48 protein-coding genes and 1 riboswitch (2 of these 49 cut by a window edge) are annotated in these 56,815 nt (G+C 72.9%); of the genes, 21 read left to right on the top strand and 27 right to left on the bottom strand.

Features of this window, described 5'->3' with window-relative positions; all coding sequences use genetic code 11:
• The 8 genes from ABZ497_RS03710 to sodN all read right to left on the bottom strand — a co-directional run.
• Positions 1–92, bottom strand: the 5' end (the start) of a protein-coding gene (locus ABZ497_RS03710) for an RNA polymerase sigma factor SigF (protein WP_329489556.1). It extends 916 nt beyond the left edge of the window; the window shows 92 of its 1,008 coding nt (coding positions 1–92); the start codon lies at positions 90–92; its stop codon lies off the left edge, out of view.
• 155 nt (positions 93–247) lie between these two features.
• Positions 248–658, bottom strand: coding sequence for an anti-sigma regulatory factor (locus ABZ497_RS03705; RefSeq protein WP_359803209.1), 411 nt, complete (start codon positions 656–658; stop codon positions 248–250).
• A 301-nt stretch (positions 659–959) separates the two neighbouring features.
• A complete protein-coding gene (locus ABZ497_RS03700) occupies positions 960–1,436 on the bottom strand; it encodes a GNAT family N-acetyltransferase (RefSeq protein WP_359803208.1) in 477 nt (158 codons plus the stop codon).
• 9 nt (positions 1,437–1,445) lie between these two features.
• On the bottom strand, positions 1,446–1,829 hold the full coding sequence (locus ABZ497_RS03695; protein WP_359803206.1) for a nuclear transport factor 2 family protein: 384 nt from the start codon (positions 1,827–1,829) through the stop codon (positions 1,446–1,448).
• A 65-nt stretch (positions 1,830–1,894) separates the two neighbouring features.
• Positions 1,895–2,890, bottom strand: coding sequence for an ABC transporter substrate-binding protein (locus tag ABZ497_RS03690; RefSeq protein WP_359803204.1), 996 nt, complete (start codon positions 2,888–2,890; stop codon positions 1,895–1,897).
• 9 nt (positions 2,891–2,899) lie between these two features.
• Entirely contained in the window at positions 2,900–3,709 is an 810-nt protein-coding gene (locus ABZ497_RS03685; protein ID WP_359803202.1) for an ABC transporter ATP-binding protein, read from the bottom strand.
• A complete protein-coding gene (locus ABZ497_RS03680) occupies positions 3,709–4,785 on the bottom strand; it encodes an iron ABC transporter permease (protein ID WP_359803200.1) in 1,077 nt (358 codons plus the stop codon). The genes ABZ497_RS03685 and ABZ497_RS03680 overlap by 1 nt, the downstream gene beginning before the upstream one ends.
• 102 nt (positions 4,786–4,887) lie before the next feature.
• Positions 4,888–5,006, bottom strand: a riboswitch (cobalamin riboswitch).
• Positions 5,007–5,106: 100 nt separating this feature from the next.
• The gene (sodN, locus tag ABZ497_RS03675; protein WP_063347853.1) at positions 5,107–5,502 is read right to left on the bottom strand and encodes a superoxide dismutase, Ni; all 396 of its coding nucleotides are present in this window, start codon (positions 5,500–5,502) and stop codon (positions 5,107–5,109) included.
• Between the two features lie 184 nt (positions 5,503–5,686).
• Here sodN and sodX point away from each other — a divergent pair, with 184 nt between their 5' ends.
• On the top strand, positions 5,687–6,127 hold the full coding sequence (gene sodX / locus ABZ497_RS03670) for a nickel-type superoxide dismutase maturation protease (protein ID WP_359803320.1): 441 nt from the start codon (positions 5,687–5,689) through the stop codon (positions 6,125–6,127).
• Between the two features lie 11 nt (positions 6,128–6,138).
• On the opposite strand, the gene ABZ497_RS03665 is transcribed toward sodX, so the two are convergent.
• The 5 genes from ABZ497_RS03665 to ABZ497_RS03645 form a co-directional block, all read right to left on the bottom strand.
• Positions 6,139–6,729: a CGNR zinc finger domain-containing protein gene (locus tag ABZ497_RS03665; RefSeq protein WP_329489562.1), complete on the bottom strand. Its 591-nt coding sequence runs from the start codon at positions 6,727–6,729 to the stop codon at positions 6,139–6,141.
• Between the two features lie 110 nt (positions 6,730–6,839).
• Complete coding sequence (locus tag ABZ497_RS03660) at positions 6,840–7,640, bottom strand: amino acid ABC transporter ATP-binding protein (RefSeq protein ID WP_329489563.1); 801 nt, start codon at positions 7,638–7,640, stop codon at positions 6,840–6,842.
• Positions 7,637–8,611 carry an amino acid ABC transporter permease gene (locus tag ABZ497_RS03655; RefSeq protein WP_329489564.1) on the bottom strand — a complete coding sequence of 325 codons (975 nt, stop codon included), beginning with the start codon at positions 8,609–8,611 and terminating at the stop codon, positions 7,637–7,639. Before ABZ497_RS03655 ends, ABZ497_RS03660 begins: the two co-directional genes overlap by 4 nt.
• 36 nt (positions 8,612–8,647) lie before the next feature.
• A complete protein-coding gene (locus ABZ497_RS03650) occupies positions 8,648–9,574 on the bottom strand; it encodes an ABC transporter substrate-binding protein (RefSeq protein ID WP_359803199.1) in 927 nt (308 codons plus the stop codon).
• Positions 9,575–10,075: 501 nt separating this feature from the next.
• Entirely contained in the window at positions 10,076–11,002 is a 927-nt protein-coding gene (locus ABZ497_RS03645) for an ABC transporter substrate-binding protein (protein ID WP_359803198.1), read from the bottom strand.
• A gap of 603 nt (positions 11,003–11,605) precedes the next feature.
• Between ABZ497_RS03645 and ABZ497_RS03640 the strand changes: the two genes are divergently transcribed.
• Positions 11,606–12,802, top strand: coding sequence for an NADP-dependent malic enzyme (locus ABZ497_RS03640; RefSeq protein WP_329489567.1), 1,197 nt, complete (start codon positions 11,606–11,608; stop codon positions 12,800–12,802).
• A gap of 130 nt (positions 12,803–12,932) precedes the next feature.
• The gene (locus ABZ497_RS03635) at positions 12,933–13,895 is read left to right on the top strand and encodes a zinc-binding dehydrogenase (protein ID WP_352293130.1); all 963 of its coding nucleotides are present in this window, start codon (positions 12,933–12,935) and stop codon (positions 13,893–13,895) included.
• A 58-nt stretch (positions 13,896–13,953) separates the two neighbouring features.
• Here the strand turns inward: ABZ497_RS03635 and ABZ497_RS03630 are convergent, their stop codons facing one another.
• The 7 genes from ABZ497_RS03630 to ABZ497_RS03600 all read right to left on the bottom strand — a co-directional run bounded on the left by ABZ497_RS03630 (position 13,954) and on the right by ABZ497_RS03600 (position 24,635).
• The gene (locus ABZ497_RS03630; protein ID WP_359803195.1) at positions 13,954–14,991 is read right to left on the bottom strand and encodes a PadR family transcriptional regulator; all 1,038 of its coding nucleotides are present in this window, start codon (positions 14,989–14,991) and stop codon (positions 13,954–13,956) included.
• 1 nt (position 14,992) lies between these two features.
• Entirely contained in the window at positions 14,993–15,907 is a 915-nt protein-coding gene (locus tag ABZ497_RS03625; protein ID WP_329489570.1) for a DUF4097 family beta strand repeat-containing protein, read from the bottom strand.
• Positions 15,908–16,114: 207 nt separating this feature from the next.
• The gene (locus tag ABZ497_RS03620) at positions 16,115–16,294 is read right to left on the bottom strand and encodes a DUF6104 family protein (RefSeq protein WP_063347844.1); all 180 of its coding nucleotides are present in this window, start codon (positions 16,292–16,294) and stop codon (positions 16,115–16,117) included.
• A 60-nt stretch (positions 16,295–16,354) separates the two neighbouring features.
• Entirely contained in the window at positions 16,355–18,346 is a 1,992-nt protein-coding gene (locus ABZ497_RS03615; protein WP_359803193.1) for a protein kinase, read from the bottom strand.
• 256 nt (positions 18,347–18,602) lie between these two features.
• Positions 18,603–22,355: a multifunctional oxoglutarate decarboxylase/oxoglutarate dehydrogenase thiamine pyrophosphate-binding subunit/dihydrolipoyllysine-residue succinyltransferase subunit gene (locus ABZ497_RS03610; protein WP_329489572.1), complete on the bottom strand. Its 3,753-nt coding sequence runs from the start codon at positions 22,353–22,355 to the stop codon at positions 18,603–18,605.
• Positions 22,356–22,691: 336 nt separating this feature from the next.
• Entirely contained in the window at positions 22,692–23,819 is a 1,128-nt protein-coding gene (locus ABZ497_RS03605) for an ATP-binding protein (RefSeq protein WP_359803191.1), read from the bottom strand.
• 78 nt (positions 23,820–23,897) lie between these two features.
• On the bottom strand, positions 23,898–24,635 hold the full coding sequence (locus ABZ497_RS03600) for a response regulator transcription factor (RefSeq protein WP_209411241.1): 738 nt from the start codon (positions 24,633–24,635) through the stop codon (positions 23,898–23,900).
• A 575-nt stretch (positions 24,636–25,210) separates the two neighbouring features.
• Between ABZ497_RS03600 and ABZ497_RS03595 the strand changes: the two genes are divergently transcribed.
• The 4 genes from ABZ497_RS03595 to ABZ497_RS03580 all read left to right on the top strand — a co-directional run bounded on the left by ABZ497_RS03595 (position 25,211) and on the right by ABZ497_RS03580 (position 30,585).
• Entirely contained in the window at positions 25,211–25,969 is a 759-nt protein-coding gene (locus ABZ497_RS03595) for a rhomboid-like protein (RefSeq protein ID WP_329489574.1), read from the top strand.
• Between the two features lie 162 nt (positions 25,970–26,131).
• Entirely contained in the window at positions 26,132–28,525 is a 2,394-nt protein-coding gene (lon, locus tag ABZ497_RS03590) for an endopeptidase La (protein WP_359803189.1), read from the top strand.
• A gap of 172 nt (positions 28,526–28,697) precedes the next feature.
• Positions 28,698–29,219, top strand: a complete 522-nt coding sequence (locus ABZ497_RS03585; RefSeq protein WP_329489576.1) for a GtrA family protein — start codon at positions 28,698–28,700, stop codon at positions 29,217–29,219.
• Between the two features lie 151 nt (positions 29,220–29,370).
• A complete protein-coding gene (locus ABZ497_RS03580; protein ID WP_359803318.1) occupies positions 29,371–30,585 on the top strand; it encodes an ROK family transcriptional regulator in 1,215 nt (404 codons plus the stop codon).
• Positions 30,586–30,625: 40 nt separating this feature from the next.
• On the opposite strand, the gene ABZ497_RS03575 is transcribed toward ABZ497_RS03580, so the two are convergent.
• Entirely contained in the window at positions 30,626–31,669 is a 1,044-nt protein-coding gene (locus ABZ497_RS03575; RefSeq protein WP_329489577.1) for an ABC transporter permease, read from the bottom strand.
• Positions 31,670–31,779: 110 nt separating this feature from the next.
• Here ABZ497_RS03575 and ABZ497_RS03570 point away from each other — a divergent pair, with 110 nt between their 5' ends.
• Both ABZ497_RS03570 and ABZ497_RS03565 read left to right on the top strand, forming a co-directional pair.
• The gene (locus ABZ497_RS03570; RefSeq protein WP_359803187.1) at positions 31,780–32,238 is read left to right on the top strand and encodes a MarR family transcriptional regulator; all 459 of its coding nucleotides are present in this window, start codon (positions 31,780–31,782) and stop codon (positions 32,236–32,238) included.
• A gap of 157 nt (positions 32,239–32,395) precedes the next feature.
• Positions 32,396–33,949, top strand: coding sequence for an MDR family MFS transporter (locus tag ABZ497_RS03565; protein WP_329489579.1), 1,554 nt, complete (start codon positions 32,396–32,398; stop codon positions 33,947–33,949).
• An 85-nt stretch (positions 33,950–34,034) separates the two neighbouring features.
• On the opposite strand, the gene ABZ497_RS03560 is transcribed toward ABZ497_RS03565, so the two are convergent.
• Together ABZ497_RS03560 and ABZ497_RS03555 are read right to left on the bottom strand one after the other, a co-directional pair.
• Entirely contained in the window at positions 34,035–34,289 is a 255-nt protein-coding gene (locus tag ABZ497_RS03560) for a hypothetical protein (RefSeq protein WP_359803186.1), read from the bottom strand.
• Positions 34,290–34,315: 26 nt separating this feature from the next.
• Complete coding sequence (locus tag ABZ497_RS03555; RefSeq protein WP_352289302.1) at positions 34,316–35,500, bottom strand: inorganic phosphate transporter; 1,185 nt, start codon at positions 35,498–35,500, stop codon at positions 34,316–34,318.
• Positions 35,501–35,836: 336 nt separating this feature from the next.
• On the opposite strand from ABZ497_RS03555, the gene ABZ497_RS03550 reads away from it, so the two are divergent.
• Positions 35,837–37,474 carry an NlpC/P60 family protein gene (locus ABZ497_RS03550; RefSeq protein ID WP_359803184.1) on the top strand — a complete coding sequence of 546 codons (1,638 nt, stop codon included), beginning with the start codon at positions 35,837–35,839 and terminating at the stop codon, positions 37,472–37,474.
• Between the two features lie 41 nt (positions 37,475–37,515).
• Here ABZ497_RS03550 and ABZ497_RS03545 read toward each other — a convergent pair whose 3' ends face one another.
• From ABZ497_RS03545 to ABZ497_RS03535, 3 genes are all read right to left on the bottom strand, one after another.
• On the bottom strand, positions 37,516–39,801 hold the full coding sequence (locus ABZ497_RS03545) for an FdhF/YdeP family oxidoreductase (RefSeq protein ID WP_359803182.1): 2,286 nt from the start codon (positions 39,799–39,801) through the stop codon (positions 37,516–37,518).
• A gap of 437 nt (positions 39,802–40,238) precedes the next feature.
• A complete protein-coding gene (locus ABZ497_RS03540; protein ID WP_359803180.1) occupies positions 40,239–42,269 on the bottom strand; it encodes an FAD/NAD(P)-binding protein in 2,031 nt (676 codons plus the stop codon).
• Complete coding sequence (locus ABZ497_RS03535) at positions 42,266–43,306, bottom strand: amino acid ABC transporter permease (protein WP_359803179.1); 1,041 nt, start codon at positions 43,304–43,306, stop codon at positions 42,266–42,268. The genes ABZ497_RS03540 and ABZ497_RS03535 overlap by 4 nt, the downstream gene beginning before the upstream one ends.
• Positions 43,307–44,060: 754 nt before the next feature.
• Here ABZ497_RS03535 and ABZ497_RS03530 point away from each other — a divergent pair.
• The 8 genes from ABZ497_RS03530 to ABZ497_RS03495 all read left to right on the top strand — a co-directional run bounded on the left by ABZ497_RS03530 (position 44,061) and on the right by ABZ497_RS03495 (position 52,159).
• Positions 44,061–45,227, top strand: a complete 1,167-nt coding sequence (locus ABZ497_RS03530; RefSeq protein ID WP_359803177.1) for an LLM class flavin-dependent oxidoreductase — start codon at positions 44,061–44,063, stop codon at positions 45,225–45,227.
• A complete protein-coding gene (locus tag ABZ497_RS03525) occupies positions 45,224–45,784 on the top strand; it encodes a GNAT family N-acetyltransferase (protein WP_359803175.1) in 561 nt (186 codons plus the stop codon). Before ABZ497_RS03530 ends, ABZ497_RS03525 begins: the two co-directional genes overlap by 4 nt.
• A complete protein-coding gene (locus ABZ497_RS03520; protein ID WP_329489588.1) occupies positions 45,781–46,731 on the top strand; it encodes an ABC transporter substrate-binding protein in 951 nt (316 codons plus the stop codon). The genes ABZ497_RS03525 and ABZ497_RS03520 overlap by 4 nt, the downstream gene beginning before the upstream one ends.
• A gap of 40 nt (positions 46,732–46,771) precedes the next feature.
• On the top strand, positions 46,772–47,788 hold the full coding sequence (locus ABZ497_RS03515) for an amino acid ABC transporter permease (protein ID WP_352289325.1): 1,017 nt from the start codon (positions 46,772–46,774) through the stop codon (positions 47,786–47,788).
• 20 nt (positions 47,789–47,808) lie between these two features.
• Positions 47,809–48,561: an amino acid ABC transporter ATP-binding protein gene (locus tag ABZ497_RS03510; RefSeq protein ID WP_359803317.1), complete on the top strand. Its 753-nt coding sequence runs from the start codon at positions 47,809–47,811 to the stop codon at positions 48,559–48,561.
• 86 nt (positions 48,562–48,647) lie between these two features.
• The gene (locus ABZ497_RS03505) at positions 48,648–49,637 is read left to right on the top strand and encodes an ABC transporter substrate-binding protein (RefSeq protein WP_359803172.1); all 990 of its coding nucleotides are present in this window, start codon (positions 48,648–48,650) and stop codon (positions 49,635–49,637) included.
• A gap of 93 nt (positions 49,638–49,730) precedes the next feature.
• On the top strand, positions 49,731–50,975 hold the full coding sequence (locus tag ABZ497_RS03500; protein WP_359803170.1) for a serine/threonine-protein kinase: 1,245 nt from the start codon (positions 49,731–49,733) through the stop codon (positions 50,973–50,975).
• A gap of 332 nt (positions 50,976–51,307) precedes the next feature.
• On the top strand, positions 51,308–52,159 hold the full coding sequence (locus ABZ497_RS03495; protein WP_359803168.1) for a fumarylacetoacetate hydrolase family protein: 852 nt from the start codon (positions 51,308–51,310) through the stop codon (positions 52,157–52,159).
• 99 nt (positions 52,160–52,258) lie between these two features.
• Here the strand turns inward: ABZ497_RS03495 and ABZ497_RS03490 are convergent, their stop codons facing one another.
• A complete protein-coding gene (locus tag ABZ497_RS03490) occupies positions 52,259–52,993 on the bottom strand; it encodes a TetR/AcrR family transcriptional regulator (protein WP_329489594.1) in 735 nt (244 codons plus the stop codon).
• 259 nt (positions 52,994–53,252) lie between these two features.
• Between ABZ497_RS03490 and ABZ497_RS03485 the strand changes: the two genes are divergently transcribed.
• The 3 genes from ABZ497_RS03485 to ABZ497_RS03475 form a co-directional block, all read left to right on the top strand.
• Positions 53,253–53,942, top strand: a complete 690-nt coding sequence (locus tag ABZ497_RS03485) for a rhomboid-like protein (RefSeq protein WP_359803166.1) — start codon at positions 53,253–53,255, stop codon at positions 53,940–53,942.
• A 64-nt stretch (positions 53,943–54,006) separates the two neighbouring features.
• The gene (locus ABZ497_RS03480; RefSeq protein ID WP_329489596.1) at positions 54,007–55,710 is read left to right on the top strand and encodes a DUF885 domain-containing protein; all 1,704 of its coding nucleotides are present in this window, start codon (positions 54,007–54,009) and stop codon (positions 55,708–55,710) included.
• A gap of 246 nt (positions 55,711–55,956) precedes the next feature.
• Positions 55,957–56,815, top strand: partial view of an MFS transporter gene (locus tag ABZ497_RS03475; RefSeq protein WP_359803163.1) — the 5' portion only. The gene runs 689 nt beyond the window's last position; 859 of the gene's 1,548 nt are visible here — the first part of the coding sequence; the start codon lies at positions 55,957–55,959; its stop codon lies beyond the right edge, outside the window.

Raw genomic sequence — 56,815 nt, 5'->3', positions numbered from 1 at the left:
GCTTCGTCGTTGGCGGCGAGGCCGGGAACGCTCGCCTGGGTCGGTACGGCAGGGCCCGCCGTCGCGAGGCCGGTACGGTCCAGATCACTCACGGCCATTCCCCCGTTCCGTTCCGGGAGCACCGGGACCTGGGGCGGTCCCGGATTCGTCTCGTTGGTCGTACCGCGTGGTGGGCGGTACCGGGAGCCGTCCGCCGGCCCGGGTGGCGCCGGACGGACGGCTCTTGTTCGGTGCTGCTGTGGCGGCCCTAATGGGCGGTGGACCCGCCGCGCTTCTTGTGCAGGCTGATCGAGACGGTGTTGTCCTCGGCGACCGAGGACTCCACCTCGCCGGCCAGCGCGGAGAGCACCGTCCAGGCGAAGGTGTCCCGTTCCGGGGCACGGCCGTCCGTGGTCGGGGCGGAGACGATGACCTTCAGCGAGTCGCCCACCAGCCGGAACTCGCAGGAGAGGACGGAGCCGGGCACCGCCTGCTGGAGCAGGATGGCGCAGGCCTCGTCCACCGCGATCCGGAGGTCCTCGATCTCGTCCAGCGTGAAGTCCAGCCGGGCCGCCAGCCCCGCCGTCGCTGTTCGCAGCACTGAGAGGTAGGCCCCCGCCGCGGGCAGCCGGACCTCCACGAAGTCCTGTACTCCGGGCTCGCCGTCGATCTGGGACACCCTCACCTCCTGGGTGACGCGCTGTGCTTCCGGGCCGGTGGCCGCGGCACTGTCTGTTGCTTGGCTCAACTGCTTCGCCCCAACTGTCCAGAGGGGTGGTGCGGTACGTACCGGTCATACCCCGGGAGGGGTGGTCGGACGCCGCGCATCCGCCCGAGACGTTACCGCTATCGGTGGGCGGATGTCGCGATCCGGTCCCGCCTTCACGGGAACGAGCGACACCGGGTGCGAGGGTCACTCATGGTAGGCCCTCGCGACGCAGGGTGGCAGCCCCCGGGAGGGACTCGTGGCACCCGGTCGGTCAGCGGGTGCCGGCCGCGGTGAGCGCCGGGCCGGTGAGCCGGTGCACGGTCCACTCGTCCATCTGCACCGCGCCCAGCGATTTGTAGAAGTTGATCGAGGGCTCGTTCCAGTCCAGCACCGACCACTCCACCCGCGAGTAGCCGCGCTCGACGGCGATCCGGGCCAGCTCCAGCAGCAGCGCCTTGCCGTGGCCGCCGCCGCGGGCCTGCGGGCGGACGTAGAGGTCCTCCAGGTAGATCCCGTGCGTCCCGCGCCAGGTCGAGAAGTTGAGGAACCAGACCGCGAACCCGACCGGCTCGCCGGTGGTGTCGTCCTCGGCGACCAGCCCGAACACCGCCGGGGCGGCGCCGAACAGCGCCTCGCGCAGCTGTTCCTCGGTGGCGACCGCCTCGTGCGGTGCCTTCTCGTACTCCGCGAGTTCGCGGATCATGGTGTGAATGACCGGGACATCGGTGACTACGGCGGTGCGGATCATGCCACGAGCCTACTTGGCCCGCCCGTCCTCGTCCCAGGCCTGGATCGAGGTCTGGTCGACGATCCGGCCCTCCCGCAGGTCGGCGACCGAGGTGACCAGCACCCGGACCCCGTCGGGATAGCGGCAGGACTCCATGAAGGCGAGGCGGTCGCCGTCCAGGACCACCCGCTCCAGCGTGTGGCTCGTCTCCCGGCCGTAGACGTCGTTCAGCAGGGCGCCGATCTCGTCCCGGCCGTGCACCACCAGCGGGTGGCTGGGCTGGGTCTCGCGGTCGACCACGCGCAGTTCGGCGTCGTCCGCGTACAGCGCCAGCAGCGCGTCGGCGTCGCCGCGCTCGATGCCCTCGCGCAGCACGCCGGTGTCGAAGGCGGACGGCGCGGCCATGGTGCTCATGTTCTCGCTCCTCCGGTCGGTTCCGTCGGCTCGTACCTCCGAGCGTACGCCCGCCCCGCCGCGGCTCAGCCGGCCGTCACACCGCGCAGGTGGGCCGCGAGCGCGGTGATCGCGGCCGGGTTGCGCGGGCTCTCCACCAGGTCGACGTAGTCCAGGACGAAGATCCGCCCGTTGCGGACGGCGGAGACGCCGGCCAGCGGCGGGAAGGACGTGAGGAACTTCCGCTTGGCCTCGGCGTCCGGGGAGCCGTAGTTGTTGATCACGATCACCTCGGGGTCGCGCTGGACCACGCTCTCCCAGCCCACGGTGGTCCAGGAGTCGGCGAGGTCGCCCATCACGTTCTCCCCGCCGGCCCTGGCGATGATCTCCTGGGGCGCGGCGAACTTCCCCGAGGTGTACGGCTTGTCCTCGCCGCTGTCGTACAGGAAGACGCGCGGCCGGCGCTCGGGCTGCGGGACGGCGGCGACCTGCGCCCGGAAGTCGGCGATCAGCGCGTCGGCCCGGTCCCGGACGTCGAAGATCTCGCCCAGGTTGGCCAGGTCGGTGTAGAGCGCGTCCAGCGGGGACATCACCCCGCGCTCGGGGCCCTTGCCGCTGCGGCAGGACTCGCTGAGCACGTACGAGCCGATGCCGAGACCGGCCAGCGCCTGCGGGGTGAAGCCGCCGGCCTCGTCGAAGCCGTAGTGCCACCCGGCGAAGACCAGGTCGGCCTTCGCCTCCAGCGCGATCTCCTTGGTGATCTGCTGCTTGGAGAGCCACCTGGCCTGCTGGTAGCCGTCCTTCCAGGCCACCTTGTCGACCTGGCCCTTGTCGTCGGGCATCACGTAGCCGGCCATCCGGTCGGCCAGGCCGAGCGCGAACATCAGCTCGGTGATGCCCACGTCGTTGGTCACCGTCCGGGCCGGCTTCCGCTCGAAGGTGACCTTCGTACCGCAGTTGTCGACGGTCACCGGGTAGTGGGCGGAGCCGGCGGCGGCGTCCCCGGCGGGGGCGATCTCGGCGCCGCAGGCGGTCAGCGCGAGGGTGAGCAGGGCGGCGGTGGCAACGGCCTTAATACGCATGGGGTTTCCTCAGCAGGGGGGGTCGGCGGAGTCGGCGGGGCCGGGGGAGGTCCGGCCGAGCCGGTCGAAGAGCAACTGGACGGCGCCGGTCCCCGGGTGCTTCACGGGCGTCGCGCGGACGCCGAACACCTCGGCCAGCAGGGCCGGCTCCAGGACCTCGGCCGGCGGTCCGGAGGCGACGATCCGGCCGGCCGCGATGACGTACAGCAGGTCGCAGTGGCCGGCCGCCAGATTGAGGTCGTGCAGGGCCGTGAGCACGGTCGTACCGGCCTCCCGGACCAGCGCCAGCACCTCCAACTGGTGGGCGATGTCCAGGTGGTTGGTGGGCTCGTCGAGCACCAGCACCCGGGGCTCCTGGACCAGCGCGCGGGCGATCAGCACCCGCTGCTTCTCGCCCCCGGACAGGCTCAGGAAGCCGCGCCCGGCCAGGTGGTCCGCGCCCACCCGCCGCAGGGCGCGGGCGCACCGCCCGGTGTCCTCGGCGGTCGGCCGGGCGAAGCCGCCGCGGTGCGGCAGCCGGCCCATGCCGACCACCTCGGCCACCGTGAAGTCGAACTCGGCGGAGTGCTCCTGCGGCAGCGCGGCCACCCGCCGGGCGGCCTCGCGGGCGGCGAGGGCGTGCAGGTCCTCGCCGTCCAGCCGGACGGCGCCGGCGGCCGGGCGCAGCGCCCGGTAGACGCAGCGCAGCAGGGTCGACTTGCCGCTGCCGTTGGGCCCGACCAGGCCGACCACCTGCCCGGCGGCGGCGCCGAGGGTGACGTCGTGGACCAGCCGGGTGCCGGCCAGGTCCACCGAGACGCCGTCGAGGGCGAGATCCATCAGCGGCCTCCGAAGGTGTAGCCGCGACGGCGCATCAGCAGCAGGAAGCAGGGCACCCCGAGGACGGCGGTGACCACCCCGACCGGCAGTTCGGCCGGCGCCAGCAGGGTGCGCGAGACGATGTCCACCCAGACCAGCAGCAGCGCCCCGGCGAGCGGCGCGACCAGCAGCACCCGGCGGTGTCCGGCGCCGACCAGCATCCGGGTCAGGTGCGGCACCATCAGGCCGACGAAGCCGATCGCGCCGCTGACCGCGACCACGGTGCCGGTGACGGCGGCCGTCACCACGAACAGCTCGCGGCGCAGCCGGTCGCCGTCCACCCCGAGCGAGGCCGCCGTCTCGTCGCCCATGGCGAGGGCGTCCAGCCGCCCGGCCGCGCCGGCCAGGTAGGCGAGACCGGCCAGCACGGTGGCGGCGGCGATCGGGACGGACCCCCAGGTCGCCCCGCCGAGGCTGCCGAGCAGCCACATCATGGCGCTGCGGGCGGCCTCACCGCGCGCGGCGCCGAACACCATCAGCGCCGTCACCGCCGAGAACCCGTAGGACATCGCGGTACCGGTCAGCACCAGCCGCAGCGGGGTGAGTCCGTACGCCGTCCGGGCGGCGGCGTACACCAGGACCATCGCCAGCAGGGCGGCGGCGAACGCGGAGACCGAGATCGCCCAGACCCCGAGCGAGGCGAACGCGCCCAGCAGCAGCACGGCGTTGGCGCCGACCGAGGCGCCGGAGGAGATGCCCAGCACGAACGGGTCGGCCAGCGCGTTGCGGACCATCGCCTGCACCGCGACCCCGGTGGCCGCGAGCCCGGCGCCGACCACGGCGGCCAGCACCGTGCGCGGCAGCCGGATCTCCCAGACGATCGCGTACGCGGCGGCCTCCCCGGCGTCGAGCCGACCGCCCGTCAGTCCGGCGCCCAGCAGCCGCAGGACGCGGGCCCAGCCGAGTCCGGAGGCGCCGAGAGCCACCCCGCAGACCAGCGAGAGCAGCAGCGCCGCGAGCAGGCCGGCGGCGAGCGCCGCGACGGGTATTCGACGGGCCGCCGGTACGGGGGCCGGTGCGGTCACTGCGGTGCTCACGGGCGGCGCGCCTTCGCCTCGGGCCGCGGACGGCAGCGAGGCGGCGCGCCCGGGCACGGAGCTGCCGGGGCGCCATCCCCTCGCAGTCCACGGCGAGTTGTCGGGAGATCGGCGTCCCAGGGCGATCGGGCTCGCGGGCACAGGGCTCCGCCCACCGTTGCGGGTCAGCGCCGGATTCACACCGGACTTCTCCCTCGGACGCCCTGGCAGCATAACAAGCGCCGGGCCAGAGCGACCCTTACCGGGTTCGCGCGCGCGAAAACGCGCGACCGCCCCCGTCCGGCGCTGCGGACGGGGGCGGTCGGCGTGCCTGATCGGTGATCAGGCCTGCTTGGTCTCCCAGAAGATCTTGTCGACCTCGGCGATCAGGTCGAGCAGGGCCTGGCCGGTGGCCGGGTCCGTCGACGCCTTGGCGGCCGAGGCGGCCTTCAGGGTGTCGTTGATCAGCTGGTGCAGCTGCGGGTACTTCTCGAAGTGCGGGGCCTTGAAGTAGTCGCTCCACAGCACCGAGATGTGGTGCTTGACGGCCTCGGCGCGCTGCTCCTTGATGATCAGGGCGCGGGTGCGGAACGCCGGGTCCTCGTTGGCCTGGTACTTCTCCTGGGTGCCCTTGACCGACTCGGCCTCGATCCGGGCCTGCGCGGGGTCGTACACGCCGCAGGGGAGGTCGCAGTGGGCGTGGGCGGTGGCGCGCGGTGCAAACAGACGAGAGAACATGGGAGTCCTTCCTTAGATCGTCTTCCCGCGAGCGAGATTACCCTTCCGGGCACCGGGTTTCGCGGCCGGGCGGCGGGCCTAGGGCAAAAGACGGAGCCGGAACCGGGCCAATTCGGGCATCGGCCGCGGACGGCCCGTACGGCAGACTGGACGCGGCGAGCCGGGAGGAGCAGGCGTGGCGCGGATGACGGAACCGGAGGGCGGCACCCCGGGGGGTGGCGCGCCGTTCGGGCTGATCGACGTGGCGGGGCCCTCGATGGTGCCGACCCTGCGCGAGGGCGACCGGCTCCTGGTCAGGTACGGCGCGCGGATCAGACCGGGGGCGGTGGTGGTGTTCCGTCACCCCTTCCAGCAGGACCTGCTGGTGGTGAAGCGGGCCGTCGAGCGGCGGGCCAAGGGCTGGTGGCTGCTCTCCGACAACCGGCCGGTCGACAGTGACAGCCGCAGTTACGGCGCCGTCCCGGACGAGCTGGTGCTCGGCCGGGTGCTGCTGCGGCTGCGCCCGCGCCCGGCCTGGCTGGCCCCGGGGCACCGGCTGGAGCGGCTGCTGCTGGCCGGCCCGCCGGCCCGGATCCCGGGCCTCGCCCGCCGACTGGGCGTCTGGGTCGACCCCGGCGCCTGGTAGCCGGGTACCGGTCAGCCCCCGGCCAGGGCCGAGGCGTCCTGGGCCTCCTGCCGCTTGCGGGCCCGGTACGCGGCGACGTTGGCGCGCGTGGCGCACCGGTCGGAGCAGTACCGCCGGGAGCGGTTGGTGGAGGTGTCCAGGTAGGCGTTGCGGCAGGGCGAGGCCTGGCAGATGCCGAGCCGGTCGGCGCCCAGCTCGGTCAGGTGGACGGCCAGTCCCATGCAGGCGACGGCGCTGAAGTGCGCGGTGGCGGTGGGCGAGTTGTCGGCGAGGTGCAGGTGCCAGCGCGGCCGCCCGGCGTCGTCCAGGTAGTCGTGCCCGGAGACCAGCGGGCTGACGGGGTACTCCATCAGCAGGCTGTTCAGCAGGTCGACGCCGCGGATCTCGTCCCCCTCGGCGGCGGCCTCGAACACTCCGCGCAGCCTGGTCCGGACGGCGCGCAGCCGCGGCAGGTCCGACTCGTCGGCGAGCGCGGCGGCCCGGGAGGATTCGGAGAACAGCGACCGCACGGCGTCCACGGAGGTCAGGGTGTCGGTGCCGCGCTCGGGCTCCTCGGTGTTCACCAGCCGAACGGCCCGTTCGGCGTACGAGGCGAGCTCCACGGTGGTCCTTCCAGAGTCGGTAACGGGCTGACTAGCTCCAGCCTATTACCCGGGCGGGGAAAACGTCGGCGCCCGGCAGGACCGGCCTGCCGGGCGCCGTGCCGGTGCGCTCAGAGCACCTTGGAGAGGAACGCGCGGGTGCGCTCGTGCTGGGGGTCGGTGAGGACGTCGCGGGGGTTGCCGGACTCGACCACCACCCCGCCGTCCATGAAGACCAGGGCGTCGCCGACCTCGCGGGCGAAGCCCATCTCGTGGGTCACCACGACCATGGTCATGCCCTCCTCGGCGAGGCCGCGCATGACGTCCAGGACGTCGCCGACCAGCTCCGGGTCGAGCGCCGAGGTGGGCTCGTCGAAGAGCATCAGCTTGGGCTTCATGGCCAGCGCCCGGGCGATCGCGACCCGCTGCTGCTGGCCGCCGGAGAGCTGCGAGGGGTAGTTCTTCGCCTTGTCGGCCAGGCCGACCCGCTCCAGCAGGGCCATCCCGCGGGTCCGGGCGTCCGCCTTGGACTCGCCCTTGACCTGCACCGGCGCCTCGATGACGTTCTCCAGGGCGGTCATGTGCGGGAACAGGTTGAAGCGCTGGAACACCATGCCGATGTCGCGCCGCTTGAGCGCGACCTCGTTCTCCCGGAGCTCGTAGAGCCGGTCGCCCTTCTGCCGGTAGCCGACCAGCTCGCCGTCGACCCAGAGCCGGCCGGCGTTGATCTTCTCCAGGTGGTTGATGCACCGCAGGAAGGTCGACTTGCCGGAGCCGGAGGGGCCGATCAGGCAGAACACCTCGCCCTGCTTGACCTCCAGGTCGATGCCCTTGAGCACCTGGACCGTGCCGTAGGACTTGTGGACGTCCTCGGCGCGGACCATCGGGCCGCCGTTGCCGGCGTCGGCGGGGGTCTTGGTCAGATCGGTCATACGTGACCACCTCCCTCAAGCCCCGGGACCACGTCGGCGGTGGTCTTCGGGGTGGGCTTCCCGGCGAACAGCCTCCGCAGCCGCTGGATCGGCGTGGGCGGGAGCGTCCGGTTGGAGCCGCGGGCGTAGTGCCGCTCGATGTAGTACTGGCCGATGGTCAGCAGCGACGTGAAGAACAGGTACCAGAGGCTGACCACGATCAGCAGCGGGATGTTCTGGTAGTTGCGCGAGTAGATCACCTGGCCGGCCCGGAAGATCTCCTCCAGGGAGATCACGCTGACCAGCGAGGTGGTCTTCAGCATCGAGATGGTCTCGTTGCCGGTGGGCGGGATGATCACCCGCATGGCCTGCGGGAGCACGATCCGCCGCATGGTCTGGAAGCGGCTCATGCCGAGCGCGTGCGAGGCCTCGCTCTGGCCCTCGTCGACCGACTGGATGCCGCCGCGGACGATCTCCGCCATGTAGGCGGCCTCGTTGAGGCCCAGGCCCAGCAGGGCGGCGACGAAGGTCGGGATCAGCACGTTGGTGGACTCGGACCAGAACTCCGGTCCCCACGGTACGCCGATCGAGAGCTTGGCCCAGATCAGGCCGAGGAAGTTCCAGAAGACCAGCTGCACCAGGACGGGCGTGCCGCGGAAGATCCAGATGTACATCCACGCGGTGCCGGAGAGCAGCGGGTTGGGGGAGAGCCGCATCACCGCGAGGATGATGCCGCCGACCACACCCATGATCATGGCGAGCGCGGTCAGCTCCAGCGTGACGAGCATGCCGTGCACGATGCTGTCGTGGAAGAGGTACTTCCCGACGATGTCCCACTTGAAGGCGGGATTGGTGAAGAGGGCGCTCAGCAGCATCGCCGCGAGCAGGGCGATGACGACGGCGCCCGCCCAGCGTCCGGGGTGGCGCACGGGGACGGCCTTGATGGTCTCAGGCCGTCCCTTCGTCGCCTTCCCCTTGTCCAGAGAGTTCACGGTGTGGCCTCGGGGGAGAGAGAGTCAGGCGGAGGGTCAGCTGACGGCGCCGTTGACGGTCGACTTGTCGATCGCACCGGCCTCGACGCCCCACTTGGAGAGGATCTGCTTGTAGGTGCCGTCGTCGATCAGCGACTGCACGGCGCTCTGGACGGCGGGGGTGAGGGCCGAGCCCTTGGCCAGCGCGATGCCGTAGGGGGCGGCGTCGTAGGTGGCGCCGACCTTCTCCAGCTGCCCGCCGGACTGCTTGACCGCGTAGTCGACGACCGGGGAGTCGGCCATCATGAGCTGGTCGCGGCCGGAGACCACGGCGTTGGTGACGTCGGTCTGGAGGTCGAACTTGTCACCGTCGTTGACGATGCCCGGCTTGCCGGCCTGGGCGCAGGCGGGGTTGCGGGTGTCGGTGATCTCCTGCGCCTGCGTGGTGCCGGTCTGGACGGCGACCTTCTTGCCGCACAGGTCGGCGGGGTCGATCTTGTCCGGGTTGCCCTTCTTCACCGCGACGGCGCTGCCCGCGTTGAAGTAGGTGACCATGTCGACGGTCTGCTCGCGCTCCTTGTTGTCCGTCAGGGACGACATGCCGATCTGGAACTTGTTCGACTGGATACCGGGGATGATCGCGGTGAAACCGGAGTCCTGGACGTCGACCTTGAGACCGAGCCTGGCGGCGACCGCGGTGATCAGGTCGACGTCCATGCCCTCGATCTTGCCGTTGTCGGCCTTGAACTCGTTGGGCGCGTACGAGGCGTCCGAGCCGACCGTGAGCTTCCCGGCGGACTTGATGTCGGCGGGGACGAGGGCGACCAGCTTGTCGTCGGCCTTCACCTCGTTGACGGTCGCGCCGGCGTTGGGGGCGCCGGTGCTCTCGTCCTTGCTGCTGCTACAGGCGGTGAGGGCCAGGGAGACGGACGCGAGTACCGCGCCGGCGGCGAGGAGACGGGTGCGCGGGGTACGGGCGGTCATGGGGGATCTCCTCCTGAGGGAGAGGTCGGGCGGAGCGCGCCGCGGGGAGCGGCACACCGGGGCAGCAGGCCGTACGGCGCTGTACGGGGTGTATGTCGCTGTACGTCGTCGAACGGGCAGAGCCGGTCGTGCTGGGCCTGAGCAGGCTTCGCGCAGGGTGGTGCGTGGTACTGCTTCCGCCACCCTCCGCCGAGGTGGACGTTGATCGAACCGCCTCGACCAGTGGCCGGCTCGATCGGAGATGGGGGGAATCCTGCCATCTGATGACGGTCGGATGGCCCTCATTCAGATCAAAATCGGATAACGGGGGGTCACACTGTCCGCTATTCGGACCAATACCGTGTCCCTGTCACCCTGCGTATAAGTATGCAGATCTCCCCGCGCTCTGCCCGGAGGCCCGCCCGTGTGCCCGCCGGACGGGTCCCCCGGCCGCCACGCCCGGTGATGACGCCCGGTGACGGCGCCCGAGACGGCGCCCGGTGCCTGCCCCCGCGCGGCCGCTCAGATGCCGCCGTTGACCACCGCGTTCTGGGCCGCCCCCGCGGCGACGTTCCACTTGGCGAGGATCTTGTCGTACTCGCCGCTGCGGATCAGCTGGTCCACCGCCTTGGTCAGCACGTCGCGCAGGTCGGTGTCCCCCTTGCGCACCGCGATCCCGTACGGGTTCGACCGGGACTGCGCGCCGGTCACCTCGAAGCGGTTGCCGCCGTCGGTGGTCTTCGCCGCGTACGCGGCCACCGGGAAGTCGTCCAGGCCGGCGGCCGCCGTGCCCGCGGCGACCTCGGCCAGCGCCTTGGCGTCGCTGTCGAACTTGTGGACGGTCAGCGGCTTGCCGCTCCGGCCGCAGGCCAGCACCTGGCGGGCGACGATCTCGTCCTGGGTGGTGTTCTGCTGCACCGCGACGACCCGGCCGCACAGGTCGTCCAGGGTGCGGACGCCCTTGGGGTTGCCCTTCTGGACGATGATCGAGGTACCGGCGATGAAGTAGTCCACGAAGTCCACGCCCGGGTCGACCTGCTTGCCCGCCTCGTCGACGCCGTCACGGCGCTGGCGGATGTCGCTCAGACCGGACATCGCCACGTCGACCTGCTTGGCGTGCAGGTTCGGTATCAGCTTCTCGAACGGGGTGTCGACGACCTCGATCCGCAGGCCGAGGATCTTGCCGACGGCGTTGGCGATGTCGGGGTCGATGCCGTCCGGCTTGCCGTCCGCACCCCGGAAGTCCACCGGCGCGTAGTTGAGGTCCGAGGCGATCCGGAGCACGCCCGCGGTGCGCTGCGCCTGGGGGATGCGGCCCCGGAGCTCCTGGACCGGGTCCTTCGCGGCGGCCTGCTCGTCGCCGCCGCAACCGGTCAGCAGCAGGGCGCCGGCGGTGGCCAGGCAGAGGGCCGCGGCGGCCGGTCGGCGGGGGTGGGCGCGGTGGTGCATGAGGGTGCTCCTGTGGGAGGGAGGTGGTGTCGCCACGCCGTCGCGGAGATGTACGCGAGACGGCGGAAGAAGGGATCCTCCCATCCCGACCTGCCGGTCCCGGCGGCGGGTGTGTCAGAATCCAGTACCGGGTGACCCCCGATGCTCGAACCGGACCACCGAGTCGCGACAGGCTCGGGGTGCGCAGGAACGGAAGTCCACGACGACGCCGACTCCGTATCCGAGGCACCGCCTCCCCGTCGTGTCCTGGTTCACTCCTGCGAGTGCGCGTGCTCGTCCGCTGTTGCCGCCACCGGTGCCCGGTGTTCCAGACACCAGGCACCCCGTCTTTTGGCCGCGATGCGGAGGAAGCACGCGCGACGAGGACGAAAAGGCATAGGTGCGATGCCGTCGTCCGACCTACGCTCGGCCCGGGAAGAAGAAGCAGCAGCACAGCGCAGGCTCAACAGTTACACAACCCTCATTCCGAGGGCGCGGCCCCGACGGCGGCGCCCCGATCCAGCCCTCCCCGGGTCCGCCTCGGCGTACCCGGTTTCAAGTTTCCGGCCGGGTCGTCCGCCCGTCGGCCACGCGTCCTCGCTGATCAATGACGAAGAGGTCATCGTGGCAGCGGAGATCATCCACAGCAGCACCCAGGACACCGTCGATCCGGTCGATGCCGTTTTCGCGCTCCACCGCGGCGGCAAGATGGAGGTCCGGGCGACCGTTCCGGTGCGCGACGCGGACGACCTGTCCCTCGCCTACACCCCCGGTGTCGCACGGGTCTGCACGGCCATCGCCGAGCAGCCGGAGCTGGTGAACGACTACACCTGGAAGGCCAACACGGTCGCCGTCGTCACCGACGGCACCGCGGTGCTGGGCCTCGGCGACATCGGCCCGGAGGCCTCGCTGCCCGTCATGGAGGGCAAGGCCATCCTGTTCAAGCAGTTCGGCGGTGTGGACGCGGTGCCGATCGCGCTCGCCTGCACCGGGGTGGACGAGATCGTCGAGACCGTCGTCCGGCTGGCGCCCTCCTTCGGCGGCGTCAACCTGGAGGACATCTCCGCGCCCCGTTGCTTCGAGATCGAGCGCCGCCTCCAGGAGGCGCTGGACATCCCGATCTTCCACGACGACCAGCACGGCACCGCGATCGTCACCACCGCGGCGCTCTGGAACGCGGCCCGGGTGACCGGCCGGGAGATCGGCACCCTGCGGGCCGTCATCTCCGGCGCCGGCGCGGCCGGGATCGCGATCGCCAAGATGCTGGTCGCCGCCGGCATCGGCGACGTGGCGGTCTGCGACCGCCGGGGCGTCGTGTACGAGGGCCGCGGCGACCTGACCGACGTCAAGGCCGAGATCGCCGCGCAGACCAACCGGACCGGCGTCAAGGGCTCGCTGGCCGACGCGCTGGCCGGCGCCGACGTCTTCATCGGCGTCTCCGGCGGGACCGTGCCGGAGGAGGTCGTGGCCACCATGGCCGAGGGCGCCTTCATCTTCGCGATGGCCAACCCGAACCCGGAGATCCACCCGGAGGTCGCGCACAAGTACGCGGCGGTCGTCGCCACCGGTCGCAGCGACTTCCCGAACCAGATCAACAACGTGCTGGCCTTCCCCGGCATCTTCGCCGGCGCCCTCCAGGTCCGGGCGACCCGGATCACCGAGGGCATGAAGCTGGCCGCCGCCAAGGCGCTGGCCGGTGTGGTCGCCGACGAGCTGACGCCGCAGAAGGTGATCCCCTCGCCGTTCGACGAGCGGGTCGCCCCGGCCGTCACCAAGGCCGTCGCCGAGGCCGCCCGGGCCGAGGGCGTCGCCCGGCGCTGACGCCCGGGCCGGGAGCGCCCCCTGCGGCGGGGGCGCTCCCGGCCGGCTCCGCGCTCCCGGCCGAACCCGGGACGCGCGTCACAGCCACAGCCTGTTCCGGGCCCCGGCCGACGCCGCTATCGTCCGGACCATGTTTGCTGCCTATGCCGCACGAATCGACGCCGACGACCCGCTGAGCGGGCTGGAGCTGGGCGAACTCCCCGAACCGCAGGCGCGTCCCGGGTGGAGCGTGGTCACGGTCAGGGCCGCCAGCCTCAACCACCACGACCTCTGGTCGCTGCGCGGGGTCGGCCTGCCCGCCGGGAAGCTGCCGATGATCCTCGGCTGCGACGCCGCCGGTGTCGACGAGCACGGCAACGAAGTGGTCGTCCACTCGGTGATCGGCCAGAGCGGCCACGGCGTGGGCCCGGACGAGCGGCGCTCCATCCTCACCGAGCACTACCAGGGCACCTTCGCCCAGCGGGTGGCGGTGCCGACCTGGAACCTGCTGCCCAAGCCGGCCGGGCTCAGCTTCGAGCAGGCCGCCTGCCTGCCCACCGCCTGGCTGACGGCCTACCGGATGCTGTTCACCAACGCCGGGGTGAAGCCCGGCGACACCGTGCTGGTGCAGGGCGCCGGCGGCGGTGTGGCGACCGCCCTGATCGTCCTCGGCAAGGCCGCCGGACTGCGGGTCTGGGTCACCGGCCGGGACGAGGCCAAGCGGGCCCGGGCCGTGGAGCTCGGCGCCGACGCCGCCTTCGAGAGCGGCGCCCGGCTGCCCGAGCGGGTGGACGCGGTGATGGAGACGGTCGGCGCCGCGACCTGGGCGCACTCGGTGAAGTCGCTGCGCCCGGGCGGCACCGTGGTCATCTCCGGGGCCACCTCCGGCCCCAACCCGAAGACCGCCGAGCTGAACCGGATCTTCTTCCTGGAGCTCAGGGTGGTCGGCTCGACCATGGGCACCAAGGAGGAGCTGGCCGGGCTGCTCTCGCTCTGCGCCACCACCGGCGTCCGGCCGCAGATCGACTCGGTGCTGCCGCTCGCCGAGGCCCGGGAGGGCTTCGCCCGGCTCGCCGGGGGCGACGTCTTCGGGAAGATCGTGCTCACCCCCTGAACGCCGGCGGGCCGGCGCTCCCGGGGGAGCGCCGGCCCGCACGGACCCGTCGGCCCGGTCAGCCCAGCAGGCGGCGCAGCCGCTCGCCGGCCGTGCCCAGCACCGAGCGGGCCTCGGCCAGCCGCTCGGGCGTCACCCCGCCGTCCCGGGCCGCGTCGCGGACCTGGTCCCGGAAGCGGTCGAGCAGCCGCTCCAGCTCGCGGGCCGGATCACCGGCCGGGTCGGTCGCGGTCCAGGCCGGAAGGTCGGCCGGGGCGGTGCCGGCCGGCTCGTCCTTGTCGAGGTCGATCCGGGTGACCCTGACCTTCTCGGCGGATGCGTCGGCGTCCTGCGCCGGGTGGCCCCAGCGGGCGGCGTCGGCCAGCCCGGCCAGACCCTTGGTGAGTTCGGAGAGCCCCTCGGCCAGTCCGGTCGGCCAGTCGCCGCGGGCCGCGTGGTCGCGGACCTGCTGCTCGACCCGGCGCTTGATCCGCAGCGCCTCCTGCTGGGCGGCCGTCCGCGCCGCCCGGGACTGCTCGCGGAGCCTGCGGGCCTCCTCCTCGGCGGCCTTCGCCTTGGCCTTGGCCGCCTTCTCCTGCTCCTTGGCGCGCTTGGCCTGCTCCTTGGCCTGCTTCTTGAACTGGGCGAACTCGTCCTTGGCGCGCTGCCAGGCGTCCTTGTCCCCCCAGGGGCCGGCCCACGGGTCCCCGCTCTCGGCGCCCTCCGGGCGGGGCGCCTGCTTCGCCGCCCCCCACAGCTCCTCGCGCAGGCTCCGGGCGCCGTCCCGGACGTCCTCGCGGATCGCCCCGGCGAGCTGGGCCACCGAGTCGCGGATCTCCAGCTCCAGCTCGTCCAGCTCGCCCTGGCGGGCCGCCAGCTCGCTCCGGCCGGCCTCGGTGAGCCGGTAGACCTTGCGGCCGCCCTCGGTGCTCTGCGTCACCAGGCCCTCCTGCTCCAGCTTGGCGAGCCGGGGGTAGACGGTGCCGGCCGAGGGCGCGTACAGGCCCTGGAAGCGCTCCTCCAGGAGGCGGATGACCTCGTAGCCGTGCCGCGGTGCCTCGTCGAGCAGCTTCAGCAGGTAGAGGCGAAGGCGGCCGTGGCCGAAGACGGGGGTCATCTCAGACCTCCTTGGTGAGGTCGGGGCCGGTGCCGAGGTCGGGGCCGGCCGGGAGTTCCTTGACGATCACGGGGCCGTCGTCCTCGGCCTCCGGCCGGCGGAGCACGGTGACGGCGCCGGAGACGGTGGTCACCACCAGGTTGCCCCGGCCGTCGCCGAGCTTGCCGGAGAGCCGCTTGGCGCCCCAGGAGCCGCCGACCTTGAGCTGCTCGAAGGTGCTGGTGACGTCCCCGCTGTTGGTACCCGCCTCGACCTTGGTGTCGACCAGCGAGGGCAGCCGGACGCCGACCGAGCCGCTCACCGTGGTGACCCGGATCTCCGACGGGGTGGCCACGTCGAGGTCGAGGGTGACGTCCCCGTTGACCGAGTGGACCTGCACGTTGTCCGAGGTGCCGGCGACCAGGGTGACCTGCCCGGAGGCGGTGTTGACCTTGAGGTCGCCGGAGAGCGACTGGGCGTCGACGTCCCCGGAGACGGTGTGGGCCTCCGTCCGGCCGGTCAGGCCCACCAGGGTGGCGTCGCCGCTGGCGCTGTGCACCGAGACCGGCGCGGTGATGCCGGAGACGGTGGCGCCGGCCGAGACGGTGCCGGCCTTGACCTTGGCGCCGGCCGGTACGGCCAGCGAGACCACGGCCCGGCGGGTGCGCCGCAGCCCGCCGAAGAACGACTTGATGGACTGCACCGACTTGACCGACTCGCCGAACTCGCTCCAGCTGAGGTCCTTGTAGGTGACCGTCAGCACCCCCTCGGCGAGGGTGACCTGAAGGGGCTCGCCCTCCAGCTCGGTGACCTCCAGCCGGGCCGGGCCCTCGGTGGCCACCACGTTCACGGCGCCTCCGACGATCCGTACGTGGAGGGCGTCGACCTCCCCGTCGATGGTGATCCTGTCGGGGCCCTCGACCGTCCACTGGCTCATGTCTGCCGCCTCCCGTTACGACTCGCGATGTATCGCGTCCTCTTCCAAAGACGATATATCGCGTGACGGCGAAGTCAAGGGATCCGGCCCCGAGGGCGCCCCGGAGAGCGACCCGGAACGAACCCCGAGACGCCCCCTACGGGGCGCGGCACGCGAAGGGCCCGGGAGGCGGGTGCCTCCCGGGCCCTTCGGTCACGGTCTACCGCGTCACTCGTCGTCCTCGTCGTCGAGCCGGGCCAGCCAGGTGGCCAGCCGCTCGACCGGGATCTCGAAGTCCGGGTTGAGGTCGACGAACTCGCGCAGGCGCTCGGCCAGCCACTCGAAGGTGACCTCCTCGTCGCCGCGCCGGTTCTGCAGCTCCTCGATGCCGCGGTCGGTGAAGTACACGGGTTCGCTCCGGTCCGGTGGGGATTCGACCTGGTCAGGATAGTCCGGGCGGGCGCCCGGTCAGCTGGCCCGCCAGGTGCTCACGGTGAGCTTGACGGCGCCGGTGGTGCCGTCGGCGATCTCGACCACCGCGATGGCGATGTTGCGGGTGAGCCGGTCGCGGACGCAGAGCAGGCGTCCGGGCGAGACCCGGTTGAAGGACAGGTCGGTGTCGGGCCGCGAGTCGATCGCGATCGCGCACTGCTCCGGGGTCACGCTGGCCTCGGTGATCACCGCGAAGTCGGACTTGTCGTCCCCCGCCGTGGTGAAGGAGTTGGCCTTGCTGCTGCTGCCGGTGGCGTTCAGCCCCAGGCCCCACTTGAGGTCGTTGCCGCGCGGCACGACCGTCCCGCCGTCCAGGTCGATCCGGTAGGAGTCGTAGTACGCCTCGGTGCCGGGGATGGCCAGCGGCTTCTTGTCGAGCAGCGGCGTGTAGCCGACCGGCCGGGCGGGCGCGGTCACGCCGTTGCTGGTCGTGGCCGACGGCGCGGCCGTCACCTTCCCGGCGGACGACGGGGTCGGCGAGGGGCTGTGCGAGCCGGCCGCCCCGGCGTCCGCGGTCTGCGACGGCAGCGGCTGGGGCTGGTTGCCGGGGCTCTGCTGGGCGGTGCTCGCGCTGTCGTTCTTCTTGTCGTCGTCGCCGAGCTTCTTCACCAGCACCACGCCGCCCGCGGTGCCGCCGAGGGCCATCACCAGGGCGACCACCAGCAGGACCTTCCAGGAGACGCCCTTGCGCCGGGGCTCGGGCGCCGGGGTGTCCGTCACCACCGGGCCGGGCGGCGGGGTGTCGTAGGACGGCGGCTCCTGGCGCAGCTGAACGGTCGGCGGCGAGGGCAGCACCGGCGCGGTGGGGGCCTCGTAGCCGGGCTGCGGAGGGCCGTACGCGCCGAGCGGCGGCGGGGTGAAGCCCGGCGGCGGGGTGACCGGCTGCGGCCGGGGGGTGCCGAAGTCCGGCACGCCGAAGGAGGCCGCGGTGGCCGGGTGGGTCGGCGGCGCGAAGGGCTGCGGCGGGGTGGTCGGCGGGCCGCTCGGAGGCGCGGTGGGCGCGGCCGGCAGCGGGGTCGGTGGGGTCTTCGGCAGGTCCGAGCGGCGGGTGATCTCGGTGTTGACCTGCCGGGGCAGCCAGTCGTCGGCGAACCGCAGCTGCCCGCCGACCGACGGGTGGTTGCGGGCGATCTCGATGATCTCGGCGGGCTTCGGGCGGTCCTCGGGGGACTTCGCCAGGCAGCGCATGATCAGCTCGCGCAGGTCGGCCGGCACGGCGTCCAGGTCGGCCTGCTCGTGCACCACCCGGTAGAGCACGGCGGTGTCCGGGCCGTCGCCGAACGGCGCGGTGCCGCCGGCCACGTACGCGGCCAGCGCGCCGAGCGCGAAGACGTCGGTGGCCGGGGTGACCGGGCGGCCCTGGGCCTGCTCCGGCGACATGAAGGCGGGCGAACCGATCCGGTAGCCGGTGCCGGTCAGCGCGGTGGCGTCGGCGGCCCGGGCGATACCGAAGTCGATCACGCGCGGACCGTCGCCGGCCACCAGCACGTTGGCCGGCTTGAGGTCGCGGTGCACCACCTCGACGCTGTGGATGGCCTGCAGCGCCTCGGCGATGCCGCCCATCAGCAGCAGCACGGTGCGCACCGGCAGGGCGCCGTTCTCACGGACCACCTGCTGCAGCGACGGGCCCGGCACGTACGCGGTGACCAGCCAGGGGGCGTCCGAGTCCAGGCCGCCGGAGTCGATCACCTGGGCCGTGTAGAGGCCGTGGATCCGCTGGGCGTTGCTGACCTCCTGCGCGAAGCGGCGGCGGAACTCGCCGTCCTCGGCGAACTCCGGGCGGACCACCTTGAGCGCCACCGGACGGCCGCCCGGGGTGTACGACAGGTAGACCCGGCCCATGCCGCCGGCGCCGAGGCGGGCGAAGAGCCGGTAGCCGCCGACCTCGCGCGGGTCGTCCGGGTGCAGCGGCTGGAAGACCGGCGGGAGCGGCGAGGCCGTGGCGTCCCGTGGTGTGTCGGCGGTCATGTGGTGATCCCCCTGGGAGAGCGGTGAGGTCATCCGGTCGGTCACGGGCGCGGTGAGGGCGCCCGGGCATCGGTCCGGCGAGGCATAACCTACCGACCCGTCAGCTGTGCTCGCAGGTCGGTGGCCGTTTGGTTGCAGAGCTGGAACCTTGGCACGGCGCCGTCACACGGGCCGCGGGACACCGGAACGGCCCCGGCCCCCGCGCGGTGTGCGCGGGGGCCGGGGCCGTTCGAGCCCGACCGGAGCCGGGGCGGGCTCAGATGGTGAAGATCTCCTCCAGCAGCGCCTGCTGCTCGGCGGCGTGACGCTTGGCCGAGCCGACCGCGGGGGCCGAGGAGGCCGTGCGGGCGACGCGGCGCAGCCGCGGCGAACCGTTGGCACTGCGGCCGATGACGACCTGCAGGTGGTCGACCAGGTTCATCGCGATGAACGGCCAGGCACCCTGGTTGGCCGGCTCCTCCTGCGCCCAGACGAACTGGACGTCGTCGCCGTAGCGGGCCAGCTCCTCCTGGAGCTCGGCCACCGGCAGCGGGTAGAGCCGCTCGACCCGGACGATCGCGGTGTCGGTGACCCCGCGCTCGGTACGGGCCGCCTCGACGTCGTAGTAGAACTTGCCTGCCGTGATGACGACCTTGCGGACGTTCGCCGGGTCGACGGTGGTGTCACCGATGACCGGGCGGAACGAGCCGGACAGGAACTCCTCGGTGGCACTCGCCGCGGCCTTCAGACGCAGCATCGACTTCGGGGTGAAGACGACCAGCGGCTTGTGGTGCGGGTTGTGCGCCTGCCAGCGCAGCAGGTGGAAGTAGTTCGACGGCAGGGTCGGCATGGCGACCGTCATGTTGTTCTGCGCGCACAGCTGCAGGAAGCGCTCCGGGCGGGCGGACGAGTGGTCCGGGCCCTGGCCCTCGTAGCCGTGCGGCAGCAGCAGGGTGACGCCGGAGTGCTGGCCCCACTTCTGCTCGGCGGAGGCGATGTACTCGTCCACCACGGTCTGCGCGCCGTTGACGAAGTCGCCGAACTGCGCCTCCCACATGACCAGCGAGTTCGGCCGCGTCAGCGAGTAGCCGTACTCGAAGCCCATCGCCGCGTACTCGGACAGCAGGCTGTCGTACACGGTGTAGCGGGCCTGGTCCTCGGTCAGGTACAGCAGCGGGGTGTAGTCCTCGCCGGAGACCCGGTCGATGAGCACCGCGTGGCGCTGGCCGAAGGTGCCGCGGCGGCTGTCCTGGCCGGCGAGGCGGACGGGGTGGCCCTCCATCAGCAGCGAGCCGATGGCGAGGGTCTCGCCCATCGCCCAGTCGATGGTGTTGTCCTCGACCGAGGCGGCCCGGCGCTGCAGCTGCGGCAGCAGGCGCGGGTGGACGGTCAGCCAGTCCGGCAGGTTGACCTGCGAGGCGGCGATCCGCTTCACCATCTCCTGGGAGATGCCGGTCTGGATGTTGACCGGGAAGTCCGCCTGCGGCTTGCCGTTGGAGGCCGGGGCCGGCGTCTGGGCGGCGTCGCGGACCTCGGCGAAGACCTTCTCCAGCTGACCCTGGAAGTCCTGGAGCGCCTGCTCCGCCTCTTCCATGGTGATGTCGCCGCGACCGATCAGGCCCTCGGTGTACAGCTTGCGCACCGAGCGCTTCTTGTCGATCAGGTCGTACATCAGCGGCTGGGTGAACGACGGGTTGTCGGCCTCGTTGTGACCGCGGCGGCGGTAGCAGATGAGGTCGATCACGACGTCCTTGTGGAACGCCTGACGGAACTCGAAGGCGAGCCGCGCGACGCGGACCACGGCCTCCGGGTCGTCGCCGTTCACGTGGAAGATCGGCGCCTCGATCATGCGGGCCACGTCGGTGCAGTACATCGACGAGCGGCTGCTCGCGGGCGCGGCGGTGAAGCCGACCTGGTTGTTGACCACGACGTGCACGGTGCCGCCGGTGCGGTAGCCGCGCAGCTGCGACATGTTCAGGGTCTCCGCGACGACGCCCTGGCCGGCGAAGGCCGCGTCGCCGTGGATCTGGATCGGCAGCACCGGGAAGGTGGTGCCGCCCTGGTCCAGGATGTCCTGCTTGGCGCGGGCGATGCCCTCGACGACCGGGTCCACGGCCTCCAGGTGGGAGGGGTTCGCGGCGAGCGAGACCTTGATGGTCTCGCCGTCCAGGCCGGTGAAGGTGCCCTCGGAGCCGAGGTGGTACTTCACGTCGCCGGAGCCGTGCATCGACTTCGGGTCGAGGTTGCCCTCGAACTCGCCGAAGATCTTGCCGTACGGCTTGCCGACGATGTTGGCCAGCACGTTGAGGCGGCCGCGGTGGGCCATGCCGATGACGGCCTCGTCCAGGCGGTGCTCGGCCGCCGAGTCGATGGTCGCGTCCAGCAGCGGGATGAGCGACTCGCCGCCCTCCAGCGAGAAGCGCTTCTGCCCGACGTACTTGGTCTGCAGGAAGGTCTCGAAGGCCTCGGCCGAGTTCAGCCGGCGCAGGATGCGCAGCTGCTCCTCGCGCTCCGGCTTGGTGTACGGCTTCTCCAGGCGCTCCTGCAGCCACTTGCGCTGCGTCGGGTCCTGGATGTGCATGTACTCGATGCCGACCGTGCGGCAGTACGTGTTGCGCAGCAGGCCGAGGATGTCGCGCAGCTTCATCATCCGCTGGCCGCCGAAGCCGCCGACCGCGAACTCACGCTCCAGGTCCCACAGGGTGAGGCCGTGCGTGGTGACGTCCAGGTCGGGGTGCTTGCGCTGCTTGTACTCCAGCGGGTCGGTGTCGGCCATGAGGTGGCCGCGGACCCGGTAGGAGTGGATCAGCTCGATGACGCGGGCGGTCTTGTTGACCTCGTCGTCGTGCGTGGTGGCCACGTCGGTGGCCCAGCGGACCGGCTCGTACGGGATCCGCAGCGACTCGAAGATCTCGTCGTAGAAGCCGTTCTCGCCCAGCAGCAGCCGGTGGATCTCGCGCAGGAACTCGCCGGACGCCGCGCCCTGGATGACGCGGTGGTCGTAGGTCGAGGTCAGCGTCATGATCTTGGAGACGCCCAGCCGGGACAGCGTCTCCGGGGCGGAGCCCTGGAACTCGGCCGGGTACTCCATGGCGCCGACGCCGACGATGGTGCCCTGGTTCTGCATCAGGCGCGGCACGGAGTGCACGGTGCCGATGCCGCCGGGGTTGGTCAGCGAGACCGTGACGCCGGTGAAGTCGTCCATGGTCAGCTTGTTGGCGCGGGCCCGGCGGACGATGTCCTCGTAGGCCTGCCAGAAGCCGAAGAAGTCGAGGGTCTCGGCCTTCTTGATCGCCGCGACCACGAGCTGGCGGTCGCCGTTCGGCTTCACCAGGTCGATGGCCAGGCCCAGGTTCACGTGCTCGGGCTTGACCAGGTACGACTTGCCGTCCTTCACCTGGTAGCTGTGGTTCATGCCCGGCGAGGCCTTGATGGCCTGGACCAGGGCGTAACCGATCAGGTGCGTGAAGGAGACCTTGCCACCGCGGGCGCGCTGCAGGTGGTTGTTGATGACGATGCGGTTGTCGATCAACAGCTTGGCCGGCACGGCGCGCACGGAGGTCGCCGTCGGCACCTCCAGCGAGGCGTCCATGTTGGTCGCCACCGCCTTGGAGGGGCCGCGGAGCTGGACCAGCTCGGGGCCGGTCTCGGCGGGCGCGGCCGGCGCCGGAGCGGCGGCCTTCGGGGCCGGGGGCGCGGCAGGAGCTGCGGCGAGGGGCGCGGGCGCCGGGGCCGCGGCGGCGGGCGCTGGCGCGGCCGGTGCGGCGGGGGCGGGCGCGGCCGGAGCAGCAGCGGCGGGCGCGGGGGCGGCAACGGGGGTCGGCGTGGGGCCGACCTGGGTCGCGGCCTGGGTCACTGGGGTCACCTCGGTACCGGGCTTGTAGTCGGCGAAAAAGTCCCACCAGGCTCGGTCGACCGAGTTCGGGTCCTGGAGGTACTGCTGGTAGATCTCGTCGACGAGCCACTCATTGGGGCCGAAGCCAGTGGAGCTTGCCGAGCTGTTGGGGGTTTCTTGGGACTGTGGCGACACGGCGGCAACCGCCCTCTTCCGCTTCCTTTTGGGATGTTTGGACAGCGGGGATTAAGGCTACGCCCCTGACCAGTGATCGCGCAGTCCCCAGGGCTCAGGCGTCGCCCAGATCACAGTCCTGACCTGCAGGTTGGCTGAAAATGTGCGTTAGAAAGCCGCCTCGGATGGGAAGCGATCGCTTCCGATCAGCCGCTATATATGGATGAAACCGGACAAATCATAGTCCGGAGCCGCCTGGATCGTCCGTCCACGTCTGTGTCGCTTCTGTGACATGCGGGCGACGTCCGATCGACGCGGGAGGGTGCCCGGGGCCGCCGAGCGGACCCCGGGCGGGCGCTACCGCGGGCCGGGCAGCCGGACCTCGATCCGGCAGCCGGGGGAGGCCTCCGCCACCTCGATCCGCCCGCCGTGCAGGTCCACCGCCCAGCGGGCGATGGCCAGCCCCAGACCGGTGCCGCCGTCGGAGCCGGGCCCCTGGGCGGTGGCGGTGCCGCTGCGGCTGAACCGCTCGAAGACCCGGGTGCGGTCGGCCGCCGGGATGCCCGGCCCCTCGTCCTCGACCTCCAGCAGCAGCGCGCCGGGCTCGCCGCCGGGCCGGGCCCGGACCGTCACGGTGCCGCCGGGCGGCGAGTGCTTGCAGGCGTTGTCGACCAGGTTGGCGACCACCTGGTGGAGCCGCTCGGTGTCCGCCACGCCGGTCAGGCCGACCGGGCTGACCTCCAGGGCCAGCCGGACGTCCCCGCGCCGGGAGAAGGCCCCGCCGGCCGTCGCGCCGTCCACGGTGACCCCGCGCAGCACGCCGTCCAGGAACTCGCGCACCTCGAAGGGGCGCGCGTCCAGGTCCACCACGCCGTCGTCGATCTTGGACAGGTCGAGCAGGTGGGTGACCAGCCGGCCGAGCCGTTCGGTCTGCTCCAGGGCGGCGCCCAGGGTCGCGGGATTGGGTTGGACCACGCCGTCCACCACGTTCTCCAGCACGGCGCGCAGCGCGGCGATGGGCGTGCGCAGCTCGTGGGAGACGTTGGCGACCAGCTCCCGGCGGTGCCGGTCGGCGGCCTCCAGGTCGGCCGCCATGTGGTTGAAGGTGGCCGCCAGCTCGCCGATCTCGTCCCGGGAGCTCACCTCGACCCGGCGGCTGTAGTCGCCGGAGGCCATCGCGCGGGCGGCGGCGGTCATGTCGCGCAGCGGGGCGGTCAGCCCGTGCGCGAGGAACTGCATGAAGAGCAGCGAAGCGATCATGGAGAAGACCATGATGATCCGGATCTGCGTCTCGGAGCGGATCGCCACCACGACCATGCCGGTGGCGAGGAAGACCGAGACGATCACCAGGAGGGCGAGTTTGCCCTTGATCGAGCGGACCGGGTCGAGCGGCCGGATGTCGGCCCACACCCGGTGGGCGGCGCGGGCGGCCAGCGTGGGCCGGACGCCGTCGGCGTCGCCGTTGCGTTGCTGTGGAAAGGTCATTGGTCCCCTGTGATCCCCGCGGGTCCGCGCGGCGGTTCGGGACACGGGCCCCCCGGAGGCCCGGTGCCCGAGGCGCCGCTAGGAGAGCGGGGCCTCCAGCGCGTAGCCGACCCCGTGGACGGTGCGGATCCAGCTGGCGCCGATCTTCCGGCGCAGCGCCTTGACGTGGCTGTCCACGGTGCGGGTGCCGGACGCGTCCGTCCAGTCCCAGACCTCGGCCAGCAGTTGCTCGCGGGTGAGTACCGCCCGCGGCTGTGCGGCCAGGCAGGCGAGCAGGTCGAACTCGGTCGGCGTCAGGTGGACGTCGCCCGAGGCCAGCCGGACCCGGCGCTGCACGTGGTCGATCTCCAACTCGCCGAAGCGCAGCGAGCCGAGCGCCGGTGTGCGGGCCGCCTGCTGGGCACGCTCGACGCGGCGCAGCAGGACGTTGACCCGGGCCGCCAGCTCCCGCATGGAGAACGGCTTGGTCATGTAGTCGTCGGCGCCCACGCCGAGGCCGACCAGGAGGTCCGTCTCGTCGTCACGCGCGGTCAGCATCAGGACCGGTACCGGGCGTTGGGCCTGGATCCGGCGGCACACCTCAAGGCCGTCGAAGCCGGGCAGCATGATGTCGAGCACGACCAGGTCGGGCTGCCAGGTGTGGAACCCGTCGACCGCGCCCGGGCCGTCGTGGGCCACGGCGACCTTGAAGCCCTCCGCGCCCAGCCGGGCCGCGATCGACTCGGCGATCGTGGGCTCGTCCTCCACCACCAGCACTCTGCGCTGGCTGCTCACCGTGCCGCCGCTGTTCTGGTTGTCCTGCTGAATTTCTGTCACGGTCACGCCACCGCCCCCAGGGCTGCGGGCCGGCCACCTGTGGGGATGGCGAGGCTCCGCTCGTAGTCTTGTTCCGTCGTGGACTGTGCCGGGTCCGCCGTCCCGTAGCGCGTGCGGAGTCGGAGGACAGGTGTGGACTGCCCACCGCTCCCGCACACTTCGCAGCGTACGGACACCCGGTGCTTCCCGGCAGGTGGACCGGATGTTTCCGGCCCGTGGGCCGGCCGTCCGGCCGCCCGTCGGACCCACTCGGAAGTGGGCACGGGCCAGTACCTTACCCGCCGATTTTTCACTGCGTAACGGTACGTATGCACTCCAGTTGACGACAAGCCGCCGGTCAGAGCCGCTACTCGTGCGTAGACGGAGTGCAGGTCTGTACCAATCGTGGAGTCGCGCGCCGCATGATGTTCACGGGGTATTCCCAGCTGGCTCCCAGGACCCCGAAGTACCGTGGTCACGACAAGTCGCACAGGTGGGATTTCCGGCGCGCGCCGGTACGTTGAGCACCGGACGGGGGCCGGAGGCTGCGGGTCTGGAGCGGAGGCGGCATGGCGGAGCTGCGGAGGAACGCTGTGGTGAGCGGGCCGCGTCCGGGGCCGCCGTACGGGATGCTCCGGTTCGGCCTGCGGACCGGCCTGGCCGCCTGGGTGCTCGCCCGGGTGCCGACGCCCCGGCGCAACCCCTTCGCGCTCGGCTACCTCGCCGTGGTCGTGGCCACCACCACCTTCGCCGGGCTGGCCGACCCGGGCCTCGTGCTCCGGCTGCAGGAGGCCTCCAGCTCGGACGGGCACAACCTGGTCCACCACCCGCTGCGCGCCCTGCTGTTCAGCGGCTTCTGGGTGGCCGGGACGATCTGGATGCCCTACCTCTGGGCCTTCGCCTTCACCGTCGCGCCGCTGGAGCGCCGGGTGGGCGCCGTCCGGGCCGCGGCGGTCTTCGGGATCGGGCACGTCACGGCGACGGTGCTCTCCCAGTCGGTGGTGATCACCGCCGTGGCGACCGGCCGGATGGAGCCCCGCGCGCTGGACTGCCTGGACATCGGGGTCAGCTACGGCGTGCTGGTCAGTCTCGGTGCGCTGGCCGGGCTGCTGCCGCCGCGCGGGCGGCTGCTCGCGCTCGGCGGCGCCGCCGTCCTGGTCGCCGAGCAGATCGCCGGCGACCGGGACCTGGTGACCGGGGTCGGCCACCCGGTGGCGCTGCTGACCGGGGTCGCGCTCTGGCGCTGGCTGCGGAACGGGCCCGGCCCCCGGTGGCGGCGCCCGGAGGCGGCGGCCGTCGGCGCCACGGGCCCGGCGCAGGCCCAGGGGGCGACCGCCCTGCTGGACCGCGCGTAACTCCCGGGTGCTCCGGGGGGCGGTGCGCGCCCCCGCGTGGCGTTTTTGACACCCCTTCCCGGAACCCTTCTTGTTCGCTCCCGGCGAACAGGGCGGGGGGAACATTCCATGGCCGCGAAACCTTAGTCAGGTCAACTCAACTTCGCTGACTGGGGAGAGATCATGGCATCGACGTCCACTCCGCTCACCCTGCCCGTACTGCCGCTCGACGACGAGGTCGTGCTCCCGGGCATGGTCGTCCCGCTGGACCTCAAGGACACCGAGGTGCGTGCCGCGGTCGAGGCCGCGCGGGCCGCGGCCGCCGGCGCCGGCAAGCCCCAGGTGCTGCTGGTGCCGCGGGTGGACGGCTCGTACGCGGCGGCCGGCACCCTCGCCACCGTCGAGCAGGTCGGGCGGCTGGCCGACGGGGAGCCGGCCGCGCTGGTCCGCGCCGTGCGCCGGGTCCGGATCGGCGTCGGTACCACCGGGCCCGGCGCCGCGCTCTGGGTGGAGACCACGCCGTTCCGGGAGTCCTCGGAGGGCACGCCGGTGGCCGGCCGCGCCGCCGAGCTGGTCCGGGAGTACAAGGCGCTCTCCACCCAGTGGCTGCGCAAGCGCGGCGCCTGGCAGATCGTCGACCGGGTGGCCCAGATCGAGGGCGTCGGCGAGCTGGCCGACAACATCGGCTACGCGTCCTTCGTCACCGCGGAGCAGAAGCTCAAGGTGCTGCTGGAGGCCGACCAGGTGGCCCGCCTGGAGTACGCCCTCACCCTGCTGCGCGACCACCTCGCCGAGGAGGAGGTCAACGACACCATCCGCAAGGACGTCGAGGAGGGCGTGGCCAAGCAGCAGAAGGAGTTCCTGCTCCGCCGCCAGCTGGAGGCCGTCCGCAAGGAGCTGGCCGAGCTGAACGGCGACCCGGCCGACGAGGAGGGCGACTACCGCGCCCGGGTCGAGGCCGCCGACCTGCCCGGGAAGGTCCGCGAGGCCGCGCTCAAGGAGGTCGACAAGCTGGAGCGGGCGTCCGACCAGTCGCCCGAGGGCTCCTGGATCCGCACCTGGCTGGACACCGTCCTGGAGCTGCCCTGGAACGAGCGCACCGAGGACGCCTACGACATCGCCGGCGCCCGCGCCGTGCTGGACGCGGACCACTCCGGCCTCGGGGACGTCAAGGACCGGATCGTCGAGTACCTGGCCGTCCGCAAGCGCCGGGCCGACCAGGGGCTCGGCCTGGTGGGCGGCCGGCGCGGCGGTGCGGTGCTGGCCCTGGTCGGCCCGCCCGGCGTCGGCAAGACCTCGCTGGGCGAGTCGGTGGCCAGGGCGATGGGCCGCACCTTCGTCCGGGTGGCGCTCGGCGGCGTCCGGGACGAGGCGGAGATCCGCGGCCACCGGCGCACCTACGTCGGCGCGCTGCCCGGCCGCCTGGTGCGCGCCATCAAGGAGGCCGGCTCGATGAACCCGGTCGTCCTGCTCGACGAGATCGACAAGGTCGGCTCCGACTACCGGGGGGACCCGGCGGCCGCCCTGCTGGAGGTGCTGGACCCGGCGCAGAACCACACCTTCCGGGACCACTACCTGGAGGTCGAGCTGGACCTCTCGGACGTGGTCTTCCTCGCCACCGCCAACGTGCTGGAGGCCATCCCGGAGGCGCTGCTCGACCGGATGGAGCTGGTCCGGCTGGACGGCTACACCGAGGACGAGAAGGTCGTCATCGCCCGGGACCACCTGCTCCCGCGCCAGCTGGAGAAGGCCGGACTGACGAGCGAGGAGGTCTCCGTCGAGGAGGAGGCGCTGCGCAGGCTCGCCGGGGAGTACACCCGCGAGGCCGGCGTCCGCACCCTCGAACGCTCGATCGCCCGGGTGCTGCGCAAGATCGCCGCGCAGTCCGAGCTGGGCGAGCGCGAGCTGCCCGCCGCGATCGGCGCGGGCGAGCTGCGCGCGCTGATCGGCCGGCCGCACCACGTCCCGGAGGCGGCCCAGGAGCCCGCCGAGCGGCGGACCGCCGTACCGGGTGTGGCGACCGGCCTGGCGGTGACGGGCGCCGGCGGCGACGTGCTGTACATCGAGGCCTCGCTGGCGGACGCCGAGACGGGCGGCACCGGGCTCACCCTCACCGGGCAGCTGGGCGACGTGATGAAGGAGTCCGCGCACATCGCGCTCTCCTACCTGCGCTCGCGTGGCGCCGAGCTGGAGCTGCCGGTCACCTCGCTGCGCGACCGGGGCGTGCACCTGCACGTCCCCGCCGGGGCCGTCCCCAAGGACGGGCCGAGCGCCGGCATCACCATGACCACCGCCCTGGCCTCGCTGCTCTCCGGCCGCCGGGTGCGCACGGACGTGGCGATGACGGGTGAGGTGTCGCTGACCGGGCGGGTGCTGCCGATCGGCGGGGTGAAGCAGAAGCTGCTCGCCGCCGACCGGGCCGGGGTCGGCACGGTGATCATCCCCAAGCGCAACGAGGCCGACCTGGACGACGTCCCGGCCGAGGTGCTGGAGCGGCTCACCGTCCACCCGGTGGCGGACGTGCGGGAGGTGCTGGAGCTGGCCCTGGAGCCGGCCGAGGTGCTGGTCGCCGCCTGACGGCGGGACGGGAACGGGCGGCGGCCCGGCGGAGCGCGCTGCTCCCGCCGGGCCGCCGCCCGTCCGCACGACCGGGGGCACCGGGCGCCGGGAGCCGCCGGAGCGTCGGGAGCCGCCGGGCCGCCGATTCCGTCGGAGGGAGCGTCGGCGGGCCCCGTGCGAAACTGCGAAGATGCCGTCCCCCACTCAGCGCGCCCTGGCCAAGGTGCCGGCGGGGCTGCGCCCGTTCCTGGTCAGGCACCGCAGGCTGGTGAAGGTCCTGCTGGTCGGGGGGACGTGCTTCGTTCTGACAACAGTGATCAACTTCTCACTGAAGTTCACCCTTTTGGAGCACAAACCGGTGGTTGCGCTCACCATCGCGACCGTGGTGGCCACCACCGTCTCCTACGTGCTCAACCGCCGGTGGTCCTTCCGGGCCCGCGGTCACCGGCGTGAGGTGCTGCTGTTCCTGCTCGTCAGCGTGGTGGCGATCGGCGTCAACGACCTCCCGCTGATCGTCTCGCGCTACGTCCTGGACCTGCGCGAGCCGCAGGTGACGCCCTTCACCCAGGAGGTGGCCGACTTCCTGAGCGGCATGGTCCTCGGCACCTTCGTCGCGATGCTCTTCCGCTTCTGGGCGATGCAGCGCTGGGTCTTCACGCGCTTCCCCGAGCCCGTCGCCCCCCGCGTGGAGCAGCCGCAGCGGATCCCGTAGCGGCCCGGCGCGGCGGGGCGCCGGAGCGGCCGATCCGACCCCCGGGCCCGGCGGGAGCGCCTGGCCGAACGCGGTTACGCTGCAGACACCGGTCCGAACTGCGGGACCCGCCCACCGGCGGGGCGGGCGGAAGCTGAGCGGGGTGAGCGCGATGCGCGAGACGGACGGCCTCCGGGCCGGGCCGGCCAGCCAGCAGGGCATGCGGCGGGCCAATCTGGCGCTGGTGCTCGGCGTGATCGCGCGGGCCCCGCGCTCGCGCGCGGAGGTCGCCGCGGAGAGCGGGCTGACCAGGGCGGCGGTGTCCTCGCTCGCCGAGGAGCTGATCGCGGCCCGGCTGGTGGTCGAGGAGGGTCCGGCGGCGCCCAGCGGCAAGGTCGGCCGGCCCGGGACGGCCCTGGGGCTCAACCCCGAGGGACCGGCGGGTCTGGGCGCCGAGATCGGGGTCGAGCACCTCGGCGCCTGCGTGGTCGACCTGCGCGGCGAGGTTCGCGCCTGGCACCGTCAGGAGATCCGCAACCGGGACCGGCGGCCCGCCGCCGTGATGGCCGACCTGGCCGAACTGCTGCGCCGGGTGGTCGTCGAGGCGGGGCTGCGCCCGGCCGGACTGATGCTCGCGGTGCCCGGCCTGGTCGGCGACGGCGACGGGGTGCTCCAGCGCGCCGCCAACCTGGGCTGGCAGGACGTGCCGCTGGCCGCCGAGCTGCGGCCGGCGCTGCGCGCGGCCGGCGCGCAGGGCCTGGCCGAGCTGCCGGTCGAGGCCGAGAACGAGGCCAATCTGGGCGGGCTCGCCGAGCTCTGGCTGGGCGGCGCCCCGGATCACTTCCTGCACGTCTCGGCCGAGGCCGGGGTCGGCTCGGCGATCGTGGTCGGCGGCCGGCTGATGCGCGGGGCGCACGGCTACGCCGGAGAGCTGGGGCACGTGCCGGTCCACCCGGACGGACCGCGCTGCGCCTGCGGGGCGCACGGCTGCCTGGAGCAGTACGCGGGGGAGGCGGCGGTGCTGCGGGCGGCGGGGCTGGAGGGGGTCCGGGGCGACTGGCTCGCCCTGCTCGCCGAGCGGGCCGGGGCCGGGGACGAGGAGGTCCGCGGGGCGCTGGACGGGGCCGGGTCGGCCCTGGGGATCGCCTCGGCCGGGGCGGTCAACCTGCTCGACCCGGCCGAGGTGGTGCTGGGCGGCGGCTACGCCCGGCTGGCGCCCTGGCTGCTGCCGGGGATGCGGGCCGAGCTGGCGGCCCGGGTGACCGTCCGCCCCTGGACGGAGGAGCGGCTGACGGTCTCCCGGCTGGGCCGGCGCGGGCCGCTGCTGGGGGCGGCGGTCGGCGTGGTCCGGGCGATCGTCGCGGACCCGGGCCGGCTCGACGGGTAGGGGCGGTGTCGGGCCGGCCCGGGCGGTGGCGGTGGTCCGGCTACCCGGCGGGCAGCTCGCGGCCCCCGCGCGGCCGACGCAGCACGGCGGCGAAGGTGACGGCGACGCCGACCAGTGCCCAGACCAGCAGCACGAGCAGCGGCATGGTGAGGTTGGTCGCGCCGAAGTAGGCGATCGAGCGGGCCGCGTCGGTGCCGGCGCCGTTCGGGATCCAGGCGCCGATGGCCCGCCAGAACGGGGGCACCATCGGTGGCGGGAAGACCCCTCCCGCGCTGGGGTTGCCGAGCACCACGAAGATCAGTACCGCGACGCCGATCCCGATGATGTCGAAGAGGCACTGCAGCGCCATGGTGAACGCGCCGACCGTGAACACCACCAGGGCGCCCAGCGCGGCGAGCCCCCAGGACGAGCCGGGCAGGGCGTTCAGCGCCGGTCCGACGATCACCGCCCCGCCGATGCCGGCCGCGATCGAGTACAGCGCGAGGGCGGCGAGCCGGATGGCCGCCCGGTAGGCGTTGGCGGGCTTCGCCCCGGCGCTGACGCCGAGGATCGAGGCGACCAGGTAGCCGCCGACGCACCAGCCGATCACCAGGTAGAAGGAGGACAGGCCGTTGGTGTCGCCCTTGGCCAGCGGGATGGTGTCGACGGTGCGCACCGTCCGGCCCTGGGTCTGGTCCACCGCGGTGACGATGGTCTGGGCGGCCCGGGCGGCGGCCGGGCCGCGGGCGTTGGCGACCAGCAGGGTGTCCTCGGTGCCGGCCGGGTCCACCACCAGCGCGGCGTAGAGCTTCTGGTCCTTGATCCGGGCGGTGGCGGTCTCCGCGTCGGGCGCGGTGGAGGCCCGTACCGCGTTGTCGGGCACCCCCTCCAGCGCCTCGACCAGCTTGGGGGAGACCTGCGGCGGCGCGACCACCGCGATCGAGAGCTCGTGCGGGGTGGGGCTGTGCAGCGCCCCGACGTACGAGGTGATGAAGCCGAGCTGGAGGAGGAGGACGGCGATTACCAGCAGCGCCGCGCGCGGGGTGACCGCCCCCTTCAGTTCGGCGACGAGTCCTGGCCTCGGTCCCTGCCCTGGGGTGGTCATCCACATCTCCTTGCGTATCGGGAAAACGGATACTTCATACCATCAAGTAGTTGGCTTTCCCGATTTCCCGCGCCGTATGTGGGGGCACTGTGCTGCGGGATACTTGCGCGGTGAGTGCGGCGAATGACGAGGAACCCCTGCTGGCGGTGGAGCGCGAGGTCGCGCTGATGTTCCGCCGGGGCCGGGCCCGGGTGGCGGAACTCTCCCGCCGGGTTCACCCCAGCCTGGAGGGGGCGGCGTACAGCATGCTCGGCTACATCGAGCAGGCCGGGCGGGTGCGGGTGACCGACGTCGGCGTGCACTTCGCGGTGGGCAAGGCCACGGTGAGCCGGCAGATCCGGGCGCTGGAGGAGCTGGGCCTGGTGACCCGGGAGGCGGACCCGCTGGACCGCCGGTCCGCGCTGGTCTCGCTCACCGACGACGGCCGGCGGCGCTACCTGGGCGCGCGGGACGCCCGGGTCGAGCGGGTGCGCGAGCTGATGGCCAACTGGTCCGAGGAGGACGTGATCCGCTTCGCCGGGCTGCTGCACCGCTTCAACGACGTGGTCGGGGAGGCCGTCGGGACCTGAGGTCCGGCGGTCCGGCGCGGGTGGCGGGCGGGACTTTACTTGGGCTTGAAGAAAGTTGCCTTAAGCAACCATTGATCCTATGGTTGCTTAAGGCAACGACTTTTCCGTTCCCCGTCGCCGCCTCCCGCTTCCGCCCCGCACCCGCCGAAGGACCCAGATGACCGTCACCACCCGAGCCGCGACCGGAGCCGCCACCGCCGACGACGACACACCCATGACCCACCGGCAGGTGCTGGAGGCCCTGTCCGGCCTGCTGCTCGGCCTCTTCGTGGCCGTGCTGTCGTCGACCGTCGTCTCCAACGCCCTGCCGCGCATCCTCACCGACCTGCACGGCGGCCAGTCCGCCTACACCTGGGTGATCACCGCCACCCTGCTCACCCTCACCGCCTCCACCCCGATCTGGGGCAAGCTGTCCGACCTGGCCAGCAAGAAGCTGCTCCTGCAGATCGCCCTGGTGATCTACATCGCCTCGTCCGCGCTGGCCGGCCTCGCCCAGAACACCGGCGAGCTGATCGCCTGCCGCGCGCTGCAGGGCATCGGCGCCGGCGGTGTCACCGCGCTCGCCCAGATCTGCCTGGCGGCGATGGTCCCGCCGCGCGAGCGCGGCCGGTACAGCGGCTACTTCGGCGCGGTCTTCGCCCTCGCCACCATCGGCGGCCCGCTGATCGGCGGCGTCATCGTGGACACCTCCTGGCTCGGCTGGCGCTGGTGCTTCTACGTCGGGATCCCCTTCGCGCTGGCCGCGATCGCGGTGCTGCAGCGCACCCTGAAGCTGCCGGTGGTCAAGCGCAAGGTGAAGATCGACTACCTGGGTGCCCTGGTCATCACCGGCGCCGTCAGCCTGCTGATGATCTGGATCACGCTGGCCGGCAAGAACTACGCCTGGCTCTCCTGGCAGACCGCGGCCATGGTCGGCGGCGGCCTGGTGCTGGGCGGGCTCGCCGTGGCGATCGAGAAGCGCGCGGCCGAGCCGATCATCCCGCCGAGCCTCTTCCGCCACCGCACCGTCACCCTGGCGGCGGTCGCCAGCGTGCTGGTCGGCATCGGGATGTACGGCGCGACCACCTTCCTCAGCCAGTACTTCCAGCTGGCCAGGGAGAAGTCCCCGACCATCGCCGGCCTGATGACGCTGCCGATGATCCTCGGCCTGGCCGTCGCCTCCACCGTGGCGGGCAAGCTGATCACCAAGTACGGCCGCTGGAAGGCCTACCTGGTCGCCGGCACCCTGATGCTGGCCGTCGGCTTCGCCCTGCTCGGCACCGCCCGGGCCGACACCGACTACGTGCTGCTCGCCGTCTACATGGCGATCACCGGCATCGGCCTCGGCCTGACCATGCAGAACCTCGTGCTCGCGGTGCAGAACACGGTGCCCCGGCACGAGCTCGGCGCGGCCAGCTCGGTGGTCACCTTCTTCCGCACCATGGGCGGCGCGATGGGCGTCTCCGCCCTCGGGGCCCTGATGAACAACCGGGTCGGCCACTACCTGACGGAGAACCTGGCGGCCGCGCACGTCCCGGCCACCGGCGCCGCGGCCGGCGGCGGCATCCCGGACCTGCACAAGCTGCCCGCCCCGCTCGTCCCGCTGGTGACGGACGCCTTCGGGCACGGGGTCGGCGTGGTCTTCCTGGTCGCGGCGCCGTTCGCGCTGCTGGCCTTCGTGACGGTGCTGTTCATCCGCGAGACCGTGCTGCGCACCGGCCACCAGGGCTGACCGCCGCCGGCGGGGGCACGGGGCAGGACACGGCGAAGGCCGGGGAGCGGACCACCGCTCCCCGGCCTTCGCCGTACTCCGTGCGTCAGTGGCCGGCGATCAGGGACAGGCCGTAGAGGACGGCGGCGCCGCAGACCGCGAAGCAGGTGTAGGCACCGGCCAGGGCCAGTCGGCCGCCGCCGGCCGGGGCGCCGGAGCCGGCCGCCGAGCGCTGCGCGGTCAGCGCGGCCTCACGGCGGGAGAGGGCCAGGATGCCCAGCGCGAAGACGGTGACCACCGCGACGGTGATGCCGAAGCTGAAGCCGGCGGTCTGGGCCAGGGCGTTCCACTTGATGTGCATGCTGTGTGCTCCTCAGCCGCCGGCGCTCAGGCCGCGACCGTGGTCGAGGCGGGAGTGGTGGGGGTGCCGGCCGCGGCGGTCGGGGTGATCTCGACCGGGGTGATGTCGCCGGCCTCGTTGACGTTGTCCGCGTGGACCGGCTGGCGGCGGGAGATCAGCCACATCGCGCCCGAGCCGGCGACCAGGACGGCGCCCACCAGGACCACGCCCCAGGTGCCCTGCTCGACCACGAGGGCCGCGAGGCCGGCCACCGTGGCGGCGGCGGGCAGGGTCAGGCCCCAGGTGTAGACCATGCGGCGCACCAGGCTCCAGCGCAGCTCGCCCTTCGGGCCGCCGAGGCCGGCGCCCATGATGCCGCCGGAGCAGACCTGGGTGGTGGAGAGGCCGAAGCCCATGTGCGACGAGGTCAGGATGACGGTCGCGGCGGCGGACTCGGAGGCGAAGCCCTGCGGCGCCTGGATGTCCGCCAGGCCCTTGCCCATCGAGCGGATGATCCGCCAGCCGCCCATGTAGGTGCCGAGCGCGATCGCCGCACCGGCCGAGACGATCACCCAGGTGGGGGGCAGCGCGCCGGTCGGCAGGGCGCCGACCGAGACCAGGGTCAGGGTGATGATGCCCATCGTCTTCTGGGCGTCGTTGGTGCCGTGGGCCAGCGAGATCAGCGAGGAGGAGAACACCTGGCCGGTCTTGAAGCCCTTGGTGACGGTGGCGCCGTCGCTCTTGCGGGTGATCGCGTACGCCAGCTTCGTGGCGCCCCACGAGGCCAGGCCCGCGACCAGCGGGGAGGCGATCGCCGGGATGAGGATCTTGGTGACCACGGTGTCGAAGTTGACGCCGTTGAGACCGACGCCGACCACGGTGGCGCCGATCAGGCCGCCGTAGAGCGCGTGCGACGAACTGGACGGAAGGCCTCTCAGCCAGGTGATCAGGTTCCAGAGGATCGCGCCGACCAGTGCGGCGAAGATGATCTCCGGATGGATCCCGGCCTTCTCGTTGACGATGCCGCCGGAGATGGTGGTGGCGACCTTCACCGAGAGGAACGCCCCGGCGAAGTTGAGGACGGCCGCGATGGTGACCGCGACCTTGGGTCGAAGGGCTCCGGTGGCGATGGAGGTGGCCATCGCGTTGGCGGTGTCGTGGAACCCGTTGGTGAAGTCGAAGGCGAGCGCCGTGATGATCACAACGGCCACCAGGAACGAGATGTGTTCCATACCCAAACAATCGTCGTAGTTGTCGCACTGACGTTGGTGTCGATCGCGACGGTAGGGAGCCTCGGTGAACGGAAGGTGAACTGAGACGGGCCGCGTGGTTCCGGACGTGTCCAAGGGGTTGCCATGACCTTGCCAGAAGGTGTCCCCGGGCCCGCTGAACTGGGCATTGGCGCAGAACGTCCTGGTTCGATCCGGTTTGCTGAGACCTGTCTCACAACCAGCCGAAGAATTCATCGGGCCGTACGGGTGCGGTCTGTTTCTGCCGGGTGACCCATGACAGGATCGGCGAGGATCCGGGCATCCCGGGGATCGGCAGGGGCGGGGAGGAACGAATCCATGGGCGGGGCCGCACAGCGCACGGAGACAGCCGGAACACGACCGTGGGTGCGGGCCGCCCTGCGCTGCGGAGCCGTCCTGGCGGCCGCCGCGCTGGCGCTGCCGCTGGCCGCCCAGGCCGCCTACGCGGCGCCGGACCCGGGCAACCCGGGCATCACCGCCCCGGCCGCCGTGCCCGGCGCGGACCCGCTCGCGGAGGCCAAGGCCACCCTCGGGCCGCTGCTCGACCGGCTGCACGAGCTGTACACGGGGGCGGAGGCCGCCACCGAGCAGTTCAACGCCGCCGTCACCAAGGTCGCCGAGCAGCAGGCCACCGTCACCGACCTGGGCGACCGGCTGGACCGTCAGCAGAAGCTCGTGGACGCCGGTACCGACGTGGCCGCCCAGCTCGCCGCCGCCCAGTACCGCAACGGCGCCACCTCGGCCTACGCCGAACTGCTGCTCTCCCAGAACCCGTACGAGGCCGTCACCATCGCCGAACTGCTCTCCGCCGCGAGCCGTTCGCAGTCCGAGTTCCTGGACCGGCTCAAGCTCGACCGCGAAGCGCTCACCGGCCTGCAGAAGCAGAGCGAGGAGGCGCTGAAGAACTCCCAGGCACTGGTCGCCCAGCAGGACGCGGCCAAGGCCAAGCTCGCCACCGACCTGGCCGCCGTCGAGCAGCTGGTCTCCTCGCTCACCGGTGCCCAGCGCACCGAGCTGGAGCAGCTGGAGAAGGCCAAGGCCGACGAGGCCCAGCTGGCCTTCCTCGCCTCCGGCGCCCTCGGCAAGGGCGAGCGCACCCCGTCGCTGGCCGGCCGCGCCGCCGTCGCGTACGCGCTGGCGCAGCTCAACAAGCCGTACGTGTGGGGCGGCGCCGGCCCGGACGTCTTCGACTGCTCCGGCCTCACCTCGCAGGCCTGGCTGCACGCCGGCAAGCCGATCCCGCGCACCAGCCAGGAGCAGTGGGCCCAGCTCCAGCACGTCGCCCTGAACCAGCTGCGCCCCGGTGACCTGGTCATCTACTTCGAGGGCGCCACCCATGTCGCGCTCTACATCGGCGGCGGGCTGGTCGTCCAGGCGCCCCGTCCGGGCGCCGTGATCAAGGTGTCGCCGATCGGCTCGATGCCGATCCTCGGTGCCGTCCGCCCCGACCCGGAGACCGCCTCGGACGAGGCGGGCGGTGCCTGGAAGGTGCCGGACCTCCCGGCGGGCTGGGACAGCGTCACCCCGATCGCCCCGAGCCCGGCCAACCAGGTGCCGGTCGACCCGAACGCGGCGAACCCCGCGCCCGGCACGCCGACCGCGCCCGGTACGCCCACCCCGGGGACGCCGACGCCCGGCACCCCGCAGCCCGGCACCGGCACACCGACCGACCCGGGGACGCCGACCGGCACCCCGACGGGGACGCCGACCGGGACGCCCACGGGGACGCCGACGGGCACGCCCACCGGGACCCCGACGGGGACGCCGACCGGCACCCCGACCGGCACGCCCACCGGGACGCCCACGGGAACGCCGACCGGTACCCCGACGGGCACCCCCACCGGGACGCCGGCCGGGACTCCCGCGGGCTCGCCCAGCGGCACCCGTACCGGTTCGGCCACCGCCTCGGCCCCGGGCTCCACCTCGGCCACCCCGCTGCCGGCGGGCCAGCACTAGCTTGGCCCGACGGCCCGGGGAGCCCCGGGCCGTCGGCCGGTTCAGCTCGCGCCGCTGTCCGGCTCGAAGCGGATCAGCACGGCCTTGGAGGTCGGGGTGTTGCTGATGTCCGCGGTGGAGTCCAGCGGCACCAGCACGTTGGTCTCCGGGTAGTACGCCGCCGCCCCGCCGCGGGCCACCGGGTAGTGGACCACCTTGAAGTGCGGCGCGCGCCGCTCCACGCCGTCCTTCCACTCGCCGACCAGATCGACGTACCCGCCCTCGGTCAGGCCCAGCTCGGCGGCGTCGACGGGGTTGACCAGCACGACCCGGCGGCCGCCGGTGATGCCGCGGTAGCGGTCGTCCAGGCCGTAGATCGTGGTGTTGTACTGGTCGTGCGAACGGAGCGTCTGCAGCAGCAGCCGGCCCGGCGGGACCTCGGGCGCGGTGAGCGGGTTGACCGTGAAGTTGGCCAGCCCGGTCGCGGTCGGGAAGGTCCGGGAGTCGCGCGGCCCGTGCGGCAGGGTGAACCCGCCGGGCCGGCGGACCTTGTCGTTGAAGCCGTCGAAGCCCGGCACCACCCGGGCGATCCGGTCCCGCAGGGTGTCGTAGTCGTCGGCGAAGTCCTCCCACGGGACGTCGTCCCCGGGGCCGAGCGCCGCGCGGGCCAGCCGGCAGACGATCGCCACCTCGGAGAGCAGCCCCGGCGCCGGCGGGCGCAGGCCGCCGCGCGAGGAGTGCACCTGGCCCATCGAGTCCTCGACGCTGACGAACTGCGCGCCACTGGCGGTGACGTCCCGGTCGGTGCGGCCGAGGGTGGGCAGGATCAGCGCCCGGGCCCCGGTCACCACGTGCGAGCGGTTGAGCTTGGTGGAGACGTGCACGGTGAGCCGGCAGCGGCGCATCGCCGCCTCGGTGACCTCGGTGTCCGGGGTGGCGGCGACGAAGTTGCCGCCCATCGCGAAGAACACCTTCACCCGGCCGTCGCGCATCGCGCGGATGGTGTCCACCGAGTCGTAGCCGTGCGCCCGCGGCGGCTCGAAGCCGAACTCGCCGCCCAGCGCGTCCAGGAAGGCCGCCGAGGGCCGCTCGAAGATGCCCATCGTCCGGTCGCCCTGGACGTTGCTGTGTCCGCGCACCGGGCAGACCCCGGCGCCCGGGCGTCCGACGTTGCCGCGCAGCAGCAGGAAGTTGACCACCTCGCGGATGGTCGGCACGGCGTGCTTGTGCTGGGTGAGGCCCATCGCCCAGCAGACGATGATCTTCCGGGAGGAGAGCACCAGGCGGCCCAGCTCCTCGATCTGCTCCCACGGGAGGCCGGTGGCGGCGAGCACCTCCTCGCGCCGGGTCTGCCGGGCCTCGGCGGCGAACTCCACGAAGCCGTGGCAGTGCCGCGCGACGAACTCCTCGTCGACGCCGCCGTCCGCGTCGAGGACGAGCCGGTTGAGCGCGCGGAACAGGGCGAGGTCGCCGCCGAGCCGGATCTGCAGGAAGAGGTCGGTCAGCTTGGTGCCGTGGCCGGCCAGGCCGCGGGCGTTCTGCGGGTTCTTGAACCGTTCGAGGCCGGCCTCGGGCAGCGGGTTGACGCTGACGACGGTGGCACCCGCGCGCTTGGCCCGCTCCAGGGCGGAGAGCATCCGCGGGTGGTTGGTACCCGGGTTCTGGCCCGCCACGATGATCAGGTCGGCCTGGTAGAGGTCCTTGAGGCTGACGCTGCCCTTGCCGACGCCCAGCGTCTCGGTGAGCGCCGAGCCGGAGGACTCGTGGCACATGTTGGAGCAGTCCGGCAGGTTGTTGGTGCCCAGCCGGCGGGCGAACAGCTGGTAGGCGAAGGCGGCCTCGTTGCTGGTCCGGCCGGAGGTGTAGAAGGCCGCGCCGTCCGGGGTGTCCAGGGCGCGCAGCTCCTCGGCGATCAGCGCGAAGGCGTCGTCCCAGGCGATCGGCGTGTAGTGGGTGGCGCCCTCGTCCAGCAGCATCGGCTGGGTGAGGCGGCCCTGCTGGCCGAGCCAGTAGCCGGAGCGTTCGGCCAGCTCGGCCACCGGGTGGGCGGCGAAGAACTCGGCGCGGATCCGGCGCTCGGTGGCCTCCTCGGCGACGGCCTTCGCGCCGTTCTCGCAGAACTCGGCGGTGTGCGTCTTCCCGGGCTCGGGCCACGCGCAGCCGGGGCAGTCGAAGCCGTCCGGCTGGTTGACCTTGCGCAGGGTGGCGAGGGTGCGCCGGGCGCCCATCTGCTCGGTGGCCATCCGGAGGCTGTGGCCGACCGCCGGCAGTCCGGCCGCGGCGTGCTGGGGCGCGGACACCACGGGGGCGTCCTGCGCGGGATCGCTCTGCGGGGCCGGTTTGGCCATGACTGCGCTCCTCGGCTGTGCTCGTCCGGCCGCCGCTCCGTCGCGTGGCCCGCCGTCCATCCTTCCACCCGTTCGAGTCGTCCGGGCCATCCCGGTACCGGTCCCGGCCGACCCCGCACGGTGCGTCGATGGGGCGCGGCCGCTTCGAGGGGCGGGGGCGCGGGTGACCGGCCACCGCGCGGGGCCGGCACGACCTGTCGGCTGACCAGCAGCGGCCGGCGCTGTCCGCGCGCCGGGGCCTGCCCGCGCGCCGGGGCCTGCCCGCGCGCCGCGGCCCCGGGTGGCCCGCCGGGCCAGGAGCGCCCCGGCCGGGGCCGTGGTGCCGATCCGGCGCCCTCCTGGCCCGGGACGTCGCCTCGGGCCAGGAGGCCGGTGCCTGCCTGACCGCGCTGGAGCGCGGGACCGGCATCACGCCGAGTGGGGGCCGGATCGTCGTGTCAGCTCCGGACCACGTCACCGCCGAGGACCTGGTCGAGGAGCTGTTCGGGCCCCGAGCCGGCCGGGCGGGGCCCCGGGCCGACCACGCGGGCCGCGAGCGGCGCGGTGGGCCGCCCGGTGGGCCGCCCACCCGCTGCCGGGACGGCCGCCAGGGCCCGCAGGATGGCCCGGGCGGCGGCGTCGTTCTGGCGAAAGCCCGGGGAGTCGGTGCGCGGCCGGGCGAAGGCGGCCGCCGCGCGCAGACTGGTGTGCGGGCCGAGGGCGGTGCGCCGCGGGTGCGGCCCGCCGTCCAGGGCCGGGTCCAGGACCCGGCTGTCCCCGGGCCGGATGGTGAGCAGCCCGGAGCGGTGGGTGTGCTCCTCGTCGCTGACCACCTCCTCCACGATCCGCCCGGCGCGGTGCAGGTCCCGCAGGACCGGGTCCCGGGTGCGGGCCAGCGCGTGCTTGGGCAGGTACGCCTCGATCAGCGCGGTGGCCTCGACGCGGTGCCCGGGCACGGTGCTACCGGACGCCCGCCAGGTGCCGGTCGCCTCGTCCCGGTCGACCCGGACGCCCGCGCCCAGGAAGCGGACCACGCCCGCCTCGGAGAGCGCGAGCAGCTGGCGCAGCCGGAAGCCGGGCGGGCCGGAGGCGAGGTAGCTGAAGTAGCCGAAGAACCACTCGTCGACCTCCTCGCCGACCGAGCGGGCGGTGAGCCGGCCGGAGGCCAGCACGCGGGGCAGTTGGCCGAAGAGCGAGAGCAGGGCGAGGAAGGCGCCGAGGTCGGCGCTGTGGGCCGGGTCGGCGCGGCGGTCGGCGTCCTCGGCGATGTAGCCGCGCAGATGGCGCTGGAGCTCCTCGGCGGAGCCGAGTTCGAGACCGGCCAGCGGGAAGTCGAGCCGTTCGAAGTCCAGCCGGTCGGCCTCGTCGGGGACGGCCCGGGCGATCACCCGGGCGAGCTCGGGCGCGTACCAGTCGTGGGCGTCGTAGCCGGCGAGGAACTCGGCCCAGGGGAGCGCGGTGCGTTCGGGGTGGGCGTGGAACAGTTCGTGGTAGTGCCCGAAGCCGATGTCCTTCGCCATCAACGGCCAGAAGTCGCGGCGCAGTTCGAGCGGTCCGGGGCGCGCGAGAACGGCGTCCACGGCGGCCGCGTCGAAGTAGCGGGGGAGCGGGGCGGGCGGCCCCTGGAGCCGGTAGCCGGTCTTGGAGTGGTAGGGCACCCCGCGCCGGGAGCCGACGTGGATCACCGGCTCGCGGCCGGAGGGCCGGTAGACCGGGCCGTCCGGCGTCTCCTCGAAGCGGCCGCCCCGGCCTTCGGTGAGCAGGGCGACCAGGTCGACGAAGGCGAGCCCGAAGCCGCGCAGGACGACGTGCTCGCCGGCGCCGATGCCGCTCAGGTCGGCGTCGGCGGAGAAGGCGGGCGGCAGGTGGAAGCGGCCGTGCCGGGCGGCGAACCCGGCGTCCGCGGCGTACCGGGGGTGCGGGGCGGAGTCGAGGTGGCCGAGGGTCAGGGTGACGTGGTCGGCGGTGAGCACCCGGTCCCCGAGGTGGACCAGCTGCGGGCCGTCCACCGGGCCCTCGACCCGGCGGACGGTGTCCCGGTGCACGGTGACGGTGATGTGCGGCGGGAGGTCGGCGACGGCGCGGCGGAACACCCAGTCCAGGTAGGCGCTCTGGGCCCGGCGGGTGGGGAAGTCGGTGGGCGCCAGGGTGCCCAGCTCGGCCCGGACCGCCGGGTCCTCGACCTCCCGGTAGGGCGCGAACTCCGGCTGCCGGGCGGCCCATTCGGCCAGCGAGGGCCCGGGGCGGACCGGTCCGTCGATGGTGGACCGCTCGTCGGTGAACATCGTGACGTCCTCGGCCATCGAGTTCATCCGGAGCAGCGGGGACTGGTCGTAGCGCCAGATCCGGCCCGCGCCGGGCGGGTGCGGGTCGACCAGGTGGATCTCCAGCGGGCGCTCGGAGGGCAGGAGTTCGGCCGCGTTGGCGGCGATCCGCTCCAGCAGCCCGGTACCGCGCGGGCCGGCGCCGACGATCACCAGGGTGGTCAACGCGTCTCCCCGGCTGCGGTCTTGGCGCCGGTCGCGGCGTCGGCCCCGGCCGGGGCGTCGGCGGCGGCGCGCAGCCGGCGCCAGGCCGCGCGGGCCTTCTGCAGCGGGGTGGGTGGCAGGCCGTCGCGGGTGGCGCCCTTGGCGTAGTGCCGCTCGACGTAGTACTGGCCGACGGACAGCACGGTGGTGATCACGATGTACCAGATGGTGGCGACCATCAGCATCGGGATGACCTGGTAGGACTGCAGGTAGACCAGCTGCACCGAGTAGAGCAGGTCGGAGACGGCCAGCACGCTGATGATGCTGGTGCCCTTGAGCGCGCTGATCAGCATGTTCCCGGCGGTGGGGACGATCGAGCGCATCGCCTGCGGGACGATGATCCGGCGCAGCACCCGCCACCGGCCCAGCCCGAGCGCCGAGGCGGCCTCCAGCTGGCCGCGGTCGACCGAGAGGATCCCGCCGCGCACCACCTCGGCGGCGTACGCGGCCTCCAGCAGGGTCAGGCCGACCACGGCGGTCAGGGTGGGTCCGAACAGGTTGACGGTCCGGACGGTGACGAACTCCGGGCCGAACGGGATGCCCAGGCCGAGCGTCGGGTAGAGCGCGCCGATGTTGAAGAAGAGCAGCAGCTGCACCAGCGCCGGGGTGGAGCGGAAGATCCAGATGTACGTCCAGCTCAGGGTGCGCAGCACCGGGTTGCTGGAGAGCCGCATGGTGGCGAGCACCGTGCCGAGGACGAAGCCGAGGCCGAGCGTGACGGCGGTCAGCCAGAGGGTCAGGGTGAGGCCGTTCAGGACCGAGGTGGCGGTGAACCAGTCGGCGACGACGTCCCATTGGAAGGCCTTGTTGCGGATCACCGAACTGAGGGCCATCGCGAACAGCAGCAGCGCGACGGCGGCGGAGACCCACTGGCCGGGCCGGCGGCGGGCGACGAGCCGGGCCGAGGGGTCGACGACGGCGCCGACGGGCGGCTCCGGGGCCGGCACGGGGTTCTCGGTGAGGGAGGGCGCGGGAAGGACGTCCTGCGGGGTGGCCATGAGGAGGCTCCAGGCGGAAGCTGCGGGCAGGCGGGAGGTACGGGGGTGGTCACGTACGGCCGTCGGGCCGGCTCGCGTCCCTCAACGCGACCGGCTCCGCACTGCTCTCCGCATTGATCGTACGCATGCGCGAACGAGGGCTGTCAAGGGTGGTGCCGCCGGGGCACACGGCGACAAGTGATCGCAACAGAGCGGTAATGGACGGTGGTTGACGCCGCGCATCCTTCACTGCTCAACTTGTGCTCATGTACGCCGAGCAGCTCCTGGTCACCCGCGACCACATCGACTTCGGTCGGGTGTGGTCCGCGGCGTGTCGCGGCTGACCCGGCAGCGGGCCGTCCAGCCGGCCCTGTCCTCCTAGGAGCCTCCTCCCTCGGAGGCCCTCCTCGCGGAGACCTCTCCCTCGGTGCCCCGTCGCGGGCCGGGTAGGCCGTCCAGTCCCGTACGGACGGCCGTTTCAGGCGCACGCTGCCGCCTTCAGCCTTCCGTACCCCACTGCACTCCGGCAGTTCTCCGTCGCCCTTCCGCCGACGTCTTCGCCGCCGTCGTCACCGTCACGTGCCCGTGCCCGTCGATCCGCGCGCTCCGCTCCGCCCTCCCGCTCGGCCCTCTTCGCTCCGCGCTCCCCGCTCGGCCTTCTCGCTCCGTGCTCCCTGCTCCCCGCTCCGTGCTCCAAGCCTGGCTCTGCCACGGCCTTTTCCGGTCTGCCCACCCGCAGCCGCCGGATTCCGTACGACCCGAAAGGTCAGTCACCATGCCCGTCGAATTCCTCGGCATCGCCGCCACCGGTGATGGTTCGGAGACCACCCCCCGCTCCACGGCGGCCTTCGACCGCGACTACACCCTGCGGCTGGCCCGGGCCCACGAGGACCACGGCTGGGACCGCGTGCTGTTCGCCTACGGCGCCGGCGCCCCCGACCCGGCGGCGGCCGCGGCGTTCCTCGCGGCCCGGCTCGACCGGCTCCAGATCCTGCTGGCCCACCGGCCGAACGTCTCCTACCCGACCTACGCGGCGAAGACCTTCGCCACCCTGGACCGGATCAGCGACGGGCGGCTCACCGTCCACTTCATCACCGGCGGCAACGACCACGAGCAGCAGCGCGAGGGCGACTTCCTGACCAAGGACCAGCGCTACGCCCGCACCCGTGAGTACATCGGGATCGTCAAGAAGGCGTGGACCAGCACGGAGGCCTTCGACCACGAGGGCGAGTACTACCGCTTCAACGACTTCGTCTCGGACGTCTTCCCCGTCCAGGCCCCGCGCCCGGGCGTCTCCTTCGGCGGCTCCTCGGAGGCCGCCTACGCCGCCGGCGGGGCGGAGGCGGACATCTACTGCCTCTGGGGCGAACCGCTGGCCCGGACCGCCGAGCAGATCGAGCGGGTCAAGGAGGCCGCGCGGGCCGCCGGCCGGACGGACGTGCCGCGCATCCAGGTCGCCTTCCGGCCGATCATCGCGCCGACCGAGGAACTGGCCTGGGAGAAGGCGTACCGGACGGTGGACGCGATCCGGGCCCGCAAGGAGTCCGGCGAGCTGGTCCGGCGCGGTGCGGCCGCGGCCCGGACCCCGGAGAACACCGGGTCGCAGCGGCTGCTGGAGATCGCCGCGGCCGGCGAGCGCTACGACCGCGCGCTCTGGACCCCGACCGCGGCCGCCACCGGCGGGGCCGGCAACTCCAACGCCCTGGTCGGCACGCCGGAGACGGTCGCGCAGGCGCTGCTCGACTACTACGACCTCGGCGTGGACATCCTCTCCGCGCGCGGCTACGCGCTGCTCGACGACGCGATCGACTTCGGCCGGTACGTCATCCCGCTGGTGCGCGAGGAGGTCGCCCGGCGGGACGCCGCGAAGGCGGCCGAGGCGGCCGAGCGGGAGGCCCGGGCCGAGCGCGACCGCCACCAGCTGATCGCGGTCCAGGCGTGAGCGGCACCAGCCTGGCGACCGAGGTCCGCCGGGTGACGATCGACGATCCCCTGGTCGAGCCGCTGCTGCGGGAGCTCACCCACGAGTACGTCACCCGCTACGGGCCGGATGCCCGGGAGGAGATGAGCCGGTACCCGAAGGACGCCTTCGCGGAGCCGGCCGGCGTACTGCTGCTCCTGCTGGAGGACGGCGAGCCGGTGGCCGGCGGTGCGTACAAGCGGTACGACGAACGGACCGCCGAGGTGAAGCGGATGTGGACGCATTCCGCGCACCGCCGCCGGGGGCTGGCCAGCCGGGTGCTGGCCGAGCTGGAGCGGGCCGCGCGGGCGGTCGGCTACACCCGGATCTTCCTCACCACCGGCCCGCGCCAGCCCGAGGCCAGGGGGCTCTACCTGGCGACCGGCTACACCCCGCTGTTCGACGTCGACGCCGATCCGCTGGAGATCGGCCCGCTGGCGTTCGAGAAGTCCCTGCCGGCCCGCACCGACAGCGAGCGGGCCGAGGCCCCCGCGCGACCCCATCACGCACCGACCCCGAAAGGCGCCCACCTCCCGTGAGAACCACCACCGTCCGCCGCCGCCTGCTCGCGGCCACCGCCCTGCTGCCGGTCCTGGCCCTGGCCGCGTGCGGTTCGGACCCGAAGACCGCCGCCCAGCCGGGCGCCGGCCAGGCGGCGGTCGACGCCGCCGCGCAGGACCTCGTCTCCGGCGTCGCCAAGTCGGACGCGGCGGCCGCCCTGCTGCCCGAGGACGTCCGCAAGGCCGGGACGGTGAAGTTCGGCTCGGCGATCGCCTCGCCGCCCGCCGCCTTCTACGCCGACCAGGCCACCAAGAAGGCGGCCGGGGTGGACATCGACTTCACCGACGCGGTGGCCAAGGTGCTCGGCCTGACCGTGGAGCGCGAGGAGGCCGCCTTCGAGACCATCCTGCCCGCGCTGGGCAGCGGCAAGTACGACGTCGGCACCGGCAACTTCGGGGTCACCGCCGTCCGGTTGAAGACCATCGACTTCGTCACCTACATCGACGACGGCCAGGGCTTCGCGGTCAAGAAGGACAACACCAGCGTCCAGCCGGTCACCGACCTCGCGCAGCTCTGCGGGCTGGTCATCGGCACCGGGGCCGGCACCACCTTCGAGACCACGCTGAACGCCAAGAAGAACGTCTGCACCGACGCCGGCAAGAAGCCCTTCGAGGTGAAGGCGTTCAGCGACAACGGCGCCACGCTGACCGGCCTCCAGCAGGGGCGGATCGACGTCGTGATGTCGACCATCAACGGCCTGCGCTACCAGGCGTCCCAGGAGGCGTCGGGGACGAAGTTCCTCGGCGAGTTCCACCGGCTGGACGTCGGCTTCGCGTTCAAGAAGGGCTCCCCGCTCGCCCCGGCCTTCCAGGCGGCGGTCAACCAGCTGATCAAGGACGGGACGTACGACAAGATCGTCAAGAAGTGGGGAGTCGTCGATTCGGCGATCAAGGAATCCCAGATCAGCCCGCCCGAGCACGTGTGACCCCCTGTCCGGGCCCCGGGCCTGTTGGAGGAATCCCCCCATGAGCATCACCACCACCGAGGCCGGTCCGCCGGCCGGAAGAACCGCCACCAAGGCGCCCGCCGCCCCGGCCGGGCGCGTCGACCTCGGCGAGCTGGCCGGTCTGCGGACCGTCCGGGCCCGCCACCCGTGGCGCTGGGCGGCCGGCCTCGCCGCCGTCGTCGTCCTGCTCCAGTTCGCCCACGGGCTGGCCACCAACCCCGGCTGGGACTGGGCGACCTTCCGGGTCTACTTCTCCGCCGACACCATCCTGCGCGCCGTCGGCCGCACCATCGAACTCACCTTCTACGGAACGCTGCTGGGCTTCCTGCTGGGTGCGGTGGTGGCGGCGATGCGGCTGTCGCGCAGCGCGATCCTGCAGTCCATCGCCTGGGCCTACGTCTGGGCGTTCCGCTCCATCCCGCTGATCGTGCAACTGGTCTTCTGGTTCAACCTCTCCTACCTCTACAAGCGGTTCGGCATCGGGATCCCGTTCGGCCCGACCTTCGCCGAGTTCGAGACGATGGGGGTGCTGGGCGCGCTCGGCGCCGCCGTGCTGGGGCTGGGCCTGCACCAGGCGGCGTTCGCCGCGGAGATCATCCGCGGCGGCATCATCGCGGTCGACGGCGGGCAGCGCGAGGCCGCCGCCGCGCTGGGCGTGCCGCGCTGGCGCCAGGCCTGGCGGATCGTGCTGCCGCAGGCCATGCGCGGCATCCTGCCGGCCGCCGCCAACGAGGTGATCTCGCTGTTCAAGGGCACCTCGGTGGTCTACGTGATGGCCATCGGCGAGCTCTTCTACCAGGTGCAGGTCGTCTACGGCCGCACCGGCCGGGTGGTGCCGCTGCTGATGGTGGCCACCGTCTGGTACGTGCTGCTGACCACGGTGCTGTCGCTCGGCCAGTACTACGTCGAGCGCTACTTCGCCCGGGGCGCCGAACGCACCCCGCCGCCCACCCCGCTGCAGCGGGCCCGGGCCTTCGTCCAGGGCCTGCGGGCCGACCGCACCCCCGTCGAGACCGCTACCGGAGGACGCTCGTGACCACCCCCGTCGTGGAACCCATGGTGCAGGTCAGGGGCCTGCACAAGAGCTTCGGCCCGCTCGCCGTGCTGCGCGGCGTCGACCTCGACGTGCCGGCCGGATCGGTGACGGTGGTGCTCGGCCCCTCCGGCTCCGGCAAGTCGACGCTGCTGCGCTCGATCAACCACCTGGAGAAGCTGGACCGCGGCTTCGTCGCGATCGACGGCGAGCTGATCGGCTACCGCCGCTCCGGCGACCGGCTGCACGAGCTCAGGGAGCGCGACGTCCTGCGCCAGCGCACCAACATCGGCTTCGTGTTCCAGAACTTCAACCTGTTCCCGCACCTCACGGTGGTGGAGAACATCATCGAGGCCCCGGTCAGCGCGCTGCGCCGGCCCAAGGCCGAGGCCCGGGCGGCCGCGCTGGCGCTGCTGGAACGGGTCGGTCTCGCCGACAAGGCGGACGCCTACCCGCGCCAGCTCTCCGGCGGCCAGCAGCAACGGGTGGCGATCGCCCGGGCGCTGGCGCTGGAGCCGAAGGTGCTGCTCTTCGACGAGCCGACCTCGGCGCTCGACCCGGAGCTGGTGGGCGAGGTGCTGGACGTCATCAAGGACCTCGCCCGGGCCGGCACCACCATGATCGTGGTGACCCATGAGATCGGCTTCGCCCGCGAGGTCGCCGACACCGTGGTCTTCATGGACGGCGGGGTGGTGGTCGAGCAGGGCCCGCCGAAGGCCGTCCTGGACGATCCGCAGCACGAGCGCACCCGCGCCTTCCTCGCCAAGGTCCTCTGACCCCCCTCGCCGATCCCCTTCGCCGACCTCCCCTCGCCGACCCCCTCCCGCTCCCCGACCCTCTTCCAGCCATCAGGAGTTCCGCCATGTCCCTATCCCGTCGCGCCCTCGTGACCGCCGCCGCCGCGCTCGCCGCCACCCTCACCCTCGCCGCCTGCGGCAGCTCCACGGACGCCGCCGCGGAGCTCGCCCCCGCGAAGGGCAGTACCGCGCCCAACGGCACCACGGTGAACCTGACGCCGAATCAGAACCGCATCACGACGGCGAAGGTGGACGCCATCGCGGCGCTGGTTCCGGAGGAGGTCAGAAAGAGAGGGACGCTGACGGTCGCCAACTCGCTTGGTACCACGCCGCCGCTGGACTTCTACGCGAACGACGACAAGACCATCATCGGGGTCGAGCCCGACCTCGCCTCGCTGGTCGGTGACGTCCTCGGCCTGAAGGTCGAGTTCAACCCGGTCTCCTGGGAGAACGTCTTCGTGGGCCTGGACAGCGGCAAGTTCGACGTCGGCATGACCAACATCACCGTCACCGAGGCCCGCAAGGAGAAGTACGACTTCGCCACCTACCGGCTGGACATCCTCGGCTTCGAGGCGAAGAAGGGCACCGGCTGGAAGGTCGCCGGCCCCAAGGACGTGGCCGGCAAGACGATCGCCGTCTCCTCCGGCACCAACCAGGAGAAGCTGCTGATCTCCTGGAACGAGGAGAACGTGAAGAACGGCCTCAAGCCGGCCGACATCAAGTACTTCCAGAGCTCCTCCGACTACTACCTGGCGCTCTCCTCCGGCCGGATCGACGCCTACGTCGGCCCCAACCCGAGCTCGGCCTTCCACGCCGTGCAGACCGGTGAGACCGAGGTGGTCGGCACCTACTCCGGCGGTGGCGCGGACGTCCTGGGGAAGATCGCGGCGACCACCAAGAAGGACAACGGGCTGGTCCAGGCACTGAACGGGGCGATCAACGAGATCATCAAGAACGGCACCTACGGCCAGGCGCTGAAGCGCTGGGGTCTCGACGGCGAGGCCGTCCAGACCTCCGAGATCAACCCGCCCGGCCTGCCCAAGCCCAAGCCGTAGCCCGTTCACCCCCATGTCCTCCGCCGACGCTATGGTGGCCCCGGTCACGGTGGACGCTGTTCGTATCCGGTGCACCCGGGGGTTGGGGGAGACATGAGGGCTGGGGAGGTTCTGGACGGCCGCTACCGGCTGGACCGGACGCTCGGCCGGGGCGGCTTCGGGGTGGTCTGGGCGGCCCACGACAACAACATCGGGCGGGCGGTCGCGGTCAAGGTCCTCTCCGAGGAGAAGGCGAGCGACGAGGAGGCGGTCGCGCGGTTCGTCCGCGAGGCCAAGACCGCCGGCAGCCTGTCCAATCCGCACATCGTCACGTTGCACGACTACGGCCGGGTCCAGCAGGGCGCCTGGTCCACCCACTACCTGGTGATGGAGCTGGTCCGCGGCCGCCCGCTGTCCGCGGTGCTCAAGGAGGGCACGCCCGACCCGGCGCTCGCGCTGAAGTGGGCCCGGCAGGTCTGCAAGGCGCTGGACGCCGCCCACCGTTCGGGCGTGGTGCACCGGGACATCAAGCCGGAGAACATCATGATCGCCGAGAGCGGTGAGGCCAAGGTGCTGGACTTCGGCATCGCCCGGCTGCTCACCCAGTCGGGCACCGGGCTCACGTCGACCGGTGTGGTCATCGGCACCCCGCCGTACCTGGCTCCCGAGTGCTGGGCCGGCGGCGCCATCGACGGCCGGGCCGACCTCTACGCGCTCGGCGTGGTGCTCTTCCAACTCTGCACCGGACAGCGCCCGTTCAACGCCGGATCGCCGGTCACCATGATGTACCAGCACCTCAACGACCCGCCGCCGCCGGTGCGCACCCCCTACCCGGCGCTCGCCGCCCTGATCGGCCGACTGCTCGCCAAGGACCCGGCCGACCGGCCCGCCGACGCCGCCGAGGTGCGCCGCCGGCTGCGCGAGATCCCGGTCGGGCAGAGCACCCCGGTCGGGCAGAGCACCCCGGTCGCCCCGGCCCCGCCGGCCGAGCCGCCCGAGGCGCTGCGGCAGCGGGCCGACCGGGCCTGGGAGTACGGCGTGGAGGGCCGGCCCGAGGAGGCCGTCCGGATGCTGACCGAGCTGATCCCGCGGTTCGCCCGCAGCTTCGGCCCGGCCGACCTCCGCACCCTGCGCACCTGTCACGACCTCGCCCTCTGGCTGGCCCGCGCCGGCAGCCCGGGCGCCGCCGCCGCGCTGCTGCGCGAGCTGGCCCCGGCCCTGTCCGGCGAGCCGAGGGCGCACGCCGACGTCCTGCGCGACCTCGACCGCTGGGAGCGGGAGCGCGACGAGGCCGGCCCCGGCCCGGCCCGGGCGCAACCCCTGGACCAGCTCCTCGGCGGCCCCGCGCACAGCGACTGACGCCCCGGGCGGCGGCAGCCGACGACCGACCGGCGCCGGGCCGCCGCCCCGCGCGTTCACCCCGGGCGGAGGCCCGTCCGCCCACGGTGGAGCCCTGTGGTCGAGCCCCGCGGTGGAGCCCCGTGCCGCCCGGCCGTCGCCCGGGCCGGGGGCTGTCAACCGTACGGGCACCTGATTCGGTGCTGCTCCGGGTTGTGGGGATTGATAGGAATTCGCCGAGCTGGACTGTCTGGTTCGCAGGCGGCAGCCGTTGATATACCTCGCAACAAGAGTTCGGTGCGGTGTGTGTGGCCGTACCGGCGAGCTGAGACGAAAGTGGTGGTGACGCTCAGATGAAGCTCCTCCGTGTCGGACCACCGGGCGCCGAGCGTCCGATCGCGCTGGGCCACGACGGCACCGCGTACGACCTCTCCGGGCACGCCCGGGACATCGACGGCGCCTTCCTGGCCGGGCTCGACCCGGCCGCGCTGGCCCGCGACGCGGCCGCCGGCCTGCTGCCGGTGGCCGACCTCGCCGGGCAGCGGGTCGGCGCTCCGGTCACCAGGCCGGGCAAGGTGGTCGGGATCGGGCTCAACTACCGGGACCACGCCGCCGAGGCCGGCGCGGCGATCCCGGACGAGCCGGTGATCTTCCTCAAGCCGAGCAACACCGTGGTCGGCCCGTACGACGAGGTACTGGTGCCCCGGGGCGGCGAGAAGACCGACTACGAGGCCGAACTGGCGATCGTGATCGGCCGCACCGCCCGGTACCTGGCCGGCCACCGGGAGGCGGCGGAGGCGATCGCGGGCTACACGATCGCCAACGACGTCACCGAGCGGGCCTTCCAGCTGGAGCGCGGCGGCCAGTGGGACAAGGGCAAGTCGGCGGAGACCTTCACGCCGCTCGGCCCCTGGCTGGTCACCGCGGACGAGGTCGCCGACCCGCAGCGGCTGCGGCTGCGCCTCTGGGTCAACGGCGGGCTGCGGCAGGACGGCTCCACCGCCGAGATGATCTTCCCGGTGCTGGAGATCGTCCGGTACGTCAGCCAGTTCATGGTGCTGGAGCCGGGGGACGTGATCGTCACCGGCACTCCGGCCGGCGTCACCCTGGGCCACCCGGGCACCCCGTTCCTGACCGCCGGGGACGTCGTGGAGATCGAGATCGACGGGCTGGGCCGCCAGCGTCAGGTGCTCGGCAAGGCCTGACGTCCGGGCGGCCCGACCCCGACCCCGGGCACGGGGGTCGCGGGTCGGGCCGCGAGAGCGAGCCGGACCCGCCCGCGAAGAACCGCCGCGCCCCGCGCCTCAGCCGCCGAGCGCGGCCCGCAGCCGGGCGGTCCGTGGTGCGTCCGGGCCCTCCAGCGCCAGCAGCGCGGTCAGCACCTGCGCCGTCTGCGGATCGTGCAGCGCCGTCGCCGCGGCCATCGCCACGAACTGGTCCACCAGCCACTCCCGCAGCTCGTCCACCGGCAGCGCGCGGCCCTCGTCCAGCCAGGTCAGCGAGGTGCCCTCGACCACCGCGATCCACGAGCGCACCAGCAGCGTCAGCCGCGGCCCGGCCTCCCGGACCCCGAGGTGGCGCAGGGTCCGCTTGAGCGCCGCCCGCCGGACGTCGTCCACCATCGCCGAGGTGCGCTGCGTCTCCACCACCGAGCCGCCGCGCAGCAGGGCCGAGTATCCGGCGTCGTGCTCGGCCACGAAGGCGAAGTAGCTCTCCAGCACGGCGGCCAGCTGCTCGGTCGGGCTCCCGGTCAGCGGCACCGTGAACCGGCTGGTCAGCTCCTCCGCGGCGGTGCGCAGCGCGGCCTCGTACAACTGCTGCTTGCCGCCCGCGAAGTAGCGGTACACCAGCGGCCGGGAGGCCCCGGCGGCCTCCGCCACGTCGTCCAGGCTCACCTCGTCCGGCGGCCGCGAGGCGAACAGCTCCAGGGCGACCGCGATCAGCTGGTCCCGTCGCTGCTGCACCGTCAGCCGCCGGTACCCGCTGCGCCGCGGCCGGGCCTCGGAGGATGGTGGGACGGGCGCTGAGCTGGCTTCCATGGCGGTCAGCGTAATGGTCGCCGGTCCGATCGGATCCTTGCCTGCACCGATCATTCCGAACGGATGTTTGCCGCCCGGGCGCCCCGGCCGCCCCAGCCACCCGGCCGCCCCGGCCCCCGCCGCCCCGACCTGCCCCGGCCCGCTCGTGACCCGCCGCCGCTCCGCGACCGCCCGCCCCGGCGGGTCGGCCCGCCGCACGGCGGGCCGGGCGCCGACCATGGGGACGGATCGTCGCCGTCGCTTCGAGGAGGGCCGCCGGATGGCGCGGGCAGTGCAGTGGACGGCGGCCGTGCGCCGGGTGCCGGGCGCGGTCCTCCGGTGGGTCCGGTCGGCGCCCGGGACGTACCTGTGGCTGCTGCTCCTGGCGGCCACGGGCTTCGTGGTGGCGCGGATGGACCCGGCGCGGCTGGACTGGTTCCTGGCCGCCCGCTCGACCAACCTGGAGAACCTCCGCTCGGACCCGGTGCACGTCCTGGTGGCCAGCGCGCTCTGGACGGAGCAGTCGAGCTTCCTCCTCTACTTCGTGCTGTTCACCCTCTTCCACGCCAACGCGGAGCGCTGGCTGGGCACGCCGCGCTGGTTCACGGTGGCCGCCACCGCCCACGTGCTGGCCACCCTCGTCAGCGAGGGGGTGGTCGCCCGGGGCATCATGCGCGGCCGGCTGGGGGAGAGCCTGGCCGGCACGGTGGACGTCGGCGTCTCGTACGCGCTGGCCGGTGTGGTCGCCGTGCTGACGTACCGCTTCGCCGGCCGCTGGCGGCTGCTGTATGGGCTCGGCGTGCTGGTCTTCTACCTGGTGCCGCTGGTCGGTTCGCACACCTTCACGGACCTCGGACACTTCTGCGCGGTGCTGATCGGCCTCTGCTTCTTCCGGTTCGCCCGCGGCCGGTCCAGGTGGGACCCGGGACTGCTGCTCCGGCGCAGGCGGGAGCGCCGGGCGGAGGTCTGAAATGGCCGGTCCATGCCACAGGGTAGGGGCTTGCAATCGGCCCGGGCCGCGAAATGATGTCCGGATGGTTGAAGAACTGATCAGCTCCGACGGCACCACCCCGCGCCGTATTGCCGACGACTACGTGCAGGCCCTGGCCGAGCTCGACCCGCTGACCGCGGTGTACCTCGGGCTCAACCTCGACGACGACCGACTCCCCGACCTCTCCCCGGCCGGTGACGAGGCGCTCGCCGAACTCGGCCGCCGCACGCTCGCCCGGCTCGCGGACGCGGAGCGGGCCGGAGCTGCCGAGGACGAGGCCGAGCGCCGCTGCGCCCGGCTGCTGCGCGAGCGGCTCACCGCCTCGCTCGCCGTCCACGACGCGGGGGAGGGCTTCCGCGCGGTTCGCAACCTGGCCTCACCGGTCCACAACGTGCGGGACGTCTTCACCCTGATGCCCGCCGACACCGAGCAGCAGTGGGCGGTTATCGGGCGCCGGCTGGCCCGGGTGCCCCTCACGCTGGAGCAGTACCGGGCCACCCTCGCCGCGGGCATCGAGCGCGGTCTGCTCTCCGGCCCCCGTCAGGTGAGCACCGTGGTCGAGCAGCTCGGTGACTGGCTGGAGGGGGACGAGGCCGGCTGGTTCGGCGTCTTCGTCCGGCAGGCGCCCGAGGGGCTGCGCGCCGAGCTGGCCGGGCCCGCCGCCGCCGCTGCCGCCGCGGTGGCAGCGCTGCGCGACTGGCTGCGCGACGTCTACGGCCCGGCCGCCGCCGGCACCTCCGACACCATCGGGCGCGAGCGCTACGGCCGGTGGGTGCGCTACTGGACCGGCGCCGACCTCGACCTGGACGAGGCGTACGGCTGGGCCTGGCAGGAGTTCCACGGCCTGCTCGCCCAGATGGAGGCGGAGGCCGAGAAGGTGCTCCCCGGCTCCACCCCGATGGAGGCGATGCGGTGGCTGGAGAGCGACGGCCCCGCCGTCCAGGGCGCCGAAGCGACGCGTGAGTACCTCCAGGGGCTGATGGACGGGGCGATCCGCGACCTCCAGGGCACCCACTTCGACTTGGCCGAGCCGGTCACCCGGGTCGAGTCGATGATCGCCCCGGCGGGCAGCGCGGCCGCGCCGTACTACACCTCGCCGTCGCTGGACTTCACCCGCCCGGGGCGGACCTGGCTGCCGACCATCGGCCGGGAGCGCTTCCCGGTCTGGGACCTCGTCTCCACCTGGTACCACGAGGGCGTTCCCGGCCACCACCTGCAGCTCGCGCAGTGGAACTACGTCGCCGACCGGCTCTCCACCTACCAGGTCAGCATCGGCGGGGTGAGCGCCAACATGGAGGGCTGGGCGCTGTACGCCGAGCGCCTGATGGACGAGCTGGGCTACCTCACCGACCCGGGCCACCGGCTCGGCTACCTCAACGCCCAGATGATGCGCGCGCTGCGGGTGATCGTCGACATCGGCATGCACGTCGGGCTGGACTTCCCCGCGGACTCCCCGTTCCGCCCGGGCGAGGCGGTCCTGCCGGACGCCGCCCGGGAGTTCTTCGGCCGGTACTGCGGGCTGGCGCCGGAGGTCCTGGACAGCGAGCTGGTCCGCTACCTCGGCATGCCCGGCCAGGCGATCGGCTACAAGCTCGGCGAGCGGGCCTGGCAGCGCGGCCGGGCGGCGGCCCGGGCGGCGCACGAGGCGCGCGGCGAGGAGTTCGACCTCAAGGCCTGGCACATGGCGGCGCTCTCGCAGGGCTCGCTGGGGCTGGACGACCTGGTGGCGGAGCTGGCCGCGCTGTAGTGCGGTGCCGGCGACGGCGGGTGCCCCGGCCCGGGCGGCCGACGGCACTGCCCCCGGGTGCAGGGGCACCCGGGGGCTCTTCGCCGCCTCCGGCCGGGGCGGGTCTGGTCCCGCGGTCCCGGGCCAGTGGTCAATTAGTCCTATTCGTCCGATTTGGTGAGCTTTTTCCTTGCCACTCGCCGCGCGGAGCGTTTGGCTGGAAGGCGACTGCGTGACCTCTCCGAACCCCTGCGGAAGGCTCCCCCAGTGTCTGCTCACCCTGCCACCGGTCATAAGGCGGCGGACAGTCGTCGCTGGTGGGCATTGGCGGTCATCGCCATCGCCCAGCTGATGATCGTCCTCGACATCACCATCGTGAACATCGCCCTGCCCTCGGCCCAGAAGGACCTCGGGATATCCGACGCCAACCGGCAGTGGGTGATCACCGCCTACACGCTGGCCTTCGGTGGCCTGCTGCTCCTCGGCGGCCGGCTCGGCGACCTCTTCGGCCGCAAACGCGTCTTCATCATCGGCCTGCTCGGCTTCGCCCTCGCCTCCGCGATCGGCGGCGCCGCGTCCGGATCGGCGATGCTGTTCGCGGCCCGCGCCCTCCAGGGCGCCTTCGGCGCGCTCCTCGCGCCGTCCGCCCTGGGCCTGCTCTCCACCACCTTCAGCGATCCACGGGAACGCAGTACGGCGTTCGGCATCTTCGGTGCCATCGCCGGCGGCGGCGCCGCGATCGGCCTGCTCCTGGGCGGCCTGCTGACCGAGTACCTGAACTGGCGCTGGTGCCTGTTCGTGAACACCCCGATCGCCATCGCGACGGCCTTCGCCGCCTTCTCGATCCTCACCTCGGACCACGTCGCCAAGGGCCGCCGGGTCAAACTCGACCTGCCCGGCGCGTTCCTGGGCTGCGGCGGCCTGCTCGCCATCGTCTTCGGCACGTCCGAGGCGGTCAGCCGGGGCTGGGTGGACTGGCTGGTGCTGGGCTCGCTGGTGCTCGGCGCGCTCCTGCTGGTGGCCTTCGTGCTGGTGGAGCGGCGCACCGAACACGCGCTGCTGCCGCTGCACATCGTGGGCGAGCGCAACCGCGGCGGCGCCGCGCTCTCGATCGGCCTGGCGATGG

Source organism: Kitasatospora sp. NPDC005751, from assembly GCF_040630835.1.
Taxonomy (GTDB): Bacteria; Actinomycetota; Actinomycetes; order Streptomycetales; family Streptomycetaceae; genus Kitasatospora.
This window is presented reverse-complemented; position numbering and strand designations above follow the sequence as displayed.

What these genes read in the sequence shown, in the direction of transcription:
- ABZ497_RS03700 (WP_359803208.1), bottom strand. Translation starts at nt 1,436, where the DNA reads ATGATCCGCACCGCCGTAGTCACCGATGTCCCGGTCATTCACACCATG.
- ABZ497_RS03695 (WP_359803206.1), bottom strand. Translation starts at nt 1,829, where the DNA reads ATGAGCACCATGGCCGCGCCGTCCGCCTTCGACACCGGCGTGCTGCGC.
- ABZ497_RS03690 (WP_359803204.1), bottom strand. Translation starts at nt 2,890, where the DNA reads ATGCGTATTAAGGCCGTTGCCACCGCCGCCCTGCTCACCCTCGCGCTG.
- ABZ497_RS03685 (WP_359803202.1), bottom strand. Translation starts at nt 3,709, where the DNA reads ATGGATCTCGCCCTCGACGGCGTCTCGGTGGACCTGGCCGGCACCCGG.
- sodN (WP_063347853.1), bottom strand. Translation starts at nt 5,502, where the DNA reads ATGTTCTCTCGTCTGTTTGCACCGCGCGCCACCGCCCACGCCCACTGC.
- sodX (WP_359803320.1), top strand. Translation starts at nt 5,687, where the DNA reads ATGACGGAACCGGAGGGCGGCACCCCGGGGGGTGGCGCGCCGTTCGGG.
- ABZ497_RS03660 (WP_329489563.1), bottom strand. Translation starts at nt 7,640, where the DNA reads ATGACCGATCTGACCAAGACCCCCGCCGACGCCGGCAACGGCGGCCCG.
- ABZ497_RS03650 (WP_359803199.1), bottom strand. Translation starts at nt 9,574, where the DNA reads ATGACCGCCCGTACCCCGCGCACCCGTCTCCTCGCCGCCGGCGCGGTA.
- ABZ497_RS03645 (WP_359803198.1), bottom strand. Translation starts at nt 11,002, where the DNA reads ATGCACCACCGCGCCCACCCCCGCCGACCGGCCGCCGCGGCCCTCTGC.
- ABZ497_RS03635 (WP_352293130.1), top strand. Translation starts at nt 12,933, where the DNA reads ATGTTTGCTGCCTATGCCGCACGAATCGACGCCGACGACCCGCTGAGC.
- ABZ497_RS03630 (WP_359803195.1), bottom strand. Translation starts at nt 14,991, where the DNA reads ATGACCCCCGTCTTCGGCCACGGCCGCCTTCGCCTCTACCTGCTGAAG.
- ABZ497_RS03625 (WP_329489570.1), bottom strand. Translation starts at nt 15,907, where the DNA reads ATGAGCCAGTGGACGGTCGAGGGCCCCGACAGGATCACCATCGACGGG.
- ABZ497_RS03615 (WP_359803193.1), bottom strand. Translation starts at nt 18,346, where the DNA reads ATGACCGCCGACACACCACGGGACGCCACGGCCTCGCCGCTCCCGCCG.
- ABZ497_RS03605 (WP_359803191.1), bottom strand. Translation starts at nt 23,819, where the DNA reads ATGACCTTTCCACAGCAACGCAACGGCGACGCCGACGGCGTCCGGCCC.
- lon (WP_359803189.1), top strand. Translation starts at nt 26,132, where the DNA reads ATGGCATCGACGTCCACTCCGCTCACCCTGCCCGTACTGCCGCTCGAC.
- ABZ497_RS03585 (WP_329489576.1), top strand. Translation starts at nt 28,698, where the DNA reads ATGCCGTCCCCCACTCAGCGCGCCCTGGCCAAGGTGCCGGCGGGGCTG.
- ABZ497_RS03580 (WP_359803318.1), top strand. Translation starts at nt 29,371, where the DNA reads ATGCGCGAGACGGACGGCCTCCGGGCCGGGCCGGCCAGCCAGCAGGGC.
- ABZ497_RS03575 (WP_329489577.1), bottom strand. Translation starts at nt 31,669, where the DNA reads ATGACCACCCCAGGGCAGGGACCGAGGCCAGGACTCGTCGCCGAACTG.
- ABZ497_RS03565 (WP_329489579.1), top strand. Translation starts at nt 32,396, where the DNA reads ATGACCGTCACCACCCGAGCCGCGACCGGAGCCGCCACCGCCGACGAC.
- ABZ497_RS03560 (WP_359803186.1), bottom strand. Translation starts at nt 34,289, where the DNA reads ATGCACATCAAGTGGAACGCCCTGGCCCAGACCGCCGGCTTCAGCTTC.
- ABZ497_RS03555 (WP_352289302.1), bottom strand. Translation starts at nt 35,500, where the DNA reads ATGGAACACATCTCGTTCCTGGTGGCCGTTGTGATCATCACGGCGCTC.
- ABZ497_RS03550 (WP_359803184.1), top strand. Translation starts at nt 35,837, where the DNA reads ATGGGCGGGGCCGCACAGCGCACGGAGACAGCCGGAACACGACCGTGG.
- ABZ497_RS03545 (WP_359803182.1), bottom strand. Translation starts at nt 39,801, where the DNA reads ATGGCCAAACCGGCCCCGCAGAGCGATCCCGCGCAGGACGCCCCCGTG.
- ABZ497_RS03535 (WP_359803179.1), bottom strand. Translation starts at nt 43,306, where the DNA reads ATGGCCACCCCGCAGGACGTCCTTCCCGCGCCCTCCCTCACCGAGAAC.
- ABZ497_RS03530 (WP_359803177.1), top strand. Translation starts at nt 44,061, where the DNA reads ATGCCCGTCGAATTCCTCGGCATCGCCGCCACCGGTGATGGTTCGGAG.
- ABZ497_RS03515 (WP_352289325.1), top strand. Translation starts at nt 46,772, where the DNA reads ATGAGCATCACCACCACCGAGGCCGGTCCGCCGGCCGGAAGAACCGCC.
- ABZ497_RS03510 (WP_359803317.1), top strand. Translation starts at nt 47,809, where the DNA reads ATGGTGCAGGTCAGGGGCCTGCACAAGAGCTTCGGCCCGCTCGCCGTG.
- ABZ497_RS03505 (WP_359803172.1), top strand. Translation starts at nt 48,648, where the DNA reads ATGTCCCTATCCCGTCGCGCCCTCGTGACCGCCGCCGCCGCGCTCGCC.
- ABZ497_RS03500 (WP_359803170.1), top strand. Translation starts at nt 49,731, where the DNA reads ATGAGGGCTGGGGAGGTTCTGGACGGCCGCTACCGGCTGGACCGGACG.
- ABZ497_RS03495 (WP_359803168.1), top strand. Translation starts at nt 51,308, where the DNA reads ATGAAGCTCCTCCGTGTCGGACCACCGGGCGCCGAGCGTCCGATCGCG.
- ABZ497_RS03490 (WP_329489594.1), bottom strand. Translation starts at nt 52,993, where the DNA reads ATGGAAGCCAGCTCAGCGCCCGTCCCACCATCCTCCGAGGCCCGGCCG.
- ABZ497_RS03485 (WP_359803166.1), top strand. Translation starts at nt 53,253, where the DNA reads ATGGCGCGGGCAGTGCAGTGGACGGCGGCCGTGCGCCGGGTGCCGGGC.
- ABZ497_RS03480 (WP_329489596.1), top strand. Translation starts at nt 54,007, where the DNA reads ATGGTTGAAGAACTGATCAGCTCCGACGGCACCACCCCGCGCCGTATT.